Here is a 57,671-nt window from a genome sequence, read left to right as displayed (position 1 = left end):
ACTTAGTGATCCACACCGACTTAAACTGTCTTTCTGTTATTCAGTATGCCGTTGATGTATTGCAAGTTGAACATATTATTGTGTGTGGCCACTATGGTTGTGGTGGTATTGAAGCGGCTATTGAAGGAACTGAATTAGGACTTATTAATAACTGGTTATTGCATATTCGCGATATTTGGTACAAACACAGTTCAATGTTAGGCGAACTTGCTCCTCATGATAGATTAAACCTACTTTGTGAGCTAAACGTTATTGAACAAGTATATAACCTAGGCCACTCAACTATTATGCAAGCAGCATGGAAACGTGGGCAAAAAGTGATGATCCACGGTTGGGTTTACGGTTTAAATAATGGTGAATTACACGATCTCGATGTTACCTCAGATAGCCGTGAGAAACTTGAGCTTTCTTATCGCCAAGCGATGGCAAAATTGAGTCATCCACGTTAATTTATTCATCATAGAAAATCATTTTAAGCCCTAATATTTAAAATAATATTAGGGCTTTTTGGTATATAGAAAACCCGCCTAAAGCGGGTTTTTTTACTTCTATATTAAGTAAATAAATTACTCATCTAATAACGTTACATGCCCAATATAAGGCAGATGGCGATAACGCTGTGCGTAATCAATACCGTAACCAATAACGAATTTATCTTCAATGGAATAGCCAATCCACTCAACGGGGACATCCACTTCGCGGCGTGATGGCTTATCCAATAAAGTACAGATAGAAATAGAAGCTGGCTCACGTAAGCTCAAAATCTCTTTAACGCGATTTAAGGTATTACCTGAGTCAATGATATCTTCAACGATCAGAACATCTTTACCACGGATATCTTCATCGAGATCTTTAATGATTTTAACGTCACGTGTTGACGTCATACCATTACCGTAACTTGATACAGTCATAAAATCGACTTCATGGTTCACGTCAATTTCACGGCATAAATCTGCCATAAAAATAAAAGAACCTTTTAACAAGCCGATTAAGACAAGATCATGTTGACCTTGGCGTGGGCGGTAATGTTCTGTGATTTCACGACCTAGCTCAGCAATACGCTGTTTGATCTCTTCTTCAGAGATCATGACATCAACAATATGTTTCATGATTAATTTCGATTGGGTTAACGGGGAAAGCAAACGATTGTACCAGAACTTCCCTCATCATGCGATGATCTGATTTAATGAAAATAAAGGCACAAAATATTAATCCTGTGCCCTTTATCAATTTATCTTACTGATATTAATGATTTTTATAGTGATAGATTATTTACTAACGGTAAATCCCGCCATCATGCCTGTATCTTCATGCTCTAATAAATGGCAGTGCGCCATAAATGGGTGCTCTTTTGTCGCTAAATGGTCGAATTTCACAAGAATTTCACTAAACTGTCCTTCAACTTTCACGATATCCTTCCAACCTTGGCGATGTTTCTCTGGTACTCGACCGTTTTCAGATAGAATACGGAACTGTGTACCGTGTACATGGAATGGATGTAGCATCATATCGCCACGACCTGATACAACCCATTTTTCATAAACACCTTGCTTCACATCAAATGCAGGTTCTGTCATTGAAAATGGAATACCATTGATACTATTAGCATTATAGATATCTAAATCACCATTTCCATGACCGCAATTCATTCCACCCCCCATCATGCCATTACCGTTACCTTGGCGCATATGACTCATCCCATGATGAATACCCGCTAATGCTTTATCACCATAACGTTCTGTTAATAGCATCATACCTTGCATATCTAAACGCATATCCATACGTAAATGTAATGTTCGCGTTGAAAGATTGCTGAGTGTTGGTAATGCAGGAATAAGCGCTAATTGCTCAGGTAATAAGCCTTGTCCTTTTTCTGCTGATGGTAATAAACGTAACACAGGAAGCACATTATCAAATGGCGCTAAAACCATTCCCATTTGGCGTACGGGTAAAGTAACAATATCAAAATCACGCCCATCAGATGTATCCACTAAAACTTCAAAGCGCTCCCCCATTAAAATTGGCAATTCAGTCACTTTCACAGGTTCCGCTAACAACCCTCCATCGCTAGCAATAACATACATTGGTCTGCCATCACTGGTGGCAAGGTTTAAACTTCGTGCATTACAACCATTTAAGAAGCGTAATCTGATCCAGCCTTTTGGCACAATATGTTGTGGTTGAATAGCACCGTTAGTTAACATCATGTCACCAAACCAACCTATTGCGGCACTCATTACATCAAGTTGATAATCTATCTGTCCATTACTGTCTAAACGTTTGTCTTGTAAAATCACGGGCAAGTCATCAATACCCCAACGATTAGGCAATTTATGGTTTGCGGTTTCATCATCTTCAATAATGACCAATCCACCTAATCCCATAGCAACTTGTTGTCCGGTAACTCCATGAGTATGAGGATGGAACCAACACGTTGACTCAGTTTGGTTTGGTGTAAAAGTCACTGTGCGAGATTTTCCTGGCTCAATCATGGCTTGTGGGCCACCATCTTCTTCACCACTAATCTCAAGACCATGCCAGTGAACCGTTGTAGCTTCAGGCAGTTGGTTATTGATATTAATAGTGACGGGTTGGCCACGTTTAAGCTTTAGTGCAGGGCCTAATAAACTACCGTTATAACCCCATGTGGTTGTGCTTGCCGTGGGAATAAATTGAGAAACACCTTGTTGAATATTAAGAACAATCTTTTGTTGAGCGTCTGGGGTAATTTGAGGTGGAATCGCCAATGAAGGCATGTTACTTTGGGCAAACGCAAAACGACTCCAGCTTGGTAATAATGTTACAGCACTTAATGTGGCGCCTAATTTTAAAAATTCACGACGTTGCATAATATATTCCTTTGAATAAAAACAAGTTATTCTGTCTTTATCGAAATAAGATGAGTAAAGAAGCCTTGTAAACTATTACCGATGCTAAAGTTTCCCCTTACTGGAAGGTCAATTTAAAACCCAACAAAATAGTGGGTCTTTGCAAAACTTTTAACTACATTAAGCCAAATAACAAAACTTGCTAAATCATCACATAAAGGAACAGCACACCTAATGAAAAAAATGTTCGCCTTGTTCTGCACGCTAACGCTTTCTTTTTCTATGCTCTTTTCTTCGGGTGCAAAAGCGTTAACCTACACGCAAGCAGAAGACTTGGCAGATTTAACCGCTATCTACCTTTTTTTGAATAAAGATTGTGGTTATGAGCAAATATCAAAATCTAAAATTGAAAGAGCCTTGATGGTCTTTTCTCGCTCGCAACAATGGGATGTTAGTAATTATTCAACATTACCGATGAGCCAATTAAATGAAGATAGTTACAATGATTTAAAAGGTATTGAAGTGTCACATAATAAGAAATGTCAGCTACTCGCGAATAAGTCATTAAGTTTATTAAATTATTAATATACCTACTGAGTAACATTAAGATAAATAGAAAAAGATAGCCTCTTGGAATAGATTGCTTATTAACAAGAACCATATAAAGCAACTAAATAGAGGTTATCAAAGAAAAGAAACTGACTTTTTTCTCCTACTCTTTATTCCTCTTTGTGCTGATTGTTTTTCTTCTGTCTATATTCATTCCAATACAGAGCCACTGAAGGAATACTTTGAATAATCAACATTCTAAAAATATGATTCGACATCACAAATGCGGCATCCACGTTCATTGTGATAGCGGCAAAAGTCATGGCTTCCATACTTCCCGGAGCCCATGCCAATACTAATGTTGCCCAAGGAACTCCCGTTAGATAAGCAGCCCCATATGCCACCATTACCGTTAAAACCACATTAATAATAACCACTTGAACAGAAGAAAATGCGTTTTTAATTAGTGAGGAAAATGGAAAAACAACAAAATGTGCCCCGATATTCATGCCAATTAGAACCATACTCAATTCATTAAGTAACATTGGAAAGGCAATAGGTTCACTGACAAAAGATTGAATAAGTATTGCACTACCTAATGAAGTCAACATAAAGGGTGCCGGTAATCGGATTTTCTGTAATAAAAGCCCAGTACCTAACCCTAAAGCCACAATCAATAATAACCACAATAATGAAACCAATGTCATTTCGGGTATAGCAAACTCAGGCATATTGGCTTTATCAGATCCTACAATAAAACCTGCCAGAATAATCAACACCATTAAACGAATGGTATGAGAAATAACAATTTTTTGTGGTGGTGTTTTAGTGTGATCAGTCAATGCCAAAATAGCAGCCATAGCGCCAGGCACAGCACCTAACATCGACTCTTCTTTCGTCCAACCAATATGGCGGTGGAACCAAAAATAACTCACAAAAAACTGAATAGCTAAACAAACAACAAGAGTCAGTAAAAGAATAATTAAATTATCAGCACTTCCTAAATGAACTTGATTAAACATCAAACCAACCGATGTTCCTAAGGCAAGCTGAATAAATGTTAATGTATGCTTAGGAACCGCAAGTTCCCATTTAAAACGATAAGCAATAATAACAACGATAATTGGCCCAAACATCAAAGCCATGGGTAAGCCGGAGAGAGTGAGAGCGCCACCAATTAAAGCACAGAACAAAATACCTGGTAGAGTTTTTAAAAACGACATGTTGTATTACTCAGCTTTTTTAATTATGGTTTATCCTAGCATTTATATAAATATTTAATAACCAAATAGTGGTAATGTAATTATTACTATTCTTAATATTAAGAGCAAATTATGTCGTTAAAAATCACCACTCATCCTACGCATGATGAGATCAATGAAATTTATGAAGGTTTATTAACGCATAACCTTCACTATATTCATATGGATCAATACACACCTCTTGCTGTCTTTAAAGAAGATAATGATAAAAAAATAGGTGGGATCACCGGTGATATTTTGGGAAATTGGTTACGTATTCGCTATTTATGGGTAGATAAAGCCCATCGTGGAAAAAATATTGGTACCGAATTACTCCATGCAATGGAAAATGCAGCCAAAGAGAAAGGGGCTAAATATGCAGAAGTCGATACATTCAGCTTTCAAGCCCTTCCTTTTTATCAAAAGCAGGGATTTGAAATATTTGGCACTCTAGAAAATTATCCAATTAGCGATAAGAAATATTATTTAAGGAAAGATTTATAATATTTTAAACTTAATCTTTATTAATCCAATTTTAGTGCATTTAGTTTTTTTTATTTACATTATTACTGAACTCAACTTTCTTAACGTTATTCGTTAATTTAAAATGCATACAATAGAAATCAATTAACTTCTTTTAAGAAAAGAGATTCTTAAATGTAAAAAAAGGAAATAAAAAAGATATCATTAAATGATATCTTTTTTAGTTTATTCATTTATTTATTGGCAATCTTTAAAAGGGTTAGCCTTTAAAGACAATTTAACTGTCGTTATCCAATGACTACTCTTTTAGATCGTTATACACAGTCGCTCTTGAAACACCAAGGTATTGTGCAGTAATTTCCATTGCCTTACGCAGTGAAAGATAACCTTCATCCTGTAAACATAGTAGTAATTCACGTCGCTGATGTGGTTTTAATGCTCTTGGTGTAACAGAATAAGTTGCCGAAAATTCGTCAATACGTTTTTTCAGCGAATCTTCTGTCACTGAGCTAAAGGTTTCAATAATGTCATTACCTTCTTCAAGGGTTGCAAATTGGTTAAGTACCATTTGCAATCCTTTGATCATTGATATATCAATATTTAAACATAATGCCGCAACATAATTTCCTTGTTTATCTTTAATGCCGATAGACGTACTTTTTGCGGTTCTACCATCAGGAAATTGATTTGGGTAATTAGCCACAATTTGTGGGAAGTCAGACGATTCAATACGCGCCATTCCCAATTCTGTTGCTCTATCCCCAACTTTTCTACCTGATAGATTATTTTCAATGACCATAATGGTATTTTCACTATCAGTTAGATCATGAAGTACAACCTCACAAAAAGGCGATAATGTTTTACCAATGCCTTGTGCAATAAATTGTAGTTGTTCTACCAGCCACTCTTGGTCTTCTGTTTTGTGTGACATAACGATCCCTGCAATAGCTAAAACGTAAATGATTTATACAATTTTAACCGATTTATTCAAATAATTAATCGTTATCTGCAGGATAATCAGATTTTGCCTGATTTAGAATAGCTTTTGCCATCCATTGAGTCATATCAATGACCTGTTGATCATCCATTTTCCAGATATCTTTCATTACCAAAAAGACTTCTGACCCATAAATTAAAGAGAACGATTTAATCACCTTATCCCACATTTCTTGAGGATAGTGTGCTTTTAAAGGTTCAATAACTTTGAGTAAAATCTCTTTACGGTGACCACGAATAAATCGTTTTTCTGCATATTCACTTGATTGTCTCTCTTTTGCCCATTGCTGTAATGAAACTTGCAAAGCACCACGCAGTGCGCCTTCATGTTTAAACATTTGTGGATAGGCAAGATTGAGCAATTCAGTAATGCGTTGTTGCGTATTATCTTCGGGAGTTGGTGTCCATGCAATGATCGGCGCTAAACTTGCATCAACCGTGGCACTAATTAAATCACTTTGTGTGGGAAAATAACGATATGCGGTTGCCCTCGAAACACCTGCATGTGCAGCTAATTCTGACACTGTCGGTAACATTCCTTGCTCAAAAAGCCCCAACGCTGTTGTTACCAATAATTGATAGGTTCTTTTTCGTGTACCGGACATGGCATCCGTTTCATCACTGTAACTCATAGAAAATCCTTCGTTATTCCTACACTTTGTATGTCTGGGCTTATCTTAAGCTAAATACTCACAACACTTAACGTTTACTTTAGGTGATTAATTACACCTTATCGACCTTTAATGTGCAAAAAATAAAAATAATGAGACAGGAGTCTCAAAATGGTGCTATGATAAATGAAACTCAAGTCTCATTATGATTATAATCTATCCGTCGATAATTATAAAAGGTATGGGAAGGCTTATGAAACAGTATGCTGGTTCTATTTATATTGCCACAACGCTTGATACTAAAAGTGCTGAGATTTTTTATGTCAGTGATTTAATTAAAAAAGCAGGCCTTCCTGTTAAGACCGTTGACTTGACAACCAAACCCACGACACTCGCACGAGAAGCGGATGTCACAGCAACCGAAGTTGCTCGTTTTCATCCAAATGGCCAAGAGGCTGTTTTCTGTGGTGATAGAGGGAAAGCAATAGAAGCGATGTCAGTCGCTTTTGAACACTATTTAACTCACTGTGATGATGTCTTAGCCATTCTTGGACTAGGCGGCTCAGGGGGGACGGCACTGATTACACCAGCAATGCAATCTCTGCCAATTGGTGTACCTAAATTGATGGTATCAACGATGGCGTCTGGCGATATCTCAGGCTATATCGGTGCAAGTGATATCTCAATGATGTATTCCGTTACAGATGTATCAGGCTTAAATCGTATTTCTCGTAAAGTTTTAAAAAATGCAGCGAATCAAATCGCTGGTGCTGTTTATTTTTACCAAGAAGAGCATGTTGTCGATAAGCCTGCGGTAGCACTGACCATGTTTGGTGTAACCACCCCTTGTGTACAACAACTCACACAAAAACTTGAAAATAATTATGACTGCCTTGTTTTTCATGCAACAGGAAGTGGCGGCAAAGCCATGGAAAAACTGGTAGACAGTCACCTACTTCATAGTGTGTTAGATCTTACAACAACAGAAGTATGTGATTACTTGTTTGACGGTGTACTTGCTTGTGATGAAGACCGTTTTGGTGCAATCGCCCGTACCAAAACCCCTTATATAGGTTCTTGTGGCGCATTAGATATGGTGAACTTTGGTCGCCCTTCTAGTGTTCCTGAGAAATATAAAGGGCGTCAATTTTATCATCACAATGCGCAAGTCACCTTAATGCGCACAACACCAGAGGAAAATCGTCAATTAGGTATCTGGATCGCTGAGAAACTCAATCAGTGTGAAGGCCCATTGCGGTTTGTATTACCACAGGGCGGTTTTTCAGCTCTAGACATTGAAGAAGGCCCTTTCTGGGATCCTCAAGCAAACCAAGCTTTCTTCGATGCATTTATAACAACATTTAAAGAGACAGAGACTCGTCAGTTAGTCATCAGTCCTTATCACATAAACTCCGCTGAGTTTGCTCAGCAAATTTATGATTTACACCAGGAACTTATTTGTTAACCACGGAGAAAGAAGAATGACTCATTCACGTGAAATGTTACTAAAAAAATTCAACGAAATGATTGCACGCCATGAACCGATTATTGGTGGTGGTGCAGGTACTGGCCTGTCCGCTAAATGTGAAGAAGCGGGTGGTATCGACCTTATTGTTATTTATAATTCAGGTCGTTACCGTATGGCTGGTCGAGGATCTTTAGCGGGTTTGTTAGCTTATGGTAATGCTAATGAAATCGTTATGGATATGGCAAAAGAAGTATTACCTGTTGTTAAACAGACACCTGTACTAGCTGGCGTTAACGGCACTGATCCTTTCTGTAACTTCGATAAATTCTTAGATGAAGTAAAAGCAACAGGTTTTGCTGGCGTACAAAATTTCCCAACTGTTGGCTTAATTGATGGTAATTTCCGCGCTAATTTAGAAGAAACAGGTATGGGTTATGGGCTTGAAGTGGATATGATCCGCAAAGCGCATGAAAAAGGTTTATTAACCACACCTTATGTCTTTAGCCGTGAAGATGCGATTGCAATGACTGAAGCTGGTGCAGATATTATTGTGCCACATATGGGATTAACAACTGGCGGTAATATTGGTGCTGAAACAGCATTAACATTAGCGGACTGTGTTCCTTTAATTAATGACTGGGCAAAAGCAGCGAAAGCAGTACGTGCAGATGTTATTGTGCTTTGTCATGGTGGTCCGATTGCAACACCTGAAGATGCACAATATATCTTAGATAATTGTCCTGATTGTCATGGCTTCTATGGTGCAAGTTCTATGGAACGTTTACCAACAGAAGTGGCATTAACCGCAACAACAAAAGAATTTAAAAGTATTAAACGCTAATTCAAAATCATCAAGTTTGCCTAAGCGTTAATCCATATTGCCCACGTTATGTGGGCAATATTTTATACAAAGAGCCCTAATTCAAATTAGACTAATTTGGCAATTAATGTATTTAGATCACCCGCTAAAAAATCAACAGGTGGAATTTCAATAACGGTATAAGCACCTGCACGTTGTTTCATACTGGCTCTTGCCGCTGAAACCATAAATTGAGACGTCAATGCAGGATTGTTAATACGCATTGAATATTCAAATAATTGATTATGGGTTTTACCCGAAACACCTTTATGGGTCATATGAACGCCATGCCCAACATCTTTTAAGCTATCGACACAATCGACTTGCTTCACATGGGTTTCATCCGAAGAGAAATAGCTATCTGCTTTAATAGCTTGCTCTACTTGATTAAAATTAGCCCCTGCTTCTAATTCGACATAAACCATACGACGGTGAACACCCGTGCCTAGTGGAATGGTCATTGAAAGTGCATCTTTAACGCCATCAATGCTTTTAGCCGCAACACTGTGCCCCATACTCATACCTGGCCCAAAATTAGTATAAGTAATGCCTTTTGGTGCCATGGCTAACATTAATGTACGCACAATAGAATCAGAACCGGGATCCCAACCCGCTGAAATAACAGCAACACGATCATGTTTTTTAGCGACTTCATCTAATTCTGTTTTTAATGACACAATTTCACTGTGAACATCAAAACTATCTACTGTATTAATGCCTAAGCTTAAAATAGATTTGGCTAACTCTTTAATTGCACGAGTTGGTGAACATAAGAGAGCAACATCAACATTACCTAATGTTTTAATATCGTTAGTTACGGTAATATTTTGCAGTTCTTCTGGAATGTTGTTTATATCACGGCGAACAACCCCTATTAATTCAAAATCTTGAGCAGCTTGAACCGCTTCTAATGCAAATCGACCAATATTGCCATAGCCTACAATAGCCACTTTTATTTTAGTATTCATTAATTCCCCTGACTTTAACGTTAATCATCTCTTAATGATAATAGTGATTAGTTATCAATGAATAAACCATATAAATATCTTTTTTGCCAGATAAACATTATTTGCGCTATTACCTTATAAATAAACCTTGTAGAATCCCCCATCTTCCGACACGTTTATTTTAATAAATCGATTTCACTCTGTTTTTAAGAAGGTTTTCAATGCATCAGTCTGATGTAGCGGATCGCTCGCTTTTTTCTCTTAGTTGGCCAATATTTATAGATATTTTCCTACATCTAGCCACACTATTAATTAATACTTACATGGTAAGCCACGTTTCCACCGCTTACTTAGCCGCGATGGGCGTCGGTAACCAAGTTTTTGATCTTTTCATCACCATTTTTAGTTTTATTAGTGTGGGATGTAGCGTCGTTATTGCCCAATATTTAGGTGCAGGTAAAAAAGAAAAAGCCAGTCAGGCGATCCATATCTCCATTGCATTTAACTCATTACTGGGGATAAGTAGTGCGGTAATTATTCTCTTTTTTGGCTACAACATTCTTAATTTAATGAATACACCATCTCACTTGGTTCAAGATGGTTATAATTACTTGCATATTATTGGTATTTGTCTTATTCCTGAGGCAATTTCAATTATTCTTGCTGCATGTTTAAGAGTTTATGGCAAATCAAAAGCTGCCATGTATGTCACATTGATCGCTAACATTGTTACCGTTATTGGTAATATGATCGTACTTTATGGCTTCTTTGGTTTACCACAATACGGATTAGTCGGTGTTGCTTGGTCTACTGTTGTTGGTCGTATTATTGCCGTTATTTTATTATGTGGGTTGTTGTTCTACGGCTTACGCATTAAATTTCAAGCAAGACAACTCTTTATCTGGTCTAAAAATATGTTAGGGAAAATCCTACATATTGGTTTACCAGCTGCTGGTGAAAATCTAGTTTGGATCTTACATTACATGACTGCATCTGCCTTTATTGGTTTAATGGGTGAAGTCCCTCTTGCAGCACAAACACTTTATTTCCAATTGTCATTATTTTTAATGCTCTTTGGTATTGCAATTAGTATTGGTAATGAAATTCTTGTGGGACATTTAGTTGGCGCTAAACGCTTTGATGATGCCTTTAATCGTGGTTGGAAAAGTTTAAAAACTGGTGTGATATTCACAATTGGGGTAGTTATTATTTATTGGTTTATGCGCGATCCTATTTTGTATTCCATTACAGAAGACCAGCGCATTATCGACCAATTGATCCCACTGTTTATTTTGTCTGTCTTTTTAGAGCCAGGTCGTACTTTTAATATCGTAATGGTAAATGCCTTACGTGCCGCAGGCGATGCTAAATTTCCTCTTATGACAGCAATTTGCTTTATGTGGGGTGTCGCTATTCCTGTGGGTTATTTCCTCGGTATTAAGATGGAAATGGGTCTAATTGGTATCTGGATTGGCTTTCTTTGTGATGAGTGGTTACGCGGATTAACTAATGCATGGCGTTGGCGCTCTCGTAGATGGCAAGCTAAGCGTTTGGATATATAATATTTAACGGCCTGATAATATTACTATCAGGCTGTTAAATCGATATTTTGCTAAAAGTCAAATAATCCCTTCTTTATCATATTGTGCTAACACCAAACTAATTATTGAGTTTGATATGTCATTAATTTTTTCTATATCTTTAATTTTAGATAAATTAATTCTCTTATTATATTCTTTTGCTAACTTAGAAAAAAGAGTCGTTAAATAATAGTCACCCCTACTTTCTTTACTGATTAATTCATTCAATGTAATTTTATTTGTTTCTAACAAAAGTCTATTTTTAAAATTAGGATGTTTAATTAATTCTGATAATTTTATTACTATTTTTGTTTTTATTTTTAAAAAATCAATTTTAAATTCATTTTTTAATGTATTAATTTCTTTATTAATAAGCTCTTTTATTTTTGGAGAATTAGTTTTATTTAATAATTTAACTAAAGACAAATATCTATTAGTTTTACTTTCATTTATATGACCTAATCCTTTATGCATAACATCATTTGTTATTTTCTCACGTCCTGTTATCTCATCCATAATTAATTCATTAATTATTATTTCTTTTGTTGACAAATTATCTTTATTACTGATTTTATATTGATACTCAAATAATGTCATTATTTTATTATTTTCTATATCATTACTCTCATTATTTATCTTAGAAGAACTATAATATTCATCAAAAGTGACATAGTCCGAATCTAAACTATCAATCTCCTCATAATCATGGTCTGAATAAATATCATCAATGTCTTTTTCCAAAGAATTAATTTTGCCTTCCATTTCCATATAAACAGATTCTTCTCTATTTTCTGAACTTTCTGAACTTTCTGAATTTTCTGAATCTTCTGAATTTTCTGAATTTTCTGAATTTTCTGAATTTTCTGAATTTTCTGAGTGAATTGTCGGATTTGTATGGCTGATAAAATTATTTTCTGAGTTTCTTATTAATAAGATTGGATTATATTCCATATAGATATCTGTATCCACTGAACTAGTTGATAAAACAGAAGAAACTCTTTGTAATTGAGTGCTTATATTTGCAGGACACATCATTATTATCCTATTTATTTAACATGATCATATTCTATAATTTATCATTTTATCTACTATCATTTATCTACCATTTATAGATTTAATTATTATCATCAATAGATAAGAACCAATATTTTTATATAGCTCTATGTACTTTTAATTATTCCATAAGTTTAAAACAATAGTTTATCGTCATTCTTTGTTAAGAATCAGTATCCTTTTTTAAATTTAACTTTTATTAAAACCGTAAAAAAATAATTAATATAATATAATTATTATAGATATTGAATCATTAAAATAAGTAATGAGTTTATTTACTCTCTTAAAAAAACATTATTTTTAATATATCTTTTTTATGATTGCGATCACAGAAAACCATCTCAAAAAGGTAAGTAAAAATAACCTCACCCACAAAAAACACTAATTTTTTTAATAAAGAAAAAACCAAAAATTAAATATTAATCAACATTAAACTTTTCTTGCAAAAATAATTATTTTTCTCTAATTCCCTATTGTTTTTTTTATGATACAAGTAGGTGTTAGTCTTTTCTAATAAATGAAATAAGTAAGTATTAGTACAAATAATACAATTAAAAACACAATGGAGTCTTGTCATGAATCTCGTTGAACGGTTTATTTCTTATACAAAAGTTAACACCACCACAAATAGGGAAAATGGCGCTGCGGGCATTATGCCTTCTTCAGAAGGTCAGCGAGTCCTAGCATTACAATTAGTTGAAGAACTCAAGGCTTTAGGTGTTGAGGATATTAAGATCCGCGATACTGCGATTGTTACCGCAACACTACCTTCCAACCTTGATTATGAAGTGCCTACTGTTGCTTTCTTTGGTCATTTAGATACCAGTGCTGAGCAAACTAATGATACCAAAGCGCAAATCTTACCTTATAAAGGTGGTGATCTTTGCTTAAACAAAGAGCTTGATATTTATCTACGTCAAAGTGAATTCCCAGAATTAGAAAACTATATTGGTGACGATATTATCGTGACGGATGGCACCAGTTTATTAGGCGCTGATGACAAAGCCGCAATTGCTTCAATTATGGATATGTTGCAATACTTTAAACAACATCCTGAAGTTAAACACGGTACAGTGAAAATTGGTTTTGTGCCGGATGAAGAGCAAGGTTTACGTGGTGCAAAAGTCTTTGATACTAAAGAATTTGGTGCTGATTTTGCTTATACTTTAGATTGCTGTGGTATTGGCGAGTTAGTGTATGAAAACTGGAATGCCGGGGATGTGGAAATTACCTTTACTGGTGCTTCTGCCCATCCAATGTCTGCGAAAGGTAAATTAAAGAATTCGCTGTTAATGGCACATAAATTTGTTGCTATGTTACCGGGTGGTGAAGCACCTGAATATACTGAAGGCCGTGAAGGTTATTATTGGGTAAAACAATTAGCCGGAAATAGTGCACGTACCGTATTAAAAATGGATGTACGTGATTTCACCGAAAAAGGTTATGCCCACCGTATGGCATTTTTAAAACAACTTTCAGATTATTGTGAAGGTTTATGGGGCGAAGGCTCTGTTACTTGTAAACTCGCTGACCGTTATGCCAACGTCTTTAATAGCCTACAAGGTGATAATCGCTACCCTATCGATATTGCGGTTGCCGCTTATGAAGCTAATGGCATTACCCCTCGCCCAATTCCAATGCGTGGTGGTTATGATGGTGCAGCCCTTTCTCAAAATGGCTTACCTTGTCCAAATATCTTTACTGGTGCTCATAATTTTCATTCTATTTATGAATATCTGCCTGTTAAATCCCTTTATGCTGCCAGTGATGTCTTAAAGTCTGTCGTGAAGATCACTGCAGAACGCTTTGCACCTGGAGCTAAAGCATGATCCAAATTCTTGCGGTCTTAGTCGTCGTTGTTATTGTCGCTAGGATGATCTTGAAAGGATATAAAGCAGAACCTGTTTTGTTAGTCGCTGGTCTAGCCTTAATGGCGCTAACCATGATGTTTGGTTGGGGAGATATTCTTCCTAAAAATGTCAAAACAACAGGTATTGGCTGGTTAGATCCCTTTGAAGTCATGCGTGATCTCTTTAGTAGTCGTGCCGCTGACCTTGGTTTAATGATCATGGCACTGATGGGATTTGCGCATTATATGGATCATATTGGCGCCAATGAGGCCGTTGTACGAGTTGCAACTCGCCCATTGAAAAATATGCGTTCACCTTATGTGTTGCTATTTTTCTCTTTTCTACTCGCAAGTATTTTGCAACTTGCTATTCCTTCAGCAACGGGATTGGCTGTTCTATTAATGGGTACGATGTTCCCGATTATGATAGGACTTGGTTTATCTCCAGCATCGGCCGCAGGTGTAATTGCAACTTCATTAGGAGTGGCTTACACCCCAACGGCTATTGACGCCATTCGAGGTGCAAAAGCGGTTGACTTAGGTGTTGTTGAATATGTGCTTTATTACCAAGGGCCTGCGGCAATTGCAACCGTGCTAGCTGTTGGTATTACACATATCTTCTGGCAACGCCATTGTGACCGTAGAGCCGGATTTGTTCCTCAATTAGGCAAAATGTCTGAAGAAGCAAAGAGTGATAAAAACGTACCCGGCTTTTATGCCTTACTACCAATGTTACCGATTATTATGGCAGTAGGTTCATCAAGCCTATTTGTTGAAGGAATTCACCTTGACGTGGTCACTATTGTATTGATTTCAATGGCAATTTGTATGCTAATTGAAACATTACGTTTACGTGATTTTAAATCAGTGTGTGCGGGCTTCCAGCATTTCTTAAAGGGGATGGGCTCTGCATTTAGTAACGTTGTAGGGTTATTAGTCGCCGCAGGTGCCTTTGCTCATGGTATTAAAGTTAGTGGTGCAATAGATAGCCTGATTGTGATGGCGGAATCTGTGGGCTTGCCGCCATTTGCTATGGCATTGGTCTTCGCAGTCGTGACATTAGCTGCTGCAATTATTATGGGTTCAGGTAATGCTCCCTTCCTTGCATTCGTTGAACTTATTCCACAAATTGCACATAGCATGGGTGTCAACCCAATTGCGATGATTTTACCAATGCAACAAGCGTCACATATGGGACGAGGTATGTCTCCTGTCGCAGGAGTTATTATTGCAGTATCTAGTGGTGCTAAATTGCAACCGTTTGATGTTGTAAAAAGGACGGCGATCCCACTTATGGTCGGCTTTGTATTCCATAGTGCTATTATTGCTATCTTCTATTATTAATAAATATACCTGAAGTAATATTTCTTACTTCAGGTTATTTTCAAATAATAAACATTATATTTTTTCAATAATCTGAATTTATATTCAAAAAAAACAACAATTAATATAAACATAAAAAATTAACAAAATAACAGAAAGTTATTTTTATACTCCAAAAAATAAAGAGCCTACTATTTTCATTGTTAAAATAATAGTGTGATATTTAATTACTATTCATTACTCTTTATTTTAACTATTCAGAGTTAGCCCACTTTAAGTATGATAGTTATACTAGCAATAGGATCGTGTATTCATTCTATTGCTTTTTTATTTAATTTTATATTTATAAAATTAATTTATTTAATTCACTTATTATTTCATTGGTTCATTTTAAACCAATGAGCAACTGACTCTTTTTTTTCATGTAAATTAATACAATGACAAAGTGAATTTATGTGTTTTTCTCTAAAGTAGAAAAAATTACCAACACCAAAGACAAAGAAGGTAATATTTTCTCAAATTTTATTCAATGTTAGTAAATTCAGAAAAAACTTTCTCTCATAAATTCAGTATGATGAAGAGAATAAAAATAGAATAACCTATTGAATTTTCATACTGTTTATTGGGTGCATGCAATGAAAGAACAATTATCTTCTCGTTGGAAAATATTGATAGCGGCAGTAAAACAACAAGTTAAACCTGCTTTAGGTTGTACAGAGCCTATCTCACTTGCATTAGCGGCTGCTACCGCAGCAAGTTATCTTCAACACGCTATCACTCGCATTAGCGCTGAAGTTTCCCCGAACTTAATGAAAAATGGTATGGGCGTTACCGTACCAGGAACTGGAATGGTGGGGCTATCTATTGCTGCTAGCTTAGGGGCTGTTGGCGGTGATAGTAAAGCGGGTTTAGAAGTATTAAAAAATGCCACACCAGAACATGTAAAACAAAGCAAAGCGCTGCTAGCTTCTGGTATTGTTAATGTTTCTATTAAAAAAGCGTGCCAAGAAGTTCTTTATAGTGAAGTCACTATTGAAGATGGTGAAAACAGTGCAACTGTCATTATTGCAGGCAATCACACCAATATCGTTAAAATCATTCATAATGGTGATGTTGTTCTTGATAACACTTGTGATAGTGCAGAACAATCAGCATCGCCTTGCGAAATAAAAGAAACACTAACCCAAACAAATACCCAAGAAATTTATCAATTTGTTACTCAGGTACCCGTAGAAGAAATTTCTTTTATTCTTGAATCAGCACATTTAAATGATGCGCTATCAAAAGAAGGTTTGAACAATAGTTATGGTTTACATATTGGACAAACTTTACAACGCCAGCAACAACGAGGCCTATTAGCAAAAGATCTATTATCAGAGATCATGATCCGTACATCTGCTGCATCTGATGCTCGTATGGGCGGTGCAGTCTTGCCCGCCATGAGTAACTCAGGCTCAGGCAATCAAGGTATTGCCGCAACAATGCCGGTTGTGGTCGTTGCTGAATATTTACAAGTTGACGAAGAGAAAATGGCAAGAGCATTAATGCTTTCCCATTTACTGGCTATCTATATTCACCATAAATTCCCCGCATTATCTGCATTATGTGCAGCCACAACAGCATCAATGGGCGCTGCAGGTGCAATTGCATGGCTAATGGATGAACGCTATGAATCCATGGCAATGGCGATTAGTAGCATGATTGGTGATATTAGTGGTGTAATTTGTGATGGTGCTTCAAATAGCTGCGCTATGAAAGTTTCAACCGGTGCAAGTGCCGCTTATAAAGCTGTATTAATGGCTCTTGATAATACATTTGTGACAGGTAATGACGGTATTGTGGCACATGATGTTGACTCAACGATTGAAAACTTATGTGCGTTAGCAAGCCGAGCAATGCAACATACCGATATTCAAATTATTGAGATTATGGAATATAAAGCCGTTGCTAATGGCTAATTCCAGTGATTAAAAAAAGCACCCCATAATAGTTATTATTATGGGGTGAAACATAAGATCCTAGGAACAGGATCCTCCTCAAGTCAGGAGCTTATCAATATTCGTTACTGCTATTTACGGCTATACTACGGTTACTTCGACTACTTACTTCGTACTACTTTCTAACACTCACTACAGGGTATTGGGTTAATGTGCATTTTCTTGTGTACTTGGCATTAATGCATCAAAACTAGCTCTTATCTCATCTTCTGGTAATTGAATACCAATAAAAACCAATGTGCTTTCGCGAATTTCATCTTCATGCCATGCTCTGTCCCAATCAGCACTATAGAGGCGTTGCACACCTTGGAATAACAAGCGATTAGGTTGATCTTTAATATTTAATATCCCTTTATAACGTAAAAGATTATCAGCAAAGCTTAATAATAATTTTTCCATTACATCGGAGACTTTTTGTAGCTCAACGGGATAATCAAATTTCAGTACAATAGAATGGATATCATCTTGTTTTTCTGGCTGAAAGCGGAAAAGAGGCTGTTTTACTTGAAGGTTATCATTCAACATAAAACCTTTTACATTAAACAATAAACCTAAATCAATTTGTCCATGAATAACGGTATTAACGGGTGCTCTTGCATTAATGCGTCTTAATCTAGCCATTAATTCGGGTGATGCTGGTGCAACATCAGTTTTTGTTAATAAGATGCGATCAGCATAACCAATTTGAGATTGTGCAATAGTAAATTGATCTAATTGTTGTTGAGCATGAATATTATCAACAAGAGTAATAATCCCATCTAACAAATAGCGTTGACAGATCACCTCATGAGAAAAAAATGTTTGGCTAATAGGGCCGGGATCAGCCATGCCTGTACATTCAATAACTAACCTATCAAACTCAATCTCACCACGATCAAGACTGTCACATAAGTCTAATAATGTGTCTTCTAATTCATTCGATTTGCTACAACAAATACAACCATTGGTAAGTGTTTTAATTTGAGTGGCTCTATCACCAATAATTTCGTCATCAATAGGCACTTCACCAAATTCATTTTCAATAACAGCGATTTTATAACCATGCTCTTCATTAAGCATATGACGCAAAAGCGTTGTTTTTCCTGATCCTAAAAAACCAGTCAATATCGTTACTGCAATAGGTTCCATTATGTGTCTCCTTTACAGATTATTAGCAACAGCGAAAACCGCCTTTACCATCACCACCACCATAACGGGCTTCCTGACGTTCACGGAAAAACTCGTTATAGGTCATAACTGGCTTATCAGGATGGTTATCTTTCATGTGCTGTACATAGTTATCATAATCGGGAATACCTATCAGCATACGAGCGGCTTGCCCTAGATATTTTCCAGCTTGTCCTAAATTGCCAAACATAAGTTTCTCCTAAACCCCGTACCAGCTAAACCAGTACGGGGTTAAACTATTTACCTAATATTAGTGACCTGAGGACACTTTAACGTCTTTTGGCATAGGAACATACGGTGTTTCTTGTGCTGTTTCTTCTGGGTTTTTACGCGCTTTCATTGCGGTACGGAAACCGTAGAAAATGATGCTGTAAACAACCACTAAGAACAGAATACTTAAGCCCGCATTGGTGTAGTTGTTAATTACAATATGATTCATATTGGTAATTTCAGCCGCAGTTAAATCGGCACCACCTGCTAAGATCTTCGCTTTGTATTCATTTGCTAAGTAGAAGAAACCTTCCATTTGTGGGTCATCGCTGAGAAGTTTCAGACCTAATGCCCATGTTGTACAAATTAATAGCCATACCGCAGGAACCACAGTTACCCAAATATATTTAGTGCGTTTCATCTTAATTAAGATAACCGTACCTAATACCAGTGCAACAGCTGCTAACATTTGGTTTGAGATACCAAATAATGGCCATAAGCTCTTAACACCGCCTAATGGGTCAACAACACCTTGGTATAACAGATATCCCCATAAGCCTACACAACCCGCTGTACCAATAACACCTGGAATGAACGAATTTGTTTTCTTCAAGTAAGGAATAAAGTTACCTAATAAGTCTTGAAGCATGAAGCGACCAGAACGTGTACCTGCGTCTAACGCGGTTAAAATAAAGAGCGCTTCAAACAAGATCCCAAAGTGATACCAGAAGCCCATATCCGCAGCAGGGATGATTTTATGGAATACCATCGCGATACCAACCGCTAAGGTAGGCGCACCACCAGCACGGTTTAATACAGAAGGTTCACCAATATCTTTCGCTGTTTGTAAGATTTCTTCTGGAGAGATAACAAAGCCCCATGAACTGACTGTTGCAGCTGCATGTACGGTAACTTCTTTTAACTGCCCCATGATAACAGCTGTATTTTCACCACCTAATTCATGTAGATTCGGCATCGTAATACCTAAACCTGATGGTGGGGTATTCATTGCAAAATACAGACCTGGTTCAATGATAGATGCGGCGACTAATGCCATGATCGCAACGAATGATTCCATTAACATTGCACCATAACCAATAAAACGAGCATCCATTTCATTTGCGATAAGCTTAGGTGTTGTACCTGAAGCTATTAGGGCGTGGAAACCAGAAACGGCACCACAGGCGATAGTGATAAATAAGAATGGGAATAAAGCCCCTTTCCACAATGGTCCAGTACCATCAATGTATTGAGTAACAGCTGGCATTTTCAGTTCAGGGTTTAAAATCACAATCCCCACAGCTAAACCAACGATAACACCAATTTTCAGGAAAGTTGCTAAATAGTCACGTGGTGCAAGAATTAACCATACTGGTAATAATGCAGACACGAAGGCATAACCAATAAGACCAAAAGTAATTGTTGTATCTTTAAAGGTTAACGCTGGGCCCCAGAATGGGTCGTGAGCAATAACACCACCAAACCAAATCGCCGCAATCAGTAAAACAATACCAATAACTGACACTTCACCCACACGACCTGGGCGAATATAGCGCATGTAAATACCCATAAATAAGGCGATTGGTACTGTTGAACAAACAGTGAACACACCCCATGGGCTTTCAGCTAAAGCTTTAACAACAATAAGGGCAAGCACAGCAAGAATGATGATCATGATAAGGAAACAGCCGAATAAAGCGATAGTACCCGGAATTGGCCCCATCTCTTTCTTTATCATCTCACCAAGTGAGTTACCATTACGGCGTGTAGAAATAAACAACACCATAAAGTCTTGTACTGCACCCGCTAACACAACCCCTGCTAATAGCCAAAGCGTACCGGGTAAGTACCCCATTTGAGCAGCAAGAACAGGACCAACTAAAGGACCAGCCCCAGCGATAGCTGCAAAGTGGTGACCAAATAAGACATAACGGTTGGTCGGAACATAGTTCAAACCATCATTGTTAATAACAGAAGGTGTCGCTCTCGTTGGGTCAAGCTTCATCACTTTTTGAGCGATATACAGACTGTAATAACGATAAGCAACTAAGTAGACGGCAACAGAAGCGACAACTATCCATAGCGCACTAACGTGTTCACCACGGCGAAGTGCAACCACTGAAAGACAAAAAGCACCGATAATCCCGAGGATCACCCAAGGTACGTGCTTTAAAAATGCATTTTTGTTCATGAGACACCTTTTTTTCAGGCAAGACCGAACAGCCAAAGAGTAATGCGGGACAGCAAAGAATGATTTGAGCGAATCTGAGAGATAACTGCCCGCAGCTACATAATAAGAATTTTGACTCAGGAATGGTGTGACTAAATCGCTTAGCGGTTGTATACCGAATTAAGCGGTCTGTTTTCTCAGTTAAGTGGTTTTGCTGTTTTCAAAAGACGTTTTTTTTGTGATCAAGATAACAATTTTATGTCTTTCAATAAGTTAGAGAATAAGGAAAGATAAAAAAAACGCCTCAAAATCAACAAAAAAGGCGTTTTTTTATAACATTATTTAAACAAAGTGAGATTATTGGCCAAATTGAACAGATATCAAAAGCACATTACCTTTTCGAGAAGGTGAGCCATTAAATCGCCACTGATAAGCAACATCAATCACTGCATTGTCAATATTCATATCACCACTACTGGTTTTTAGCATTACCACAGTAGGAACACCTTGAGGATCAACATCAAGTTGTAAAATCATATCGCCCGTTTTAGGTGCAGTAATTGGAGCATTTACTTTCGGTAATAACTGAGTGCTATCTTTGATATTTGCCGATACAAAATCGACACTAAAGGTACGGTTTGATTGCTCAGTTTTGTCTGTATTTAAAGGCAAGTGAACCACTTTACTATTCGGATCTGATGCTGGTATCGCACGTTGAGCCAATTGGATTTGCGTTAAGTCATCGCTGAGATAATCATCTGAAGGCTTAGCTTCAACACCTTCTGGCAAATAGCGCATATCCATTCTTGCTCTCAAAGTTTGGTAACGTTCTAAACGAGCACCCTCAAGAGTATTTATCACCATCCTCATTTCCAGCATTTGCATGACAGAACTAATGCTTTCTTGTGACTTTTGCTGTGCTGCTTTCGCAAATGCGCCCGCTGCAATTTCAGGATCTTCATCTAGCCACGTTATTCCCCAACCTAACCAAACGTCTTCACGATTTGGATTTAGTGCAATAGCTTGCCCAAAATGGCTACGTGCTTGTGATAACAAGGTTTGCCAATACTCTTTATTTTGTGGGTAAATATCAGGAGATTGAGATAAATTATTTGTTCCCACATTGTAATATTGCAATTCAAAGCGGGCTACCATTCTTACAACATCTTCATTATCTTGATGAAGTGCCAATTTTTCGTTTAAGAAACGTAGACTATTATCCCAACTTTCGTGGTTATTTTTTCCATTAGGTAATGTCTGGATCTCTTTTAAAATATTTTGTAATACCGCCCGTTCTTCTTGTTGTTGTGCACGTTTTGAATAAATAGAAGAATAGGGATCATAGGTAGAATGCGATGACGATTTACTCGACTCTTTTTCTGGTGCCTGCTTTTGTAAACCTATGAACGCATTTTCAGCATTCGAAATACCTTTAATGCTTTGCCTTGCATAAGCTTTCGCCAATGCAATTAATGTAGGTTGTTGTTTAATAGTGTAGTCATTCCAACCAAGACGTGTACTTTGAAAACGAACGGTAACACGTTGATGATACCCCTCTTTTGTTGGCATAAAACGCCAGCCACGAGCATCACTTAATGCTTTCGTATCAAACACATTGTATCCACTACTTTTTTGTACCCAAAGACTTAAAACGTGTCCTTGAGGATCAACATCAACGGATAAAATCGTTTCTGCAATAGGAATATATTGCCCAACAGACGGGTAATGCATTTCCGTCCAGTTCTGTATTTTATTTGGTGAATCAACAAGAACGATCCCAGGATATTCCCTATCATTCATCATTGATTTCCATTCGACATAAGTCTCATTGTTATTCGCTATTGCATAAGTGACTGGCAGTACTTTTCCTGCCAGCTTAGCCACCGCTTCAGGAACTGCATTCTTTTGTCGATATAAACGGTCTTCTATCACTCGTGCTTGAAGGATCTGATAAATCTGACGTTGATTTTCTGTCAATTCAGAAATCGCTTTTTCAATAAGCGGTTGTAATGAAGGATCCTGATGCCCCAATTTGTCATATTTTAGCGTATCAGAAACCATTAATGCAGCCATTGCTTTTTCTATCTGCATATTGGGTGGCGTATGAGCAATATAGGTTAATGCTAACGTTTGCCATGCTTCCGGTACCAATGGTGCAGTAGTAATAGCGTTAATACCTGATTGCACTAATCTTTCATTACTACTTGTAAGAAGCGATGATAATGCTTGAGCAATAATAATTTCGGGTTGATTCAGCAACCAGTCACCATAAAAAGAGAGCGTTTTAATTGCCTCTTTTTGTTCTGGTGTTCCTTTTGTATGAATCAGATACGCCTCTTTAGCTTGCATTGCGGAAGTTACATCATCCGTTAAATAAACAAGTCCCGGTAATTCGATGCGTTTCTTTTCAAGATCTTTGAGATACCCCAGTGTTTTAGGCTGATTCACAACTATCGTTTTAATGATGTTATCTTCAGCATTAATCACGCTATAACGAAAATCACTCCACTGCGATTGTTCTATATTTTGTAAAACAAAGCGGCGACGATCTTCTAATTCACTATGAGGAATGATTGAAAATGAAAGACTAAATGTCGTTAGAACAACAAAAACTCCCCCAAAAAAATAGAAGATATTTTTAGCGCGCCACGATTGCAATAACATGACAATCGTCATAATGGCAGAACCTAACCATAATCCCAGCAAGAAATTACGCTCATCGAAACGAACTGATGAGGGAAGGATCTTGATACTCACACTGTCAATAGTACTAATGATTGAAACTAATAATGCAGGTAACCAAAAAGGAAATAAGAGTGTGGCGATCCCAACAATAATAAGGATCGGTTTAATTGTTTTATTCATATGAACTCCCTCTCATTAAGGTTTTCTTTTCAAAATACGTAATGAAGGGAGAATAAAAATGATGAGTATAATAATGGCTATCATCATTAAAAAAATCACACTTAACATTGTTATTAGTAACTGCTCAATATAATTCGCTTTTATTAAGTCAGTTATCCAAGTAAAACCTAAATCCCCACTTGTTCCTTGAGGAATAAAATACATCAACAGTAATCCGAAAATAATCGGCGCTATGATGGCAATAGCGGTGTGAAAAATAACAGATGGAACTTTACTTATTGCTTGTTTTAACGCGATAAAAATAGCGGGTGGCTGTATTGGTTTAGCTGGAACCGTATGTGTAGGTACATGTCTAATATTGGCATTTTTGACGCTATTTTGGCGTATTTGCTCTCGTTGTATTTGACTTTGCTTTTGAGTAATAGCCACTTGCTGTAGTTGGGTTTGCCTTGCACATGCTGCACAGGCTTTACCCGCAAAATATTGGTGGTTTTTATCTTTCTGACATACCAACATTTGTTGCTTTTCAGGTTGTGCATACTCATACAGTGCCGTAGCCCATGTTTTCGCACTAGGTCTTAATGTTGGATTTCCTGAAAAAGCTTTATCAAATAATGTTCTCAGTTTATCGGGCAATTGTTTATGCCCACTAGCAACATTTGGGGTAATTAAATTATGCGTCTTTACGCCATAACCATAAAAACGACCAGCAATACGTCTAGGAATATCCGTAGGAACCGTGTCGTTTTTAGGGCGACCACTAAAAGGATGGATACCAAAATTAAGCAGTTGAAAAATAATAACAGCTAAAGCAAATCGATCTTGTCTTTCTTCTTGATCTTGTAGAATAGTTTGTTTTGCTTGAAATTCTGGGGCTAAATATTCGACAGTAAATTGCCCTGCGGGATAGCGTATGTTTTCCCCTTGAATACTAAAACCATCACAATCAAGAAGAGACATATACAAACTTGATTTATAAAATCGCAGGTTTAATGGCTTCATATCAATAATACGATGCCCTTGTTGATGCAATGCATCAATCAACGAACAAAGATTATAAGCAAGGCTAACTTTAGCGCCCATTCCTGTGGGTAAATTATGGGCTTTAGCTTGACGCTCTTGAAGAATATATTCCAACTCTATGGTATTTTTCACATCAAGTTCGGGCATCACAAAGCCAACAAATTGCTTTTGGCTATTGTATAAACGTGCTTGAGGCCATGCGAGTTGAATTATTGGAATATCATTGACAGAAACAGCCTTTAATGAAGGCTCTAGTTTCTGCATTGCAGTAATTTTTTTCAGGTAATAGGCTTTATCAATTTTATCATGATAAACTTTTGATACTTGGAAAGGTGCATTATTAATGTGACTAACACTTCCTGCTCCCCCACTTTTTATCAAATCGCCAATCTGATAAATCTTGCCATTTTCATCTTGCAGTTGTGTTGTCCCAGATATCGCCGTCCCTTTTTTTCTCGCTTTTACCACAACTCTTCATCCCTGATACAAATCACTAAGGTCTTATCGTCACCCGTAATTGAGTGTGTACGAGGATCTGCCAATGTTCCCGCGAGTGCTTCACTTCCACTGTCTTCAGATACTGTTTTTAAATAACGGATCACTGGAGTGATAAACGGTTCATAAAGAGCATCACACGCTTTATTCATGGCAAAAGGCTGTACACCATCAGACATCAAAATAACTTGTTTTACTGGTTTATTGAGAGGAATAACGCGTAAATGCGCCTCCCAATTTTCTGATGTCACAAACCAAGTTTGATTTGCATATTCTCCGTTTTCTGGCTGTGATACATAACTTGTGCCATCGCAGTATTCCACCACAGCAATACCATCACCCAAATGGAATAAATAGCCACTATCATCACCAACCCAACATGCAACCAATGTTGATGCATATTCATTAAGTGCGCACTGTTTTATTTCTGCATATTCAGCCAGTTGGAGGCGAATATCTTCAATGAGCTGTTTTGCCCCTTGTGTTATCTGTTTTTCGGTTAACAAATCGATATTTGGCCACTCTGTGATACGCAGCGTAAATAACCGAGCAACAAGTTGAGCACCTTGCTCACTATAACGAGAGGAGCCTGCACCATCACAAACAGCAGCGATAAGATACTCACCTTTACAGCGAATAAAATAAGCATCTTGACAAGGAATTTGACGTTCTTGATGGGCAATGCCTGTCACCGATGCCCCATAAGCTAACCAATCGTTCATCAAACAGGTACACTCGCCCAAGAATCTGTTGAAGGTAATTGTGCTGTGCCGCCCGGTGTTGACTGAGAAACCACTTGCATACTGGCACTTAACCACAAGAATAATTCTTTAAATTGCAGCCCTTTTAGCATTTTCACACCATTAACACCATTACGGCTAAAGCTTCCCATCACTTCTGCTGATGCTCCATCAACCATAATCGGAAATACTGCCGTTTTTTGGCTTTCCTCTGCTTGGCGACAAAGCTGTGCCGCTTGTTCCCATTGATCGGTTGGTACACCATCAGACATTAAAAATAGCCAAGGACGAGTATAAGCAACACCCGCTTGTTTAAAGCGCTGTTTTTCAGCTTCTATTTCTTCAAGCGCTAGCGTGATAGCTTGTCCCATAGGGGTTGTGCCATTTGCTTCTAAAACAGGAGCCGTAAAATCCATAGCATCTTTCCAATCACCATGCACAGTACATTGGTCATATCCACCATATTCAATCACTAAAATACGCACGCGTTTTGCGGCAATCACATCATTTTTTAGTTCTTGTTCGAGTAGTTTAAGGCCTTCATTTAATTGTTGAATAGGCTGACCATACATACTACCGGAGCTATCTAACACTAAGATCAGAGGGGTACGTTGTTCACTGTTATCAACTAAGGCTACGTCAGGGATCATAAGATGCTCCATCATTCAGTTATTATTTTTCATGATAATGATTAATGTAACATAAAGATGCAAAATTCATCAGAAAGAAAAAAACGATAATTTGAAGATAAAGATATTTCTTAGAAAAAGTAGGTTTTAAGACTTAAAAATATTATTTTAAATTAGAATTGCGCTATTTTTCATAATATTAAATGAAAAAAGCACCTTGTTACATTAAGTAAAAGGTGCTTTTTAAATAAAATATTTATTTTATTAATAATGGATTTTTTGGCGTCCAGCAATAGAGTGTGAAAGTGTTGTACCATCAACCATTTCAAGCTCGCCCCCCACAGGAACCCCGTGAGCAATTCGGCTTGCCGTAATATCATACTGAGCGCAGATCTCAGCAATATAGTTGGCTGTCGCTTCACCTTCCACTGTCGGGTTTGTGGCCAAGATAACTTCTGAAATTGTTTCCTGGCTCAAACGCTCTTCAAGTCTATCTAAACCAATATCCATCGGTCCGATACCATCTAAAGGGGATAAATGTCCCATTAAAACAAAGTATCGACCCGCAAACTGCCCTGTCTGCTCGATTGCATGAATATCCGCAGGACTTTCGACAACACAAATTTGCCCATTTTGCTGACGACGAGCATTGGCACAAATAGTACAGCGCTCTTCTTCAGTAAAAGTTCGGCAATCACAGCAATGGCCGATTTCAGACATTGCACGCGTTAACGCTTGTGCAAGTCGCATACCACCGCTTCTATCGCGTTGAAGCAGTTGGAAAGCCATTCGTTGCGCTGATTTAGGCCCGACACCGGGTAAACAACGCAACGCTTCCATTAATGATTCAAGAAGTGGGCTAGTTTGCATTAGAATGGCATCTTAAAGCCTGGTGGTAATTGCATACCATTAGAGACAGAGGCCATTTTCTCTTTTTGCGTTTCATCAATACGACGCGCAGCATCATTAAAGGCAGCAGCAATCAGATCTTCTAGCATCTCTTTGTCATCTTCTAACAGACTAGGATCGATTTCAACACGACGGCAATTATGAGCACCATTGATAGTGATCTTGACTAAGCCAGCGCCAGATTCACCTGTCACTTCTAAGTTTGCGATCTCTTCTTGCATTTGTTGCATTTTGTCTTGCATTTGTTGGGCTTGCTTCATCAGATTGCCCAAACCACCTTTTCCGAACATAATTGTCTCTCTTTGTAAAAGCCACACAGTATGAAGTCATACAATATGTTGCGATTAAACAGGTCGGATACTCTCTTCATCCAATTCAGCATCAAAATATTGCTGTAATGTTTGAATTGTTTTATCCGTAATAATCGATTGACGCGATAACGCCAATTTTTCATCATAAATGGCTTGTCGCCACTCCAACGGCGTTTTTACCGCTGGATTATCATCTTCTATAATTGTGAGTGAAATTGCTTTTCCATGCAATTCACTTAATGCATTTGTGAGTGTGCGTAATGCATTTGCTGAATTTAAATGTTTCTGTCTAGTTCGTAAATGCAAAATCACGTTTTCTTCACTTACTGTCTCTTTATACGCATTTAATGCCAGTTGTTGCACCAATTTAGGTAATGGCATTTTTTCAATTTCAGCAGCCCACGCATCTCTTTCTTGTGATTCTTTCGCAATTTTGGCCGCTAACTCTGGCGTTTTTTCGTATTCGAGAACTTCTTTAATTTCTTTAGGCGAAGACACTGTCTCTTGTGTTGACATCAACTCAGGATTTTGTGGGCGCCATTGATATGCTTCTTTTTTCTTTTTTTCAGGTGCATTAGGATTAGGTTGACGTTTAGCAACTTGTTGACGTCTTTCACTCACGGCTGCTAGCCGTTCTAATGCACTAGCAGCCGGCTTAGCCTGATTTGGCGTCGCCGGTTCAGGCTTTTTTGGCGGGGTTTGTTGTTCAGTCCCCTTTATCGCCTGCCGTGCTCTTAAAAGTTGTGCCGCTGGACTATTACCTAACGAGGCATTGTTCATGGGCGAAGAAGAACGTGTATTTTGTGGCGAATGAGCCTGAGCCACTGGTTGCTCATGACTCACTGGCATTCGATTTGTTGTCGATGACGTAGAAGGCAAAGTTTGCGCTAATGGCGCAGAAGAAACCTCATCAATCACTGTTTTGGGATGAAAAGCTAACGCTCTTAATAACGTCATTTCAACGCCCATGCGTCTATCTGGTGCATAAGCCAGTTCTTTTCGTCCAACTAATAAAGTTTGATAATAGAGTTGTAAATCTTGTGGTGAAACAGATTTAGCCAATAGGCGTAAACGCTCTTGGGTAAATTGTTCTTGGGGATTATCCTCACTAGGCAATAATTGCAACATGGCAATTTGATGCAATAACGAAAGAGTCTCAACTAAGAAGTTTTCCCAATCAGTTCCTCTTGAAGCCACTTCATTGACCAGCGACATCACTTGTTGACCATCTGCTTTTACCAGTGCTTCAATCAGTGCTAAAGGCTGTGCATCATCAATAGTGCCAAGCATTTGACTTACAACGTCAGCGGTGACAACGCCTTCACCACTTGCTATAGCTTGATCTGTTAAACTTAAAGCGTCTCGCATACTACCATCGGCGGCACGAGCAATAAGCTGGCGTGCTCTTACATCATTTTCAATGTGTTCGGCAGTAAGCACTTTTTCGAGTTGTGTTGCAATTTGGTCAATATCCAATGCACGCAAATGAAATTGCAAACAACGCGATAAAATAGTGACAGGTAATTTTTGTGGATCGGTTGTCGCCAGTAGAAACTTAACGTGCTCTGGTGGTTCTTCTAATGTTTTTAATAGCGCATTAAAACTGTGGCGAGAAAGCATGTGAACTTCGTCAATCAAGTAGACCTTAAAACGTCCACGCGCTGGCGCATATTGCACATTATCAAGCAATTCACGGGTATCTTCTACCTTGGTACGCGATGCAGCATCGATTTCGATTAAATCGACAAAACGCCCCTGTTCTATTTCAAGGCAATTTGCACATTGACCACAAGGTTTACTCGTAATGCCTGTTTCACAATTAAGCCCTTTGGCAAATAATCGGGCAATAGTGGTTTTTCCGACACCTCGAGTACCAGAAAAAAGATAGGCATGATGAAGTCGCTGATGATCAAGACCATTAGCTAAAGCCGTCAACACATGACGTTGACCGACAACATCGTTAAAAGTTTGTGGGCGCCACTTACGGGCAAGTACCTGATAGCTCATTGATTCCGCTAAATTTGAACGAGATTTATCTCTATGCTAACACAGGGACGCCCCATTGAGCGAGATTTGTCAGAAACAAATGAGATATTGATGAAAGAACCGTCGAATATTTGAAATGTATCAGAGAGGAAAATCAATTGTGCGGGCCATAGATATTTATATATCACATCATAAATAACACAAAAGCACCCGCACTATTACTCATGTTTAAAATAATGACGTGTATCACCACATTTTAAACAGTGAAGAAATTAATGTCCTGGAAAATCAACCAGAGTAAAGCTATGAACGCCTTGTTTTTCTAAGCGTTCAATACCGCCTAAATCAGGTAAGCAGATAATAAATGCAGCTTCTGTTACAGTTCCACCTAAACGACGGATAAGACGGGCTGTTGCTTCAATGGTGCCGCCTGTTGCCAGTAAATCATCAACCATTAATACTTTGTCTTTATCCGTAATGCTGTCTTTGTGGATCTCTAAAGTATCTGTGCCATATTCCAAATCATAAGTTTCACTGAGCGTTTCGCGAGGCAATTTACCTTTTTTACGAACAGGAACGAAACCAACACCGAGGCGTAAAGCAACCGGAGCACCAAATAGGAAACCGCGAGCTTCGGTACCCACGACTTTAGTGATACCCTGACCTTGATAGTGCTCTACCAATAAATCAATGGTTGCCTGATATGCAGCAGGATTATCCAGTAATGTAGTGATATCACGAAATAATATCCCTTCTTTTGGATAATCAGGAATGGTTTCAATACTGTCTTTAATAAATTGCAGTTGTTGCGCGTTAGCAGTCATAATCAGTGCCATAATAAAAAACGAAACGATAGAATCTATGCAATATGCCGTTAAAATGCAACAGAAAGCCAGTTAACAACTCTTTTTTGTTGCTTTAAGTCAATTCATGTTTTTATCAAAACAGGAACAAGAACCCGATGAATAAACCTGATCCTTTAAGCTTGTTTAAAAAACAGATAGACAATCTTGCCGAAACACTGGCGCCTATTGCAAACAAAAAAATTGCAGCACCTTGCTTCGACACAGCACTGTTCCACCGCCGAAGTGATTCACTTGGCGGCTATATGCAACAGATCCGCGATAATTTTACCCAGTTAATCGCTTGTGTTGAGGCACAACGAAGCCAGCAGGTTAAATTTCTGGCCACTCAAATCCTACAACAAATAGAAGCATTAACTCGTGAATTATCGACACAAACACTAAGAAAGCAAGAGAACCAGCTTACTCAACGAAAAAAAAGTGTCGATTTATACCAAAAACTTGCCCAACATCAGGATTATGAGCGCAGATTACACGCCATGATCCAAGATAGAGAGCTTTCATTAACGCAAGCACAAAGTTTTATGCAACAACAAGAGTTGCAAAAAGAGATTGCTGCACTTGAAAATCGCCTAGCGCGTTGTAAAAACGCCCTTTTCTCTATTGAAAAGAGCATTGAAAAACAAGAAGATAAATTTTAAAGGCGATAATTATGAGTTTAAAAGAAGCACCAAAATCTGTTCAGTTGGCCGTTGATCTTATCTATTTACTTGAAAGTCACCATATTGATCCTAAAACAGCACTAGAAGCCCTTGAGATTGTGCGCCAAGATTATGAAAACAAATTGGCGACACAATCAACAAACACGCCCTTTAATTAAGCAAAAGGGGTATTGGCTTCAGGTGTCGAACCATCAAGAGGCCGTTTTACCTCTTGTACTTCATCACCTTGTTTATTATGCAAATAAACATCAAGTTGGTTAAATGCAATATTAATATCGTTTTCATTACAAAGCTTATCAATTGCACGATTCACTTCATCAATTGCAATACTTCTATCACCTAATGTTCTGACATAAAAACGTAAATCGTGGTTTAACGTACTGGCGCCAAATTCAGTAAATAACACGACTGGCTCAGGTTCAGTCATCACTCTGGTATTCTCTTTCGCTGCTTTCATTAAGATAGCTTTGACCTTATCTAGATCAGAACCATATGCCACCCCCACCTGAATAATAATGCGTGTGACAGTATCAGATAATGTCCAGTTAATAAGCCGTTCTGTTACAAAAGCTTTATTAGGAATAATTACTTCTTTGCGATCAAAATCTGTCACTGTTGTTGCTCTAATTCGAATTCGGCTAACTGTACCTGAATATGTTCCGATGGTGACGGTATCCCCAATCCTAACTGGTCTTTCAAACAAGATGATCAAACCAGACACAAAGTTTGCGAATATCTCTTGTAAACCAAACCCTAATCCTACCGTTAAAGCCGCCGCTAACCATTGTAATTTCTCCCATGCCACACCTAATATTCCCAGAGAGACAATGGTGCCTATTGCAATAATAACGTAGGTTAAAATAGTCGTAATAGCGTAAGAAGCGCCTTGTTGCAGTTTGATACGCGATAAGATTAATACCTCTAATAAACCTGGTAAATTTCGCGTCATAAACCAAGAGATTGCCATGATAGAAACAGACAATAAGAGATCTGCTACTGTGACGGCTTTAACCACATTTCCCAACTCTGTGGGTAATGTATAGCTCCAGAGTGTAATACCATCTAAATAGGTAAATACAGTAATAAAATCGGACCAAATCCCGTAGAAACTAGACGCAAAAATGATAAATAAAATCATTGTTGTCAGTCTTAATGATTGCTGATTGATTTGCTCCATATCCATTGGAGGCTCTTGAATAGGTTCAAGGCCATTATCTTCACCCTCTTTTTTTTCTTTTAACATTGCTTGTCGACGTTCAAGCGCTCGACGATAAGCAAGTCTTCTAGCAGCAACGGTTAATCCTCGTAAACTGGCATGATAAGCAGTGAACCACAACATAAGCAGATATAAGCTATCAATCCAACGATTTGCTAAACGCAACGCCGTATAGTAATAACCAAAAATTACTAATCCCATTAAAATTAAAGGCGAGAATGTTAATAGGGTGATCACAACCGTTCTAACAACATGATTCCCTTTTTCTTGCCACATTTCGCGACAAAACGGCAATGCACATAAACTAATGCAAAACAGTGAAATAATCGCAACCAACTGCCCAATAACATCCCCCACCAGTGATAATGGGTTATTAATACCGTAAGCAGAAAGCAAAATAATCGGCAACATAGGAAGAGAAAGACGCAATAAACGTTTACGGTTTTGCTGAACTCTCTCTACAGGAATTTTAAAATGTTTTACAGCAACGCCATTATCAGACATTAAACGATAAGACCATTCAAACATCAGCCAAAATACCGCAAATTGCCAAGCAAAAGACCAGATAAACTCTTGTTGCACGTTAAAACTATTTATTAGCCAATAGCCAATCGCTAAAACAAAACAAGAAAGTGGTAATGTTTTTAAGAAAACAATACCTAATGCCAGTGGTGTATGTAGCTGAGAATCTTTATTGAGCTTATTAATATCCCCATTAAGTTTTTCAAACTGAGTATCAAGCTTTTTACGTTGCCAAATCAGTATTAAACCAAACAGAATCAACGCAATAAGGACAGGAAGTGATTTCTTAGCCCCGATCAACAGATTTTCATTTGACCAATTCAATTTAAAACTTTGGAATTCTGCCACTGCTTGAGAAGGAAATGTTGAAAACCAATTGAGATTAATAGGTTTATTACTACTCACCCAGAAAATTTGTTGTGCTAATGTACTTTCTAAAGAGCTTACGACACTGCGTAATTGTTGCTGATCCATTTGCAGGTTAATCGAACCTGAAATTTGATTGCCTAATTGATTATTGAGTTTATCAAGCAACTCCCGACGTGCATCAACAAGTAATTCTAATGCACTACGTAACTCTTTTAGTACATTAGGGTCGGTGACTTCAGGATGAGTAATTTGGTATTCCTGCATCAACCGATCAATATAGATATTGGGTTGTATTATCTGATCACGTTGTTTATTAATTTCAAATTGCTCTAACCGCAAATCAGCGATTTTATCAGGCAAATTATTAATAAAAATACCATCCGGCAAATCAACTTGCTCTTCAAATAAAATTCGGGAAAGTAACAAACTTCCTTTTAATACATCAATTTGTTCTTTTAGGTTTCGTTCAGATTGAATGGCTCTATCTAAGCGGTTTTTCACCATTAAGCTATGGCGATTTAGTTCGTTATTATTTTGTGTTGTAACGATCAGTTTATCACTAAGATGCTTATTGATTTCTGTTTGCGCTAAATAGAATGGATCATTATTAATCGCTTGATTATCAAGTTCGGTGCTTTGTGCTTCTTTAGCTGTTTCTTCTGAACTATCTAGACGTTTATCGCTGATGGCATCTTGAAGCAGTTGTGCGCGTTCCTGTGAAAGGTCAATATACGCAGAGCTATAGTCACGTTGAAGTTGTAATAAGCTTTGTAATTGCACATTTGACTGTAATGTACGTTTTTGAAAATTATTTTGTTGTTGAAGATAATATTGCTCTAACTGTAATAACTGCACAGCAGAAGGCCGCATTTGTGCTTTATCTGCACTACTTTTATTCAGCAATGTCCTTATTTGTTGCAATCTATCTGAGTTATTAAATAAAACAGATTGCGCCCTTTCAGGTTGTGTCTGTAATACGATAAGTTCATTACTGTAATTAGCTAAATCATCTTGGGATTTTTGTAAGGATTGTAGAACACTTTCTAATTGCGATTCTAATGTTGCTAATGGTAATGCTTCCAATGATTTTTGGTAGTCATCTGCTTCTTTATTAGCGACTTTTTGTTTTAATTGATTAAGTTGATATTGCGTACTACGCAGCTTTTCAGGTAGTTGCTCTACCGTTTTATCATAATTTACTGATTTTTTTTCTAGCTGTTGAATATTATCGAGTAATAAAAGTGATTGTTCTAAATCCGCAATTGTTAATTTATCTTCTGCACTTAACTCACTACGTTTATTTAATAAACTAAGCTGATTTTGAATATTTTCTTGAGTCGGTAGATTACTTGAAACCGCGGCTAAAACCGAAGTAATAGAGAGGCACCAAAGAATAAAAATAATAGCAGTCGCGGCGACAATCGTCGTCATTCGATTATTAAATTGAGAAAAAAAAGTTTGTATCCGCATGGTTAAGCAACTTGTTCAATTAATATTGAAAAACTGTTTATTAGTATAATCCAATTACGTTCAATTGGCAGTGTAAACAGAACAAGTTGCTTGGGGTTGTTTCTCGGCTGAGAAAATGAAGCGACAATCAGAATGTTAGGATTTTATCCGCATCAAGCGTCCATTGTGCCAAATCAACTAATGTACCTAACTCTGCACCATCAACTAATGGTAACCCACTGATACCACGAGTATCTGTACATGTTTTGCATAATTTAACAGGAACATTTTGTGCCGTTAAAATTTCCAGCATTTGTTGTAAGTTATAACCTTCTTTAGGCTGTTGGCGAGCTAAAGCCCCTGTAACAGCATCTGACATTAAAAAGATATTTAATTGAGTTTCTGGGTGCTGTTCTTTTAATGTAATAGATAAACGCAGTGCGTTAAATAATGACTCATTACCATAAGCTGCACCATTAGCAATAACTAAGACCTTACTCATAGATGTCTTCCTTTTGTTTAATAATAAATTAAGAGGACGCAGATATTCTCATATTTGCACTGTGCTTTATCATATCAATAAAGCTATCAACCAAATATTGACTTTCATCTTTGATAGAAAAGCTTTCTGGTGAAAATAACCAATTTTCAGCAAGCCCAGTCATCATAGCCCTTAACATGATGGCCGCCCTTCTTAAATTAAGGTCGGATGGTAGTTGTTTTTTTTCAACACAACGAGATAAAGATTGTTCTATTCTAGAGTAATCAGCTGCACACAATTCTCTACGAATTTCAACAATTGGTGTCATTTCACCGACAAATTCGCATTTATGGAAATATATTTCTAAAAGTGCATTATGTTTAGGATCTTCGACAATCGATGTCAATATGTAAATAAGCAATTCTCTTAATACAAATAGTGGATCATCTGGGTATTTTGTTTGATACTCTATTTCTAAAGATTCTATTTTTAAGTCGGTGAGTTCGCACGCTTCAGTAAATAAATCCACTTTATTTTTAAAGTGCCAATATATTGCGCCACGGGTAACTCCTGCAGCGGCCGCAATATCTGAAAGTGATGTGGCAGAAACGCCTTGCACAGTAAATAGCCTAAGTGCAGCATCAATAATCTGCTGTCTTGTCTCTTGTGCCTGCCGTTTAGTTTTTCGTGCCATTAATCCTCGATTTTGACTGAAGTTAATTTACATACATTCATGTATGTTTGTACTATACATCGCAATCAATCATCAACTTAATTATTTTTATCCCGGGAAACAACGTTTGAATAGAGGTTTTCTTATGCGAAAAAACAGAGGGGTTTTGCCTCTGGCTCTGTTAGTGCTATCAGGCAGCTTGGTTCTTGCTGGATGTGACGACAAAGCTAAACAGTCTGCTGGGGGGCCTCCTCCTGCTCCGGCTGTAGGTGTTGTGACTTTAGGAGCGCAAGCTCTGACAATCACCACTGATTTACCAGGTCGTACATCAGCCTTCCGTATTGCTGAAGTTCGCCCTCAAGTTGGTGGCATTATTTTAAACCGCAATTACAAAGAAGGTAGCTATGTAGAAGCGGGTACATCTTTGTACCAAATCGACCCAGCTATTTTTGAAGCAACTTTAAATAGTGCGCAAGCTGAATTAGCGAAAGCTAAAGCTAATGCTGAAATAGCTCGTCTCACTGTGGAGCGTTATAAGCCTCTGCTAGGTACAAACTATGTCAGTAAACAAGATTTTGATACTGCAACATCTCAATATGCACAAGCTGTAGCTGCTGTTAAAGCAGGAGAAGCGGCTGTAACAACTGCAAAGATTAATCTTGAATATACAAAAGTAACAGCGCCAATTTCAGGCCGTTCAGGTAAATCTACTGTGACTGAAGGTGCACTTGTCGCTCCAGGTCAGCAAGTAGCACTAACTACAGTTCAGCAAATCGATCCGATTTACGTCAACGTGACACAATCGAGTGAAGATTATCTGAAACTTAAAAATGAAATTGAAAGTGGCGTTATTCGTCAAGAGCAAGGCAAACCTGTTGTTCATTTAACATTGACTAATGGGCAAGCTTACGCACAGAAAGGCCATTTAGAGTTTTCTGATGTCACTGTTGATGAAACAACCGGCTCAATTACTATGCGTGCTATCGTACCTAACCCTACTGGGGAACTATTACCAGGTATGTTTGTTCGTACTAAATTAGAAAATGGTATTCGTCAAAATGCAATTTTGATCCCACAGCAAGCTGTTATTCGTACTGCTCGTGGTGAAGCGACAGCAATGGTTGTTAATAAAGACAATGTTGTTGAAGTTCGTACCATTGATGTGTCACAAGCTGTTGGTAATAAATGGCTCGTTAATAGTGGTGTTCAGGCTGGTGAGCGCGTTATCGTTTCTGGATTGCAAAAAGCAAAACCAAAAATGACAGTAACGCCTCAAGAAGAAAATTTAGATGCTAAGCCATCACCTGAACAAACTGAGCCAGCTAAGAATCCTCAATAAGGAGTCGGTGATCCATGCCTAAGTTTTTTATAGATAGACCGATATTTGCGTGGGTAATTGCGATAATTACCATGCTCGCAGGTCTTCTGGCACTCATCAAACTGCCTGTTGCCCAGTATCCAACGATTGCACCGCCAGCGATTTCTATCTCTGCGGTTTATCCTGGTGCTGACGCCACCACTGTGCAAAATACAGTTACCCAAGTTATCGAACAGAATATGAATGGTATCGATAACATGGTGTATATGTCTGCGACCAGTGACTCAGCCGGTATGATGAATATCACTCTGACCTTTGAAGCAGGTACTGATCCTGATATTGCGCAAGTACAGGTGCAAAATAAATTGCAACTTGCTATGCCATTATTACCTCAGGAAGTGCAACAACAAGGGATTAGTGTTGATAAATCCTCAAGTTCATTCTTGATGGTTGCAGGTTTCATCTCAAATGACGGTTCAATGTCACAAGATGATATCGCAGACTATGTGGGTGCAACGATTAAAGACCCATTAAGCCGTGTAACCGGTGTGGGTGAAACCCAGTTATTTGGTACCCAATACGCAATGCGTATCTGGTTAGATCCAGATAAACTGGTGAAATATAACATGACAACACTTGATGTTATCGGTGCGATTAGAGCACAGAATAACCAAGTGGCAGCAGGTCAATTAGGGGGTACACCTCCTGTTCCTGGTCAGCGTTTAAACGTATCTATTATTGCTCAAACTCGACTTAATACCGCAGAGCAATTTGGCGATATCCTGATGAAAGTCAATACAGACGGTTCGCAGGTTAAGCTAAAAGATCTCGGTGTGGTTGAAATGGGTGCTGAAAGCTACAGTACTATTGCTCGCTTTAATGGCCTACCCGCTTCTGGTATTGGTATTAAATTAGCAACAGGTGCTAACGCATTAGATACCGCCACTGCTGTACGTGCTGCATTAGCTGAAATGGAACCGTTCTTCCCTGCGGGATTAGAGGTCGTTTATCCTTATGATACAACGCCATTCGTTAAGATCTCTATTTTCGAAGTGGTAAAAACACTTGTTGAAGCTATTATGCTGGTATTCGTAGTTATGTATCTGTTCTTACAGAACTTCCGAGCTACGTTAATTCCAACAATTGCAGTACCTGTTGTATTGTTAGGTACTTTCGCCATACTCTCAGCGTTTGGTTATTCGATAAATACCTTGACGATGTTTGCGATGGTGCTTGCCATCGGGCTTCTGGTGGATGACGCCATCGTTGTGGTAGAAAACGTCGAACGTGTTATGCAAGAAGAAGGTTTATCACCTAAAGAAGCAACACGTAAATCTATGGGACAAATCCAAAGTGCACTGGTGGGTATCGCCCTTGTGCTTTCTGCGGTATTTATTCCAATGGCATTCTTTGGTGGTTCAACAGGTGCGATTTATCGCCAGTTCTCTATCACCATCGTATCAGCAATGGTTCTGTCTGTTTTCGTTGCATTGATTTTAACACCTGCACTTTGTGCAACGATGTTAAAACCAGTACCAAAAGGCAGTCATGGTGTGCAAACAGGCTTCTTTGGTTGGTTTAACCGTACCTTTGAAAAAAGCAGCCATCACTATACTGATAGTGTATCCCGTACTCTTCGTGGTACTGGTCGTTACTTATTAATTTACGTTTTATTAGTCGCAGGCATGGCATTAATGTTTATTCGCTTACCTGCATCGTTCTTACCAGAAGAAGACCAAGGGGTATTACTGACAATGGTTCAGTTACCTGCTGGCTCCACACAAGAACAGACTCAAGACGTATTAGAAAGAGTAAATGACTACTTCAATACCGATGAAAAAGAACTCGTTAAATCCGTCTTTACCGTAAGTGGCTTCGGCTTCGGTGGTCAAGGCCAAAATATGGGTCTGGTCTTCGTTGTATTGAATGATTGGGATGAACGTAAAGCAGATGAAGACAAAGTTCCGGCAATTGTAGGGCGTGCCAATATGGCATTATCCCAAATTAAAGAAGCCTTTGTTTACTCATTTAATATTCCAGCAATTGTTGAATTAGGCTCTGCGGGTGGTTTCGAATTCGAGTTAGTCGATAAAGCGAATCTCGGTCACGAAAAACTCATGGAAGCACGAAATCAATTACTCGGAATGGCGGCACAACAATCTCAAATGTTGATGGGTGTGCGTCCTAATGGTCAGGAAGATACGTCACAGTATCGTCTATATATTGACCTAGAAAAAGCACAGGCTCAAGGTGTTGCAATCAGCGATATCTATTCAACATTAGGTACCATGTTTGGTGGTAGCTACGTAAACGACTTTATCGACCGTGGTCGTGTTAAGAAAGTTTATGTTCAAGCTGAATCACAATTCCGTATGTTGCCACAAGATATTGGTAATCTTTATGTTCGTAACAATGTTGGTCAGATGGTTCCATTCTCATCATTCATTGATACAAGTAAAGATCCTTGGTTATATGGCTCTCCACGTTTAGAGCGTTATAACGGTTTACCTGCAGTCCAAATTCAAGGTAGTGCAACACCGGGTCAAAGTAGTGGTGATGCAATGCTAATGATGGAAGATCTCGCAAGTAAATTACCAAGTGGTATTGGTTATGAATGGACAGGAATGTCATATCAAGAACGTTTATCTGGTAACCAAGCGCCTGCGCTGTATACCATTTCCTTGATAGTTGTATTCCTCTGCCTTGCTGCTCTTTATGAAAGCTGGTCAGTACCGTTCTCTGTTATGCTCGTGGTTCCTCTAGGTGTTATCGGTGCGCTGTTACTCACCACATTCCGAGGCCTTGAGAACGACGTTTACTTTAAGGTTGGGCTCTTAACAACCATTGGGTTATCGGCGAAAAACGCAATCTTGATTGTTGAATTCGCCAAAGACTTGATGGAAAAAGAAGGCAAAGGACTCATAGAAGCAACGTTAGACTCTGTTAGAATGCGTCTACGTCCAATTCTAATGACCTCTCTGGCCTTTATGTTAGGGGTTATTCCTCTGGTATTAAGTAACGGTGCAGGTTCTGGTGCACAGAACTCCGTAGGTACAGGTGTATTCGGTGGTATGATTGCCGCAACCTCCCTCGCTATCTACTTTGTTCCTATTTTCTTCGTCGTGATCCGTAGACGTTTTGCGAAGAAAAACGAAGATTTAGAGCATCCAAGTAATTCACACTAATTTGTCTGTGAATACAAAAAAGGTCGCATAAGCGACCTTTTTCTTTATCTATTGATATATCGTTTAAAATGAAAACTTATCTCAGTATATTATTTTTAAAAAATATCTCTTTAATCAATAAACTCATTTTATTTTTTTTCTTATATATGACTTTTTGTCAAAATCAAACAGAGTGTTATTTATAAATAACAGCGATAAATAGACCTCATTTACACGCTTAAACATGTAAAATACAATAAAAACAAAGATAATCATAATGTTAAAAAAACATCATCTTGATTGGAATATATTAATTTTTACGAAAATAGACAAAATTCTGTTGTTCAGATAGTGACTTATGCGATAATAGTGCTATATTAAGCAAAGAAGCATTTTATTGTGTATTTTTTAAACTCCTTTGTATGCAATGAGTATTTGATATCATCTTTTGATATGCTATTACTTTGTTAGAAATAATAAATATAATTATTAAACTCTTTTAGCATACGGGTAAATATAAATGCCCAATCTCAAGTTTGTGTTTTTTTATTAATCCATTAATGAATTATGTGATGTGTCTCATTAATAAGTCTAACTATACGTATTTACCATTATTAATGAATATTTTCTATTAATTCAGCCACGATAAGTTATGGACGAATATTCACCAGAAAAAGTAGATTTAGCTGAATTGTCGTTTTTATGTGAAGAGCTATTGCAGCAAGCTTTAGGCTCATTAGATAAAGGCAACACCGTTTGGCACAATGATCTGAGTAGCACAAAAAGCGTTGACCTTAATGTCTTAATTGAACACATTATGGACTTTAGTTGGAAATTTAAGATTAAATACCCTGATAAACAAGTAATTAATACTCTTATAGAAGAGTACCTTGAAGAAACCTATCGTTTATTTGGTAATACATCAATTTCTTACTCAGATATCAATAATTGGAAAGAGTTAAATCATTCACTTTTAACCCTTATAGCCAAAAACCCAAAAAGTTATATTAAGTAAATTTAATTATCTTTAGTTTTATTTTAAATAATAGAGAAAAGACAACATGACTAAGACAGACTATCTAATGCGTTTAAGAAAATGTACCTCAATCGAAACATTAGAGCGAGTAATTGAAAAAAACAAATACGAACTCTCTGATGATGAGCTGGAGCTATTTTATTCAGCGGCTGATCATCGTTTAGCTGAGCTCACTATGAATAAACTCTATGACAAAATTCCAGCATCTGTTTGGAAATTTGTAAGATAATTTAGTTCTATTTAATTACCTTAGTTTTATTTTTGCTATTTTTATTTTTTATAGTAGTAGGGTTATTAGTTCTTAATTTAGATATCGTTTTTATTCACGTTTTCTTATCAGTAGAATGATTACACACCATCATGCCGTTAACTTATTACGGCATGACTGCATTATCTTACTCAAAATCCCCCTTTCATATTATAAATATCATCAGCTATTTTCTAATAATGCATCCAGACATTGAATTTATTATTTTCTACATACGTAATATTGATATTCAAAAACGGGGAAATAACACACAAAAAGCATTATTAGTTAGTGAAAAAATAAGAAGAGATAAATTTTAGAAGGCTAGAAATTGGGTGGGGCCTTGCCAGCGACATCCCGGCACACGCGACACCTGCCATGGCTGCTTCCTTCCGGACCTGACCGAGTTAACAAGTTAGCGTTGCGGGAGAACCAACAAGACCCCATAGATTGTCTTATTGCTAAGACGTCACGCATTATGTTTTAAACTCACAAAAATAGCAAGGACAGTGAGCCTAAGTGATGATTAATTACCCAAATTAAGGCTTATCTCTTATTCATCGACCTTTAACACTCTTTTTGCCTTTCTTGATATCCTCCCCGTCCTAAAGTGAAGCCATAAACAATAATCTCATTACCCATGTTCATTTATCATTAGATTGCTACCGAAGATAAAAAGGAGATTGTTTTTTTATATTCTTAGGATTGTATATAATCACTTTATAAAAAATAACCCGATCTAATGGTACAGGTACACTATGAGTCAAGCATTGAAAGATCTCATCAATTTAATGGCACTTGAAAAAATAGAAGAAGGTCTATTTAGAGGGCAAAGTGAAGATTTAGGATTACCACAAGTTTTTGGTGGTCAAGTTGTAGGACAGGCACTGTATGCAGCAAAACAAACTATTGCAGATAATCGCTATATTAATTCCTTTCACAGCTATTTTTTACGCCCCGGTGATAGCCATAAGCCTATCGTTTATGATGTAGAATTTATCCGTGATGGAGGTTCATTTAGCACTCGTAGAGTCAGTGCTATCCAACAGGGTAAGCCTATTTTCTATATGACGGTTTCTTTTCAAGAGTTTGAGGAAGGTTTTGAACATCAAGATGCAATGCCTGATGTTCCTTTTCCCGATGAGCTTATCTCACAAGATGATATTTTGAAAAAATTGGCACCTAAATTACCAGAGCCGATTAAATCTTTAGCATTACGAGAAACTCCTTTTGAAGCACGCCCAGTACAATACTTTAGCCCTTTTGGCTATTCTAAAGCACCCGCTGAACGCTATGTTTGGTATCGCAGCCGTGGTGAAATGCCATCAGATCCTTTTTTACATCAATATATGTTGGGCTATGTTTCTGATTTTGACTTCTTACCCACAGCTCTCCAACCTTATGGTTTAGGATTTATGGATCCAAGCCTTCAAGTAGCGACAATAGACCATTCAATGTGGTTTCACCGTCCATTCCGCATTGATGATTGGTTACTGTATGTGATTGAAAGCCCATCGGCATCAGGAGGAAGAGGATTTGTTAGAGGTAAATTCTTTAACACGAATGGCCAATTAGTTGCTTCATCCGTTCAAGAGGGAGTTATTCGTCAAAAACGCCCTAAATATACAAAATAATTAAATAAGCATATTCCCCCCTCAAAAGAGGGGGAATAGACAATTACTGCTGATAAGCACGTTCACCATGAGAGGTTAAATCTAATCCATCATGCTCTTCTTCTTCAGAAACTCGTAATCCCACCAGCTTATCTGCGATTTTAAAACTAAGATAAGCTACAACTCCTGACCAAATCACTGTAATAACAACACTCATTAACTGTATTAAAACTTGCTTGCTTAATGTCATACCATCGCTATAGCCCACTCCCCCTAAAAATGAAGCCGTAAATATCCCCGTTAATAAACATCCCGCAATGCCACAAGTTCCATGAATGCCAAAAACATCACAAACATCATCAGCTTTTAGCCACCGTTTTAAAATAACAACACCCCAAAGTCCGATAATTCCACCTGTAACACCAATAAATAATGCGCCCATAACACCGACAGTGCCTGCAGCTGGCGTAATCGCCACCAGTCCAGCAATACAACCAGAGCAACTGCCTAACATTGATGGTTTTCCTCTAGTGATCCATTCTGATGCAGTCCAAGAAAGCACTGCCCCTGCTGTTGCAATCACTGTATTCAAAAATGCTAAGGCTGCAATTGCATTTGCACTTCCCGCAGAGCCTGCATTGAAACCAAACCAACCAATATAAAGCACAGCCGTTCCAATAAATACCATTGGTAAATTATGAGGCTTAAGGGCTAAGTGTTGATAATCACGTCGCTTACCGAGTAAGTAAGCACCAACAAGGGCAGCAACAGCTGCATTGATATGAACCACGGTTCCGCCTGCAAAATCAAGTGCGCCATCATCAATTAGCCAGCCACCTTCTCCCCATACCATATGAGCGATCGGAATATAAGAAAACGTAAACCAAATAACCGTAAAAATAACCAACGCTGAAAAACGGATACGCTCACCCAGTGCTCCAACAATCAAGGCAATCGTTATTACAGCAAAAGAGCCTTGAAAAGCAATGTGTACATATTGATTAATTGAACCTGAAACTGACGCCAAAGAAATATTACTTAAGAAAGTAAGTGACCACCCACCCCACACTTTATTACCCGCAGTAAAAGCTAAACTGTAGCCAAAAGTTATCCAAAGAATGATCACAACACTAAAGATCATCATCACTTGTGTTATCAATGAAAGTACGTTTTTACTTCTCAGTAATCCCCCATAAAACAGGGCAATACCAGGGATAGTCATAAAAAAGACCAGTGCAGTGCAAATCAACATAAAACCATTATCAGCTTTATTGATAACCGAGATTTCAGAGGCAAATGCTGATAAAGAAAAGTTTGTAAGCACTAACATTAATAATAAAGAAAGTAAGCTTTTCATCGAAATTCTCCTTTAAAGAGCCTCATCATCAAATTCACCCGTACGAATACGAACAGCTTGTAATAATTCCAAAACAAAAATTTTGCCATCCCCCACTTTGCCCGTATCTGTCGCTTGCATAATCGTTTGTATAACAGGCTCAAGTTGCTCATCACTAATGGCGAGTTCTATTTTCACTTTGGGAAGAAAATTAACTTCGTATTCGGCCCCTCGATAAAGCTCTGCATGCCCTTTCTGCCGCCCATATCCCTTTACTTCACTGATTGTCATCCCTTTTATACCTAACTCAGAAAGTAACTCTCTGACCTCTTCTAATTTAAATGGCTTAATTATGGCGATGATATATTTCATATAAACCTCGTCGATGTAAGAAAGAACAATGTTTATAGAGCAAAAGACATGCCAATTTTTAATGTATTGATATTTAAATAAAAATTTTAATTATTGAAAAATAAAACCAATAAATTCACCGTATTGGTGCAGACATAAACCTGCTATTTTGATAAAAGCAAAATAGTTGGGAAATAAAAAAGGGCACATAATTTTATGTGCCCTCTAAAAAAATCAAATATTAATTTTAAGTCAATTATTCTACTTCAACAGGATCTTGTTCTTGTAAAGATTCTCTAACCTGCTGTAATTGAAACATATTATAGTATCGCCCTTTTTGTGAGAGTAATTCCATGTGATCACCCTGCTCAACAATTGCACCACGATGAAGCACCACGATTTCATTGGCTTCAATAATAGTTGAAAGTCGATGAGCAATAACAATCAGGGTTGTTTTTTCTCTTACTACTTTTAATGCTTTCTGGATGGCTTGCTCTGTTCCTGAATCAATATTTGCTGTTGCTTCATCAAGAATAAGAATACGAGGTGGTATTAATAATACACGAGCTAATGCAAGTAACTGTTTTTGCCCCGCAGATAAGCGACTACCTTGTTCGCCAAGTTCTGTTTGTAATCCTTCTGGTAATGCTTTAGCCCATTGATCAAGCTGTACTGTTTCTAATACCTGCCATAAATGTGACTCTTCACATTCTCGCCCTAATGTAATGTTGTCATACAACGAACCTGATAATAAAACCGGATCTTGCTGCACCATAGCAATACCACTACGCAATGCATAATGAGAATAATCCTCTAAAGGTTGCCCATCTAAATAAATATTCCCTTTTTGCCAAGGGTAATTTCCCATCAACAGACTTGCTAACGTACTTTTACCACTCCCTGTATGTCCAACAAATGCCACAAAATGGCGAGAAGGAATAGTTAAATTGATATCTTTTAATACCCATTGTTCATCACGATAGGCAAACCATAAGGAATTAACATCAATATTGCCTTGGGTAATGATATGTGATGATGAGCCGTAATGTTGTGTAGGTGCATCCATCAATTCAAAAACACGTTCACCTGAAACAACCGCTTGTTGCAAAATGGACTGCTGTGATGTCAATGTGATTAACGGTTCATTTAATCGCCCCAAATAGCTAATAAACGCATAAATCACCCCAACACCAATAACCGCACTGCCTTGATAGCCAAATAGCATCAATAAGCCACATAAAACCAACGCAGAGAGCATACTTAGCAAAGGGCGCAATAACAGCCCATCGAGTTTTAATGCTTTCATACGGGCTTGATAATGCTGCCAGCTATCATCCGACATTCTTTGACCAAATCGAGCTTGTTGCCTAAATTGCTGGATCACTGACATTCCATTGATAACTTCATGGAAACCATCATTAATATTGGCAAGAAAATGGCGTACATTACGGACTATTGGTGTACTGAGCCGCTGATAAAGCATCATCACACCAATAACTGCTGGGAAGATAGTCATCGCTACCAATGCCATTTGCCACTCTAATAAGAACATAGCAATTAACATAACAACCACTAACGCAATGGCACGGAACAATGTCGGTAAGACGTTAACAAACAAATCTTTAATTGTTTCGGTATCATTCGTTACACGAGAAATTAATTGGCCTACGGGTTGATTATCAAAAGCACTTAATGGCTGTTTTAGTGCCGCGCTCATCACATCTGTGCGTAATTGTTGTACAACCCCAACAGCTGCATGATTAAATACAATTGCCTGATAATAATGAAGTGTCGCAGCTATTATTTGTAAAAGAATAAACGCCAATGCCAAACCTAATGAAGATGTTAATTCAACATTATTCGTAGCCACTTTTTGATCAATGAAATAACCAACAATTAATGGGCCACCCACCTCTGCAACTGCGGCTACCCACAACATAATGACGCCCCATGTCATAGGCTTGCGATAGGTTTTACCATAAGTTAAAAGACGCTTTAATGCAGGGAATAGCGCTTTAACGGATTTATTTTTACTTATCGTCATCCAGCGCGGCCTCTAATTGCTGATAATGGTACATATCTTGATACCAACCAGGTATTGAAATTAATTGTTGATGCGTACCTTGTTCTACAATTTCGCCTTGTTTTAGCACTAGGATATTAGTAGCACCAACCAAAGCAGATAAACGATGTGCACTGATAATCAACGTTCTATCTTTTCGCCATTGCGACAAATTTTGTAAAATTTGATATTCAGTTTGTCCATCAACGGCAGATAATGCGTCATCTAATAACAAAATTTCCGCATCTAAGAGTAGCGCTCGCGCAATAGAAATACGCTGTTTTTGCCCACCAGATAGCATCACACCTTTTTCACCTACCTGCGTTTGATACCCTTCAGGTAAACGCAGAATATCGTCATGAATATTGGCCAATTTAGCTACCGCTTCAATTTCGTCTTTAGTTGCATTAGGACGCCCTAATGCAATATTTCCTGCAATGGTATCTGAAAATAAAAAAGGTGTTTGATTAACCACAGCTAAACGCGCTCGCCATTCATCGAGTTTTAATTGATAAATAGGTATGGATTGAAAACAAATTTCACCTTCAGTTACATCGTAAAGTCGTTGAATAACGGTAAGTAGTGTACTTTTTCCACTTCCAGTCATCCCGCAAATTCCCAACATATCGCCAGGAGATAAGGTGAAATGAATATTCTTAAGCACATCCGTTGTTTGTTCAGGATACTGAAAGCGGTCGATATCAACAGACAATATCCCTCGACCTTGTTTTGGTGATAAATCACCATCAATCATATCGAGTTTTTCATTCAATAAGCTATTAATTCGGCTATAGGCAGCACTACCACGTTCAACAATATTAAACATCCATGCCAGCGCTAGCATAGGCCAAATCATTTGACCTAAATACATAACAAAACTGGTTAACTCACCTAATGTCATTTTGTCATTGAGTACCAAATAACTCCCACCAGCAACTGCGAGTAAATTAGCAAAACCGATCGCCATAAAAATGGTGGGATCAAACAAAGCATCAATTCTCGCAACTCGCATATTTTGACGCCCAGTTTCTTTTGCAACATCATCGAAACGAGAAGCATGCTGTTGTTCAAGTCCAAATGATTTGATCATGCGAATACTACTCAGGCTTTCTTGTGCTTGATTATTCAGTGAAGAAAAAAGTGCCTGAGCAGTTTTAAAACGGCTATGTAACTTATCACCATAACGTTTAATCAAAATGGCCATTAGTGGCATAGGTAATAGTGAAATTAGTGTCAGCTCCCAGCTTAACTGGATGCTCATCATCACAAGTACAGCAAGTCCCATTACCATTGAATCAACTAAAGTTAGAACGCCTTCTCCAGCTGCAAAAACGACTTTATCAACGTCATTCGTGGTACGAGCGATCAAATCGCCAGTACGATAACGATGATAGAAAGAAGAGGATTGCTGATTAAGCTGTTGGTAAATCTGCATTCGCAGTTTTACGGCTAATTGATAAGAAGCACCAAATAACCAAAGTCGCCAAAAATAACGCAAAAGATAAACCGCGAGGGCAATTAACACCATCACGCCAACCCAATTCATTACTTGGCTAAACGACAGACTATGGTTATCAACACCATCCACAATGATCCCTACAATTTTAGGAGGGATCACCTGTAATACTGCGATAACCATCAATAAAAAAATAGCACCGACATAACGACGCCATTCACTGAGGAAATACCAACTGAGCTGTGAAAATAGAGCCACGCCTTAAATCCTAAGGTTATACAAAAAATAAAAGTGCCAGTTGGTAAAGATGAACCTTATTCAGGTATCGGCATTGCCGTTGTGTATTTAATTTTTTCCATTGCGAAGTTAGAAGTCACGTCAATAAGACCTGGTACACCATTAACCATACGCTTATAAAACAAGTCGTAACTTTTCATGTCTACCACTTCAACATGCATTAGATAATCACACTCACCCGCCATTCGATAGAATGTCAGTACTTCTGGCATTTGCTTAACAAATGAAACAAATTGTTCGTACCATTCGCTATTATGTTGCTGTGTTCTAATCATAACAATAACTGTTAGACCTAGCCCAATTTTTTCACTATCAAGTAGGGCAACTCGCTTACGAATATACCCTTCATCCTCAAGTCGTTTCAATCGTTTCCAGCAAGGCGTTGAGGTTAGGTTAACAGCCTCAGCCAAAGTATTCAGTGAGAGGCTTGAATCTTCCTGTAATAGCGCTAATAATTTACGGTCAATCTTATCTAACATAGATACTCCTTCAAAATATGCCCCTACAAAAAATAATGATAACCTGCCCCTTACTATAAGAGTAATCATCTAATGATAAATCGGTAATAAATTGTCATAATATATGTACTTTTATGCGTACTAATCCTTATGTAAATTCAATTTTCAGGAGTATTCCGATGAAAAAAACGGTCGTTGTCTTTAGCGGTGGACAAGATTCGACAACATGCCTTATTCAAGCAAAAGAAAAGTACGATGAAGTACATTGCATTACATTTAATTATGGGCAACGCCATAAAGAAGAAATTGAGGTAGCACAAAGAGTAAGTCAATTACTGGGGGCAACTGCGCATAAAGTTTTGGATGTAAATTTACTCAATGAACTCGCTATCAGTAGCTTAACTCGCGACAATATACCTGTCCCTGATTTCAAAGAAAGTGAAGAAAGTGATATTCCAAGTACCTTTGTACCGGGTAGAAATATTCTTTTCCTCACTTTAGCTGCTATTTACGCTTACCAAATTGGGGCTGAAAGTGTCATTACAGGAGTTTGTGAGACTGATTTTTCAGGCTATCCTGATTGTCGTGATGAATTTGTCAAAGCACTAAATCATGCAGTCAATTTAGGTATTGCACGTGATATTAAATTCATCACTCCATTAATGTGGCTAGATAAAGCTGAAACTTGGGCATTAGCAGATTATTACCAAAAATTAGATTTTGTTCGTCATGAAACCTTGACTTGCTATAACGGTGTTCAAGGTGATGGCTGTGGCGAATGTGCAGCTTGCCATTTAAGACAACGCGGATTAAACACTTATTTAGCTGATAAAACGCAAATCATGCAGGCAATGAAACAGAAAGTAGGGTTAAAATAGTTACTGTAATATCGTCCACTGTTTGTTATCACTGCAACTTGTTGGCTTAGGCAGTGATAACCTCTCATGTATTACCACTGCCTTAAATTACGTTAAGTTAACTCATCTTGACCGCATTATTTTTATTTATAATACGAAATCACTTCGTATTATGATGATTGGCGCACATACTCTAGTTTTTCTCTTAGCTGATCCGTTAAGGTCAGTGCTTTTTTGGTATTGATGTCTACAAGAACAAAAGTGATTAATGCATCAGAGATAAGCGCACCATCTTTTTTTCTGACTATTTTTTGAGACAGTACACCACTTTTAATTCCGACTTCAGCAACTTCACAGTCAATAATCAACTCATCACCAAGACTTGCTGGTAAGCGATAATTAATATTGATATTAGCGACCACTAACGCCAAACCATTGCGCTTAAACCAAGCAAAATCTAAATGTTGTTCAATCCAATCCCATCGGGCTTGTTCTAAAAACTCAAGGTAACGTGCATTATTCACGTGTTCAAAAACATCCAAATGAAAACCATAAACTTTAATTAATGTACTCATACAAACTCATTACCTCTTGATTGTTATATTAAAATTTTTGATAACGTTTCTTTGCGATACAATAAATATAGTCAAAAAAATAAATTTAGTAATATCTCAATTTAGCTCTTTTATCTTTCACTCCATTTAACAAATCAATTCATGGAAATGTGTTTCTCTTATTACGAAGAGAAACACAAGTTATTAAACAATATTTATCTTTTCAATAAACGTGCTACATACAATATAAAATGCAAATTAGCTCATTAGTTTATGACGATAAAATCACGATTTTGTTCGACTAATTTCATCCCTATGCCAAATACTTTTTCAAGTTGTTCAATAGAGGTAAATCGACCCAATTGTTCACGGTAATCAATAATAGCTTGAGCTTTCGCTTTACCAATACCTTTAAGCCCCATTAACTCATCAACCGTTGCTGTATTTAAATCAACCTTACCTTCTACATTTGCTTTTACTTCTTTTGCTTCTTTATCAACAGATGTGCTCGTTTCAATAGAAATCGAGGGGGTTGAAACAGGTGTTTCTTCTGCATAAGAAAGCGGTGAAAGTCCTAGTCCTAAAGCAAGGCAGATTGAAGCCATAAATCCTGATAACACTTTTTTATCCATCGTCATAATCATAATTTCCTTTTATAAAATAATTTTAAATTCAATAGCAAACAGTGTTTTCTGAATGCAAAAAAATAATGACAAGATATTGATAAACCTGCAATTACATAAAAATAAAATGTCGAGAGAATAGGAAAAATAAAATGAACAAAAGCTGAGTTACAGAAAAATTATCGGGGTTGCTCTCAAATATTCTTTTTTAAGAAAAATAGATATAAACACTCAATATCAATATTTGATATTCATAAAAAAACCCAGCCTAAGCTGGGTTTCTATTAAGATTTAAAGATAACTTATTGATAATCTTTGTCAAAGATCTCAATTTTAGCGTTGTCTTTTAAGTCACGTAAAATCAGTTGTAAGGCTTCTTCGCCCATCTGTGCACGATAGAGATTAGCCATAAACTCTAATTGCTCTGATGTTGGTTTACCATCTGTCACGCTATCTAATTGAATAAAGACAACCTTAGTGCCTGGCACATTAGTCATACCATATTCTTTTTTGCCGTCAGCAGGTTTAGGCATAGCAAAAATAGCGGTTTGAACTGCATCTGTCGCAGATGAATGAACAATGCTTTCCACATCACCAAAGGAAAGGTTAGCCACTTTTAGTGCTTCATCACCTTTGCCTTCTTTTAACGCAGCTAAAATTTTCTGCGCCTGTGTATTCATTGCTTGCGATGCTTTTTGCTGTTTAACAAGCATAACAACTTGATCACGCACTTTATCTAACGGTAGGCTTGCAGAAGGCTTATAACCCTCTACGCGCACGACAAATGCACTATCATTACCTAACGTCACCATATCTGAGTTCATGCCCATAGGGCCATTTTCATCAACTAATGAGCCACCAAAAATTAATTGGGTCAGTTTTTCATTATTTAATGGTGCTGGTACGCTATTTTCATCAAACCAATCTGTATCAACAACTGTCACATTACCCGCTTTAGCAGCAGGTGCTAATGTGTCGTTATCATTAGAGGCAGCCTGACTCACGCGTTGTTGCAATGCAAAGAAATCATCGATAGCTTTATTTTCGCGCATTTTTGCCAGTAAATCTGTTTTCACTTCGTCAAACGGTTTTACGACAGATTGTTTAATATCATCAAGGCGGAAAATTGCGTAACCATTGCTGATTTTAACAGGCGCAGAAAGTTGGCCTTTTTCTGTCAAGCTCGCATTAGCCAGTTCTGGTAATTCTTGCCCGATAGTTATCCAACCTAAAGAACCATTTTGTTTGGCGGAGAAAGCATCGACTGATTTCTCTTTGACTAACGTAACGAAGTCTGCACCTTTTTTCAGCTCTTCTTCTGCTGCTTTTGCGGCAGCTTCATCAGCTAATACTAAGATGCTGTATTGTTTCTGTCCCGCAGCAGTAAATTCATCGATGTTGCTGTCGTAATACGCTTTTGCTTCATCATCGGTAATATTAATACTATTAAGATCTTTTTGAGCATTTAATTGAATATAACTGACTTTAAATTGCTCTGGCGCGATAAACATTTGGTTATTTTGTTCATAGAACGCCTTCACTTCGTCGTCTGATGCCGTTTCTTTTTCAAGGAATGGCTGAATATCTAATGACGCTAAGCGTACGTTACGACTTTGCAGCATCAGTCCTGCAAATTCTTTAACTTCACTCTCTAAGGCAAAATCAGTGCCTTGGATAGAGAATCTTAATTGCTGATTGATCAGATTTTGGCGAATACCTTCAGCAAATGCATCTGCATCAATATTATTGCCTTTCAATAAATCGACGTATTTTTTATTGTCAAATTTACCATCAGTTTGAAAGTAAGGAAGCGCAAAAATTGCATCTCTAATTTGTTGATCGCCCGCTGAAATACCAAGATTTTGTGCAAATTGATCTAGTAATGCTTGATTAATAAGCAAATCAAGTGATTGTTGGCGGATTAGTTTCTGACCTTCTTCTGATGAAGCAAGAGCAGCAAAGTTTTCACCCATATCTTGTTGTAACTGAGCGCGACGTTGTTGGTAAGTTTGCTCTAATTGAGAACGGCTAATTTTATACCCGTTAACTTCCGCAGCATCATTAACGCCAGAACTAAAGAGATATCCGCCCACACCAGTTAGGACGAAAGAGAGGATGATCACAGCTAATAATATCTTGATAAATGGATTATTAGCAGTTGAACGAATGTTGTCCATCATAACGAGACGAGGCTCCGTTTGGTGAAATAAAAATTATTTTTATGAGTGTTACACGACTATTTTGAGCACAGCGAAAAGATAATATGCCCATGCTGGCTTAATATCAAAATATCGCGACACGCGACAATCGTTAAAAACAGCCAGTCCCGTATTCAATGTGCAGTCTTAAACACGCACTTTCTATCACTAAGAAAACTAAACAGCATTATTTGATTCATTGATTACGATAACCATTTAACTCACCACTGAATCATTCATTGTTGTCTATTTCAGTTATAGAACAACGCGACATTCTATCAAATGACTACTTTAGTTTCACGTCTTATCGCCAGAGAATTCAAGGTTTAATCGTGATTTAACACCTAAAAAAAGAAAAGCGCATCTCAAAAAGATGCGCTTCATTTTTTAATTGAGTCGTTTTCTGTTTATCCATAACGTTAAGTTAATAACCCTTTGGCAGAAAGTTCGTTCAACTATTATTGATTAACTGCGTCTTTTAAGCCTTTACCTGCACGGAATGCAGGAACTTTTGCAGCTTCAATTTGAATTTCTTTACCAGTTTGTGGGTTACGGCCAGTACGAGCTGCACGATCACGTACAGTAAAAGTACCGAAACCTACTAATGCTACATCATCACCTTTTTGTAAAGATTCAGTGATAGAAGCAACCAGAGCATCTACAACACGACCAGCTGCCGCTTTTGAGATATCTGCATTTGCAGCAATTTTGTCGATCAGTTGAGTTTTATTCACGCTTTCATCCCCATAATTTTATGCGTTATTTTTCACCATTAATGGCAAATTTTGCAAACGTCGTTATATCAAGCCTTTTTAGATATAGCAAGACCGATAAAACAGCATTATTAATTAAAATCCCCATTAAATTAGCGACACAAAAAAAGGCTGGCAAGCTTTTATTACTTATCCAGCCTTTTTTTTAGCTATAATTTATGACTAGCATCACTTTTTAGTGTGATTTATCCGTCACAATTTCCATGCCAAACGGCGAGTTTTGTAGGGCTAACGATAAAACTTCCTCAATTGTTTTCACCGGGTGAATATCCAGGTCAGCAACAATATTTTCAGGAATTTCTTCTAAATCACGTTTATTTTCATCTGGGATAAGAACAGTCTTAATTCCACCACGATGTGCAGCAAGTAACTTTTCTTTCAGTCCGCCAATTGGCAATACTTGTCCGCGTAACGTAATTTCGCCCGTCATTGCAACATCCGAACGTACAGGGTTACCTGTTAGGCTTGATACCAATGCAGTACACATTGCGATACCCGCACTTGGACCATCTTTTGGTGTCGCACCTTCAGGAACGTGTACGTGCATATCACGTTTTTCATAGAAATCGCTATTGATACCCAGTTTATCCGCACGAGCACGAACAACTGTCATTGCTGCTTGGATAGACTCTTGCATAACTTCACCTAAAGAACCGGTGAATGTTAGTTTGCCTTTACCTGGTACACTAGCTGTTTCAATTGTCAGTAGGTCACCACCAACTTCTGTCCATGCAAGTCCTGTCACCATACCTACTCGGTTTTCAGTATCAGCACGACCGTAGTCCACTTTACGAACACCTAAATAGTCTTTGAGATTATCTTCGTTAATCTCAATATGTTTGATTGTGCTATCCATCAGCAGTTGTTTCACTGCTTTACGACATAATTTAGAAATTTCGCGTTCTAAACTACGCACACCCGCTTCACGAGTGTAATAACGAATAATGCCCATAATGGCGCTGTCATGGATTGTCAGCTCACTTGGTTTTAATGCATTACGTTCAATCTGTTTTGGTAACAAGTGCTGTTTAGCGATGTTCAGCTTTTCATCTTCGGTATAACCCGATAAACGAATAACTTCCATACGATCTAACAACGGTGCCGGTATGTTCATGGAGTTAGATGTCGCCACAAACATAACATCAGACAGATCGTAATCAACTTCCAAATAATGGTCGTTAAATGCGATATTCTGTTCTGGATCTAACACCTCTAGCAGTGCAGATGCAGGATCGCCTCGCATGTCTGATGACATCTTATCAATTTCATCTAATAGGAAAAGTGGGTTTTTCACACCAACTTTTGCCATTTTCTGAATTAATTTACCAGGCATAGAACCAATGTAAGTACGACGGTGACCACGGATTTCAGCTTCATCACGTACACCACCTAACGCCATACGAACATATTTACGGCCTGTTGCTTTAGCAATAGATTGGCCCAGAGAGGTTTTACCCACACCTGGAGGTCCAACCAAGCACAGAATTGGTCCTTTGATTTTGCTAACACGAGACTGTACCGCGAGATATTCAAGGATACGCTCTTTAACACGTTCTAAACCATAATGGTCAGTATCAAGCACTTCTTGCGCTTTCACTAAGTCTTTTTTAACTTTGCTACGGCTATTCCAAGGAACTTGAACCATCCAATCGATATAGCTACGTACAACTGTAGCTTCTGCTGACATTGGCGACATCATTTTTAATTTCTGAAGTTCTGCTTCTGTCTTTTCTTTTGCCTCTTTTGGCATTTTTGCAGCGTCGATTTTACGTTTCAGCGATTCCATTTCATCAGGTGCATCATCCATCTCACCTAACTCTTTTTGGATCGCTTTCATTTGTTCATTGAGATAATACTCTCGCTGACTTTTTTCCATCTGCTTTTTAACACGGTTACGAATGCGTTTTTCGACTTGTAGCAGATCGATTTCTGATTCCATCATCGCCATTAAGTACTCTAGGCGTTCAGTCACATCAGACATTTCAAGTACAGCTTGCTTATCTTTCAGTTTCAGCGGCATATGAGAAGCAATGGTATCTGCTAATTTTGCTGATTCTTCGATAGCATGTAATGAAGCCAATACTTCTGGCGGAATTTTTTTATTCAGTTTGATATAACCTTCAAACTGATTAATCGTTGTACGATTTAAGACTTCTTGTTCACGCTCATCAACCGCTGGCGTTTCAAGGTATTCTGCTTTCGCCTGAAAGTACTCACCATTATCAGATAACATCGTAATTTTGGCACGACGAATACCTTCAACAAGGACTTTTACTGTTCCATCAGGCAATTTTAGCATCTGTAAAACAGACGCCACTGTACCAACAGAAAAAAGATCATTAACACCTGGTTCGTCAGTAGATGCATCTTTCTGCGCAACCAGCATAATTTGTTTGTTGTCGTTCATCGCCGCTTCTAAGCAATGAATTGATTTTTCACGACCAACGAACAACGGGATTACCATATGTGGATATACAACAACATCACGTAGTGGCAATACAGGTATTTCAATACATTCTGGACGCTCAGGATTCATAGAGCTCTCTCTTCGTTTTTAGCTTAACGCTTTTACAGGTAATTTTATTCGCATGTCACCAAATAAAATTAATTCCACGGATTGTCAAAATATATAAGGGCACTTTTCTGACATTCAATAGCCTTACCCATTAAAAAAACAAAATGAGGGAAAATTCCCTCATTTTTATTGCGTTGGCGCGCTTTATCTTAAATTTCTCGTCTATTTAAGAGAAAATTACAGATAATGTCAGATAAGAGACATTGCCAAATTACGATGCATTATTCAC

The 57,671-nt window shown here is 37.8% G+C and carries 49 protein-coding genes and 1 other RNA gene (2 of these 50 running past the window's edge); 17 read left to right on the top strand and 33 right to left on the bottom strand.

Annotation, left to right across the window (positions count from 1 at the left end):
* Positions 1 to 449 carry the 3' portion of a carbonate dehydratase gene (gene can / locus GWI68_RS04620; protein ID WP_072070989.1) on the top strand. 205 nt of this gene lie to the left of the window's left edge, so only the last 449 of its 654 coding nucleotides appear in the window; its start codon lies off the left edge, out of view; its stop codon occupies positions 447 to 449.
* A gap of 117 nt (positions 450 to 566) precedes the next feature.
* Here can and hpt read toward each other — a convergent pair whose 3' ends face one another.
* Together hpt and cueO are read right to left on the bottom strand one after the other, a co-directional pair.
* Positions 567 to 1,109, bottom strand: a complete 543-nt coding sequence (gene hpt, locus GWI68_RS04615) for a hypoxanthine phosphoribosyltransferase (RefSeq protein ID WP_036932823.1) — start codon at positions 1,107 to 1,109, stop codon at positions 567 to 569.
* Between the two features lie 159 nt (positions 1,110 to 1,268).
* Positions 1,269 to 2,849 carry a multicopper oxidase CueO gene (cueO, locus tag GWI68_RS04610; RefSeq protein WP_166539516.1) on the bottom strand — a complete coding sequence of 527 codons (1,581 nt, stop codon included), beginning with the start codon at positions 2,847 to 2,849 and terminating at the stop codon, positions 1,269 to 1,271.
* Between the two features lie 213 nt (positions 2,850 to 3,062).
* Between cueO and GWI68_RS04605 the strand changes: the two genes are divergently transcribed.
* A complete protein-coding gene (locus tag GWI68_RS04605; protein ID WP_072070992.1) occupies positions 3,063 to 3,413 on the top strand; it encodes a YacC family pilotin-like protein in 351 nt (116 codons plus the stop codon).
* A gap of 134 nt (positions 3,414 to 3,547) precedes the next feature.
* Here the strand turns inward: GWI68_RS04605 and GWI68_RS04600 are convergent, their stop codons facing one another.
* Entirely contained in the window at positions 3,548 to 4,600 is a 1,053-nt protein-coding gene (locus GWI68_RS04600) for an AbrB family transcriptional regulator (RefSeq protein WP_166539515.1), read from the bottom strand.
* A 111-nt stretch (positions 4,601 to 4,711) separates the two neighbouring features.
* Between GWI68_RS04600 and GWI68_RS04595 the strand changes: the two genes are divergently transcribed.
* A complete protein-coding gene (locus tag GWI68_RS04595) occupies positions 4,712 to 5,122 on the top strand; it encodes a GNAT family N-acetyltransferase (protein WP_109407951.1) in 411 nt (136 codons plus the stop codon).
* A gap of 277 nt (positions 5,123 to 5,399) precedes the next feature.
* On the opposite strand, the gene GWI68_RS04590 is transcribed toward GWI68_RS04595, so the two are convergent.
* Both GWI68_RS04590 and GWI68_RS04585 read right to left on the bottom strand, forming a co-directional pair.
* Complete coding sequence (locus GWI68_RS04590) at positions 5,400 to 6,032, bottom strand: PAS domain-containing protein (RefSeq protein ID WP_006535016.1); 633 nt, start codon at positions 6,030 to 6,032, stop codon at positions 5,400 to 5,402.
* 64 nt (positions 6,033 to 6,096) lie between these two features.
* Positions 6,097 to 6,729, bottom strand: a complete 633-nt coding sequence (locus tag GWI68_RS04585) for a TetR/AcrR family transcriptional regulator (RefSeq protein WP_072069348.1) — start codon at positions 6,727 to 6,729, stop codon at positions 6,097 to 6,099.
* Between the two features lie 232 nt (positions 6,730 to 6,961).
* Between GWI68_RS04585 and GWI68_RS04580 the strand changes: the two genes are divergently transcribed.
* Positions 6,962 to 8,173, top strand: a complete 1,212-nt coding sequence (locus tag GWI68_RS04580) for a Tm-1-like ATP-binding domain-containing protein (RefSeq protein ID WP_166539514.1) — start codon at positions 6,962 to 6,964, stop codon at positions 8,171 to 8,173.
* Between the two features lie 16 nt (positions 8,174 to 8,189).
* Positions 8,190 to 9,017, top strand: a complete 828-nt coding sequence (locus GWI68_RS04575) for a phosphoenolpyruvate hydrolase family protein (protein WP_166539513.1) — start codon at positions 8,190 to 8,192, stop codon at positions 9,015 to 9,017.
* An 86-nt stretch (positions 9,018 to 9,103) separates the two neighbouring features.
* Here the strand turns inward: GWI68_RS04575 and GWI68_RS04570 are convergent, their stop codons facing one another.
* The gene (locus GWI68_RS04570) at positions 9,104 to 10,003 is read right to left on the bottom strand and encodes a diaminopimelate dehydrogenase (RefSeq protein WP_166539512.1); all 900 of its coding nucleotides are present in this window, start codon (positions 10,001 to 10,003) and stop codon (positions 9,104 to 9,106) included.
* Positions 10,004 to 10,203: 200 nt separating this feature from the next.
* Here GWI68_RS04570 and GWI68_RS04565 point away from each other — a divergent pair, with 200 nt between their 5' ends.
* Positions 10,204 to 11,544 carry an MATE family efflux transporter gene (locus tag GWI68_RS04565; protein WP_109407955.1) on the top strand — a complete coding sequence of 447 codons (1,341 nt, stop codon included), beginning with the start codon at positions 10,204 to 10,206 and terminating at the stop codon, positions 11,542 to 11,544.
* 57 nt (positions 11,545 to 11,601) lie between these two features.
* Here the strand turns inward: GWI68_RS04565 and GWI68_RS04560 are convergent, their stop codons facing one another.
* Positions 11,602 to 12,594: a hypothetical protein gene (locus GWI68_RS04560; RefSeq protein ID WP_166539511.1), complete on the bottom strand. Its 993-nt coding sequence runs from the start codon at positions 12,592 to 12,594 to the stop codon at positions 11,602 to 11,604.
* 596 nt (positions 12,595 to 13,190) lie between these two features.
* Between GWI68_RS04560 and pepT the strand changes: the two genes are divergently transcribed.
* From pepT to GWI68_RS04545, 3 genes are all read left to right on the top strand, one after another.
* Positions 13,191 to 14,444: a peptidase T gene (gene pepT / locus GWI68_RS04555; protein ID WP_109407957.1), complete on the top strand. Its 1,254-nt coding sequence runs from the start codon at positions 13,191 to 13,193 to the stop codon at positions 14,442 to 14,444.
* Positions 14,441 to 15,808 carry a C4-dicarboxylate transporter DcuC gene (gene dcuC, locus GWI68_RS04550; protein ID WP_166539510.1) on the top strand — a complete coding sequence of 456 codons (1,368 nt, stop codon included), beginning with the start codon at positions 14,441 to 14,443 and terminating at the stop codon, positions 15,806 to 15,808. Before pepT ends, dcuC begins: the two co-directional genes overlap by 4 nt.
* A gap of 614 nt (positions 15,809 to 16,422) precedes the next feature.
* Positions 16,423 to 17,745 (top strand): L-serine ammonia-lyase, iron-sulfur-dependent, subunit alpha, encoded by a 1,323-nt coding sequence (locus tag GWI68_RS04545; protein WP_166539509.1) that lies wholly within the window; start codon positions 16,423 to 16,425, stop codon positions 17,743 to 17,745.
* A gap of 186 nt (positions 17,746 to 17,931) precedes the next feature.
* On the opposite strand, the gene yjiA is transcribed toward GWI68_RS04545, so the two are convergent.
* From yjiA to apt, 11 genes are all read right to left on the bottom strand, one after another.
* Positions 17,932 to 18,912: a GTPase gene (gene yjiA / locus GWI68_RS04540; RefSeq protein WP_166539508.1), complete on the bottom strand. Its 981-nt coding sequence runs from the start codon at positions 18,910 to 18,912 to the stop codon at positions 17,932 to 17,934.
* Between the two features lie 22 nt (positions 18,913 to 18,934).
* Positions 18,935 to 19,141: a YbdD/YjiX family protein gene (locus GWI68_RS04535; protein ID WP_004245057.1), complete on the bottom strand. Its 207-nt coding sequence runs from the start codon at positions 19,139 to 19,141 to the stop codon at positions 18,935 to 18,937.
* Between the two features lie 60 nt (positions 19,142 to 19,201).
* A complete protein-coding gene (locus tag GWI68_RS04530) occupies positions 19,202 to 21,352 on the bottom strand; it encodes a carbon starvation CstA family protein (RefSeq protein WP_109407961.1) in 2,151 nt (716 codons plus the stop codon).
* 336 nt (positions 21,353 to 21,688) lie between these two features.
* On the bottom strand, positions 21,689 to 24,196 hold the full coding sequence (locus tag GWI68_RS04525) for an energy transducer TonB (RefSeq protein WP_166539507.1): 2,508 nt from the start codon (positions 24,194 to 24,196) through the stop codon (positions 21,689 to 21,691).
* A 15-nt stretch (positions 24,197 to 24,211) separates the two neighbouring features.
* The gene (locus tag GWI68_RS04520; protein ID WP_166539506.1) at positions 24,212 to 25,687 is read right to left on the bottom strand and encodes a DNA-binding protein; all 1,476 of its coding nucleotides are present in this window, start codon (positions 25,685 to 25,687) and stop codon (positions 24,212 to 24,214) included.
* Positions 25,681 to 26,436: a PP2C family serine/threonine-protein phosphatase gene (locus tag GWI68_RS04515; RefSeq protein WP_166539505.1), complete on the bottom strand. Its 756-nt coding sequence runs from the start codon at positions 26,434 to 26,436 to the stop codon at positions 25,681 to 25,683. Before GWI68_RS04515 ends, GWI68_RS04520 begins: the two co-directional genes overlap by 7 nt.
* Positions 26,436 to 27,104 carry a VWA domain-containing protein gene (locus GWI68_RS04510; protein WP_227336451.1) on the bottom strand — a complete coding sequence of 223 codons (669 nt, stop codon included), beginning with the start codon at positions 27,102 to 27,104 and terminating at the stop codon, positions 26,436 to 26,438. The genes GWI68_RS04515 and GWI68_RS04510 overlap by 1 nt, the downstream gene beginning before the upstream one ends.
* 243 nt (positions 27,105 to 27,347) lie before the next feature.
* The gene (recR, locus tag GWI68_RS04505; RefSeq protein WP_072069364.1) at positions 27,348 to 27,953 is read right to left on the bottom strand and encodes a recombination mediator RecR; all 606 of its coding nucleotides are present in this window, start codon (positions 27,951 to 27,953) and stop codon (positions 27,348 to 27,350) included.
* The gene (locus GWI68_RS04500) at positions 27,953 to 28,282 is read right to left on the bottom strand and encodes a YbaB/EbfC family nucleoid-associated protein (RefSeq protein WP_036932854.1); all 330 of its coding nucleotides are present in this window, start codon (positions 28,280 to 28,282) and stop codon (positions 27,953 to 27,955) included. Before GWI68_RS04500 ends, recR begins: the two co-directional genes overlap by 1 nt.
* A 54-nt stretch (positions 28,283 to 28,336) precedes the next feature.
* Positions 28,337 to 30,310, bottom strand: coding sequence for a DNA polymerase III subunit gamma/tau (gene dnaX, locus GWI68_RS04495; protein ID WP_166539504.1), 1,974 nt, complete (start codon positions 30,308 to 30,310; stop codon positions 28,337 to 28,339).
* Positions 30,311 to 30,561: 251 nt separating this feature from the next.
* Positions 30,562 to 31,113: an adenine phosphoribosyltransferase gene (apt, locus tag GWI68_RS04490; protein ID WP_036932856.1), complete on the bottom strand. Its 552-nt coding sequence runs from the start codon at positions 31,111 to 31,113 to the stop codon at positions 30,562 to 30,564.
* A gap of 137 nt (positions 31,114 to 31,250) precedes the next feature.
* Between apt and GWI68_RS04485 the strand changes: the two genes are divergently transcribed.
* Positions 31,251 to 31,793, top strand: a complete 543-nt coding sequence (locus GWI68_RS04485; RefSeq protein ID WP_109407966.1) for a primosomal replication protein — start codon at positions 31,251 to 31,253, stop codon at positions 31,791 to 31,793.
* Positions 31,794 to 31,804: 11 nt separating this feature from the next.
* Positions 31,805 to 31,972, top strand: a complete 168-nt coding sequence (rsmS, locus tag GWI68_RS04480) for a pleiotropic regulatory protein RsmS (RefSeq protein ID WP_166539503.1) — start codon at positions 31,805 to 31,807, stop codon at positions 31,970 to 31,972.
* On the opposite strand, the gene mscK is transcribed toward rsmS, so the two are convergent.
* From mscK to acrR, 3 genes are all read right to left on the bottom strand, one after another.
* Positions 31,969 to 35,391: a mechanosensitive channel MscK gene (mscK, locus tag GWI68_RS04475; RefSeq protein WP_166539502.1), complete on the bottom strand. Its 3,423-nt coding sequence runs from the start codon at positions 35,389 to 35,391 to the stop codon at positions 31,969 to 31,971. The two genes, rsmS and mscK, sit on opposite strands and share 4 nt — an antisense overlap.
* Positions 35,392 to 35,518: 127 nt before the next feature.
* Positions 35,519 to 35,872, bottom strand: a complete 354-nt coding sequence (locus GWI68_RS04470; RefSeq protein ID WP_166539501.1) for a DsrE/DsrF/TusD sulfur relay family protein — start codon at positions 35,870 to 35,872, stop codon at positions 35,519 to 35,521.
* Between the two features lie 28 nt (positions 35,873 to 35,900).
* Entirely contained in the window at positions 35,901 to 36,545 is a 645-nt protein-coding gene (acrR, locus tag GWI68_RS04465; protein ID WP_166539500.1) for a multidrug efflux transporter transcriptional repressor AcrR, read from the bottom strand.
* A 124-nt stretch (positions 36,546 to 36,669) separates the two neighbouring features.
* On the opposite strand from acrR, the gene GWI68_RS04460 reads away from it, so the two are divergent.
* From GWI68_RS04460 to GWI68_RS04445, 4 genes are all read left to right on the top strand, one after another.
* A complete protein-coding gene (locus GWI68_RS04460) occupies positions 36,670 to 37,863 on the top strand; it encodes an efflux RND transporter periplasmic adaptor subunit (protein ID WP_109407969.1) in 1,194 nt (397 codons plus the stop codon).
* A gap of 14 nt (positions 37,864 to 37,877) precedes the next feature.
* Positions 37,878 to 41,027: an efflux RND transporter permease subunit gene (locus GWI68_RS04455; RefSeq protein WP_166539499.1), complete on the top strand. Its 3,150-nt coding sequence runs from the start codon at positions 37,878 to 37,880 to the stop codon at positions 41,025 to 41,027.
* Between the two features lie 631 nt (positions 41,028 to 41,658).
* Positions 41,659 to 42,021, top strand: coding sequence for an Hha toxicity modulator TomB (gene tomB / locus GWI68_RS04450; protein ID WP_109407971.1), 363 nt, complete (start codon positions 41,659 to 41,661; stop codon positions 42,019 to 42,021).
* A gap of 46 nt (positions 42,022 to 42,067) precedes the next feature.
* Positions 42,068 to 42,271 carry an HHA domain-containing protein gene (locus GWI68_RS04445; RefSeq protein WP_006535062.1) on the top strand — a complete coding sequence of 68 codons (204 nt, stop codon included), beginning with the start codon at positions 42,068 to 42,070 and terminating at the stop codon, positions 42,269 to 42,271.
* Between the two features lie 359 nt (positions 42,272 to 42,630).
* On the opposite strand, the gene ffs is transcribed toward GWI68_RS04445, so the two are convergent.
* An RNA gene (gene ffs, locus GWI68_RS04440) (signal recognition particle sRNA small type) lies at positions 42,631 to 42,727 on the bottom strand.
* A 320-nt stretch (positions 42,728 to 43,047) separates the two neighbouring features.
* Here ffs and tesB point away from each other — a divergent pair.
* On the top strand, positions 43,048 to 43,923 hold the full coding sequence (gene tesB / locus GWI68_RS04435) for an acyl-CoA thioesterase II (protein ID WP_166539498.1): 876 nt from the start codon (positions 43,048 to 43,050) through the stop codon (positions 43,921 to 43,923).
* Between the two features lie 43 nt (positions 43,924 to 43,966).
* On the opposite strand, the gene amtB is transcribed toward tesB, so the two are convergent.
* The 5 genes from amtB to GWI68_RS04410 form a co-directional block, all read right to left on the bottom strand.
* Entirely contained in the window at positions 43,967 to 45,259 is a 1,293-nt protein-coding gene (gene amtB, locus GWI68_RS04430; protein ID WP_166539497.1) for an ammonium transporter AmtB, read from the bottom strand.
* A gap of 12 nt (positions 45,260 to 45,271) precedes the next feature.
* Positions 45,272 to 45,610, bottom strand: a complete 339-nt coding sequence (gene glnK / locus GWI68_RS04425; RefSeq protein WP_109407974.1) for a P-II family nitrogen regulator — start codon at positions 45,608 to 45,610, stop codon at positions 45,272 to 45,274.
* Between the two features lie 235 nt (positions 45,611 to 45,845).
* Complete coding sequence (locus GWI68_RS04420) at positions 45,846 to 47,633, bottom strand: SmdB family multidrug efflux ABC transporter permease/ATP-binding protein (RefSeq protein ID WP_166539496.1); 1,788 nt, start codon at positions 47,631 to 47,633, stop codon at positions 45,846 to 45,848.
* On the bottom strand, positions 47,620 to 49,365 hold the full coding sequence (locus GWI68_RS04415; RefSeq protein ID WP_166539495.1) for a SmdA family multidrug ABC transporter permease/ATP-binding protein: 1,746 nt from the start codon (positions 49,363 to 49,365) through the stop codon (positions 47,620 to 47,622). Before GWI68_RS04415 ends, GWI68_RS04420 begins: the two co-directional genes overlap by 14 nt.
* 56 nt (positions 49,366 to 49,421) lie before the next feature.
* A complete protein-coding gene (locus tag GWI68_RS04410; RefSeq protein WP_036911686.1) occupies positions 49,422 to 49,883 on the bottom strand; it encodes an Lrp/AsnC family transcriptional regulator in 462 nt (153 codons plus the stop codon).
* A 158-nt stretch (positions 49,884 to 50,041) separates the two neighbouring features.
* On the opposite strand from GWI68_RS04410, the gene queC reads away from it, so the two are divergent.
* Positions 50,042 to 50,740 carry a 7-cyano-7-deazaguanine synthase QueC gene (gene queC, locus GWI68_RS04405; protein WP_166539494.1) on the top strand — a complete coding sequence of 233 codons (699 nt, stop codon included), beginning with the start codon at positions 50,042 to 50,044 and terminating at the stop codon, positions 50,738 to 50,740.
* A 149-nt stretch (positions 50,741 to 50,889) separates the two neighbouring features.
* Here queC and GWI68_RS04400 read toward each other — a convergent pair whose 3' ends face one another.
* The 6 genes from GWI68_RS04400 to clpX form a co-directional block, all read right to left on the bottom strand.
* Positions 50,890 to 51,294, bottom strand: coding sequence for a thioesterase family protein (locus tag GWI68_RS04400; protein ID WP_166539493.1), 405 nt, complete (start codon positions 51,292 to 51,294; stop codon positions 50,890 to 50,892).
* Positions 51,295 to 51,539: 245 nt separating this feature from the next.
* Positions 51,540 to 51,911: a helix-hairpin-helix domain-containing protein gene (locus GWI68_RS04395; protein WP_243733293.1), complete on the bottom strand. Its 372-nt coding sequence runs from the start codon at positions 51,909 to 51,911 to the stop codon at positions 51,540 to 51,542.
* A 287-nt stretch (positions 51,912 to 52,198) separates the two neighbouring features.
* Complete coding sequence (gene ppiD, locus GWI68_RS04390; protein WP_166539492.1) at positions 52,199 to 54,076, bottom strand: peptidylprolyl isomerase; 1,878 nt, start codon at positions 54,074 to 54,076, stop codon at positions 52,199 to 52,201.
* Between the two features lie 476 nt (positions 54,077 to 54,552).
* Complete coding sequence (hupB, locus tag GWI68_RS04385; RefSeq protein ID WP_036911695.1) at positions 54,553 to 54,828, bottom strand: nucleoid-associated protein HU-beta; 276 nt, start codon at positions 54,826 to 54,828, stop codon at positions 54,553 to 54,555.
* A 214-nt stretch (positions 54,829 to 55,042) separates the two neighbouring features.
* The gene (gene lon, locus GWI68_RS04380) at positions 55,043 to 57,403 is read right to left on the bottom strand and encodes an endopeptidase La (protein ID WP_109407980.1); all 2,361 of its coding nucleotides are present in this window, start codon (positions 57,401 to 57,403) and stop codon (positions 55,043 to 55,045) included.
* 260 nt (positions 57,404 to 57,663) lie between these two features.
* Positions 57,664 to 57,671: the final stretch of an ATP-dependent protease ATP-binding subunit ClpX gene (gene clpX / locus GWI68_RS04375; protein ID WP_036932880.1), read on the bottom strand. Its footprint extends 1,264 nt past the window's final position; 8 of the gene's 1,272 nt are visible here — the last part of the coding sequence; the start codon falls outside the window, past its right edge; its stop codon occupies positions 57,664 to 57,666.

The sequence above is a fragment of the Proteus sp. G2669 genome, from assembly GCF_009915245.1.
In the GTDB taxonomy this organism is placed as follows: Bacteria; Pseudomonadota; Gammaproteobacteria; order Enterobacterales; family Enterobacteriaceae; genus Proteus.
The sequence above is the reverse complement of the archived record's forward strand: the minus strand, read 5'-3'. Positions and strand labels throughout refer to the sequence as shown.

What these genes read in the sequence shown, in the direction of transcription:
- hpt (WP_036932823.1), bottom strand. Translation starts at nt 1,109, where the DNA reads ATGAAACATATTGTTGATGTCATGATCTCTGAAGAAGAGATCAAACAG.
- cueO (WP_166539516.1), bottom strand. Translation starts at nt 2,849, where the DNA reads ATGCAACGTCGTGAATTTTTAAAATTAGGCGCCACATTAAGTGCTGTA.
- GWI68_RS04605 (WP_072070992.1), top strand. Translation starts at nt 3,063, where the DNA reads ATGAAAAAAATGTTCGCCTTGTTCTGCACGCTAACGCTTTCTTTTTCT.
- GWI68_RS04600 (WP_166539515.1), bottom strand. Translation starts at nt 4,600, where the DNA reads ATGTCGTTTTTAAAAACTCTACCAGGTATTTTGTTCTGTGCTTTAATT.
- GWI68_RS04595 (WP_109407951.1), top strand. Translation starts at nt 4,712, where the DNA reads ATGTCGTTAAAAATCACCACTCATCCTACGCATGATGAGATCAATGAA.
- GWI68_RS04590 (WP_006535016.1), bottom strand. Translation starts at nt 6,032, where the DNA reads ATGTCACACAAAACAGAAGACCAAGAGTGGCTGGTAGAACAACTACAA.
- GWI68_RS04585 (WP_072069348.1), bottom strand. Translation starts at nt 6,729, where the DNA reads ATGAGTTACAGTGATGAAACGGATGCCATGTCCGGTACACGAAAAAGA.
- GWI68_RS04580 (WP_166539514.1), top strand. Translation starts at nt 6,962, where the DNA reads ATGAAACAGTATGCTGGTTCTATTTATATTGCCACAACGCTTGATACT.
- GWI68_RS04575 (WP_166539513.1), top strand. Translation starts at nt 8,190, where the DNA reads ATGACTCATTCACGTGAAATGTTACTAAAAAAATTCAACGAAATGATT.
- GWI68_RS04570 (WP_166539512.1), bottom strand. Translation starts at nt 10,003, where the DNA reads ATGAATACTAAAATAAAAGTGGCTATTGTAGGCTATGGCAATATTGGT.
- GWI68_RS04565 (WP_109407955.1), top strand. Translation starts at nt 10,204, where the DNA reads ATGCATCAGTCTGATGTAGCGGATCGCTCGCTTTTTTCTCTTAGTTGG.
- GWI68_RS04560 (WP_166539511.1), bottom strand. Translation starts at nt 12,594, where the DNA reads ATGTGTCCTGCAAATATAAGCACTCAATTACAAAGAGTTTCTTCTGTT.
- pepT (WP_109407957.1), top strand. Translation starts at nt 13,191, where the DNA reads ATGAATCTCGTTGAACGGTTTATTTCTTATACAAAAGTTAACACCACC.
- dcuC (WP_166539510.1), top strand. Translation starts at nt 14,441, where the DNA reads ATGATCCAAATTCTTGCGGTCTTAGTCGTCGTTGTTATTGTCGCTAGG.
- GWI68_RS04545 (WP_166539509.1), top strand. Translation starts at nt 16,423, where the DNA reads ATGAAAGAACAATTATCTTCTCGTTGGAAAATATTGATAGCGGCAGTA.
- yjiA (WP_166539508.1), bottom strand. Translation starts at nt 18,912, where the DNA reads ATGGAACCTATTGCAGTAACGATATTGACTGGTTTTTTAGGATCAGGA.
- GWI68_RS04535 (WP_004245057.1), bottom strand. Translation starts at nt 19,141, where the DNA reads ATGTTTGGCAATTTAGGACAAGCTGGAAAATATCTAGGGCAAGCCGCT.
- GWI68_RS04530 (WP_109407961.1), bottom strand. Translation starts at nt 21,352, where the DNA reads ATGAACAAAAATGCATTTTTAAAGCACGTACCTTGGGTGATCCTCGGG.
- GWI68_RS04525 (WP_166539507.1), bottom strand. Translation starts at nt 24,196, where the DNA reads ATGAATAAAACAATTAAACCGATCCTTATTATTGTTGGGATCGCCACA.
- GWI68_RS04515 (WP_166539505.1), bottom strand. Translation starts at nt 26,436, where the DNA reads ATGAACGATTGGTTAGCTTATGGGGCATCGGTGACAGGCATTGCCCAT.
- GWI68_RS04510 (WP_227336451.1), bottom strand. Translation starts at nt 27,104, where the DNA reads ATGATCCCTGACGTAGCCTTAGTTGATAACAGTGAACAACGTACCCCT.
- recR (WP_072069364.1), bottom strand. Translation starts at nt 27,953, where the DNA reads ATGCAAACTAGCCCACTTCTTGAATCATTAATGGAAGCGTTGCGTTGT.
- GWI68_RS04500 (WP_036932854.1), bottom strand. Translation starts at nt 28,282, where the DNA reads ATGTTCGGAAAAGGTGGTTTGGGCAATCTGATGAAGCAAGCCCAACAA.
- dnaX (WP_166539504.1), bottom strand. Translation starts at nt 30,310, where the DNA reads ATGAGCTATCAGGTACTTGCCCGTAAGTGGCGCCCACAAACTTTTAAC.
- apt (WP_036932856.1), bottom strand. Translation starts at nt 31,113, where the DNA reads ATGACTGCTAACGCGCAACAACTGCAATTTATTAAAGACAGTATTGAA.
- GWI68_RS04485 (WP_109407966.1), top strand. Translation starts at nt 31,251, where the DNA reads ATGAATAAACCTGATCCTTTAAGCTTGTTTAAAAAACAGATAGACAAT.
- rsmS (WP_166539503.1), top strand. Translation starts at nt 31,805, where the DNA reads ATGAGTTTAAAAGAAGCACCAAAATCTGTTCAGTTGGCCGTTGATCTT.
- mscK (WP_166539502.1), bottom strand. Translation starts at nt 35,391, where the DNA reads ATGCGGATACAAACTTTTTTTTCTCAATTTAATAATCGAATGACGACG.
- GWI68_RS04470 (WP_166539501.1), bottom strand. Translation starts at nt 35,872, where the DNA reads ATGAGTAAGGTCTTAGTTATTGCTAATGGTGCAGCTTATGGTAATGAG.
- acrR (WP_166539500.1), bottom strand. Translation starts at nt 36,545, where the DNA reads ATGGCACGAAAAACTAAACGGCAGGCACAAGAGACAAGACAGCAGATT.
- GWI68_RS04460 (WP_109407969.1), top strand. Translation starts at nt 36,670, where the DNA reads ATGCGAAAAAACAGAGGGGTTTTGCCTCTGGCTCTGTTAGTGCTATCA.
- GWI68_RS04455 (WP_166539499.1), top strand. Translation starts at nt 37,878, where the DNA reads ATGCCTAAGTTTTTTATAGATAGACCGATATTTGCGTGGGTAATTGCG.
- tomB (WP_109407971.1), top strand. Translation starts at nt 41,659, where the DNA reads ATGGACGAATATTCACCAGAAAAAGTAGATTTAGCTGAATTGTCGTTT.
- GWI68_RS04445 (WP_006535062.1), top strand. Translation starts at nt 42,068, where the DNA reads ATGACTAAGACAGACTATCTAATGCGTTTAAGAAAATGTACCTCAATC.
- tesB (WP_166539498.1), top strand. Translation starts at nt 43,048, where the DNA reads ATGAGTCAAGCATTGAAAGATCTCATCAATTTAATGGCACTTGAAAAA.
- amtB (WP_166539497.1), bottom strand. Translation starts at nt 45,259, where the DNA reads ATGAAAAGCTTACTTTCTTTATTATTAATGTTAGTGCTTACAAACTTT.
- glnK (WP_109407974.1), bottom strand. Translation starts at nt 45,610, where the DNA reads ATGAAATATATCATCGCCATAATTAAGCCATTTAAATTAGAAGAGGTC.
- GWI68_RS04420 (WP_166539496.1), bottom strand. Translation starts at nt 47,633, where the DNA reads ATGACGATAAGTAAAAATAAATCCGTTAAAGCGCTATTCCCTGCATTA.
- GWI68_RS04410 (WP_036911686.1), bottom strand. Translation starts at nt 49,883, where the DNA reads ATGTTAGATAAGATTGACCGTAAATTATTAGCGCTATTACAGGAAGAT.
- queC (WP_166539494.1), top strand. Translation starts at nt 50,042, where the DNA reads ATGAAAAAAACGGTCGTTGTCTTTAGCGGTGGACAAGATTCGACAACA.
- GWI68_RS04400 (WP_166539493.1), bottom strand. Translation starts at nt 51,294, where the DNA reads ATGAGTACATTAATTAAAGTTTATGGTTTTCATTTGGATGTTTTTGAA.
- GWI68_RS04395 (WP_243733293.1), bottom strand. Translation starts at nt 51,911, where the DNA reads ATGACGATGGATAAAAAAGTGTTATCAGGATTTATGGCTTCAATCTGC.
- ppiD (WP_166539492.1), bottom strand. Translation starts at nt 54,076, where the DNA reads ATGATGGACAACATTCGTTCAACTGCTAATAATCCATTTATCAAGATA.
- lon (WP_109407980.1), bottom strand. Translation starts at nt 57,403, where the DNA reads ATGAATCCTGAGCGTCCAGAATGTATTGAAATACCTGTATTGCCACTA.